Source organism: Limnohabitans sp. DM1, from assembly GCF_001269385.1.
Lineage (GTDB): Bacteria > Pseudomonadota > Gammaproteobacteria > Burkholderiales > Burkholderiaceae_C > Limnohabitans_A.
Genome location: NZ_CXOO01000054.1, coordinates 1 through 57,671, shown reverse-complemented (window position 1 = coordinate 57,671; position 57,671 = coordinate 1). Strand labels below are relative to the sequence as shown.

Here is a 57,671-nt window from a genome sequence, read left to right as displayed (position 1 = left end):
ACGCGCCAGATCCGACACAAAAGCCTGACCGGGTGCGGACTGGTCTTGGGACTTGAGGTTGTACGTGCCCTGCACAAACAGGTTCCATTGGCCCATGTCGGTGGGCGCACGCCAGCGCACATCAAAATCAATGCCGGACTTTTTGCGCTGGCCAATGTTGTAGTTGGGCAAACGCATGGCCAGTGTCCCATTGCTTTGCATCAAATAGAACTTTTCATATTGGATCGGATCGGCGTACACGGCAGCATCGGCCATGGTGGAAATCACATCGCGCATGTCGATGGACCACCAGTCGGCGGTGACCGAGAAGTTGCGTGTGGGCCGGTAGGCCAAGCCCAATGACTTTTGTGTCGACAACTCGGGCTTCAAATCCGGATTGCCCGTGCCGTAAATGGTCATCGCACTTTTGGCACAAGACACCGTGCGGTCCTGACTGGTGCTGAGCCTGGCCGCCACCGACAGCATGTCCGGGCTGCATTCATTGATGTACGTCGTTGTGCCAACGGCATACAGTTTGCTGACATCCTGCATTTGCGCCAGTGACGGTGCCCGAAATCCGGTGCCCCAGGACACCCTGGCCGACCAGCCGTTGTCGAAGTCGTAACGCGAGGCCAGTTTGCTGTTGTGCGTGGTGCCCAAATCGCTGTAACGGTCCCAGCGTGTGGATGCGGTCACGTCCCACTGCGGGGTCACAGGCAGCTGAAGCTCCAGATATGCGGCCTGAATGTCACGTTCGGCCTGAAAACTCGGCTGCTGCTCCGTGTTCGACACGTGCCGATAGTCCGTGCCTTCGCGCCGCCACTCCAGGCCTGTGCCCAACATCACATCCTTGCCCTCGATCTCCATGAGCGGGCGCGATGCCCTGACATGGCCGACGGTGGTGTGGGTGGTGCCCTCGTCCCAGGTGTTCCAGACGTTGCGCAAGCCATTGAGTGTGGCCGTCAAGGGGTTGTCAGCCGTCAGGGGTTTGAGCATGTTCGGATCGGTCAAGACCCGGCCACTGACCAAGCCCTGACCCACAAAGTCCGTGACCTCCAGTCTGCGGGTCACTTTCGCCTGAGCCCTGTACAACTCGGCTTTGTAGTCCCAGCCGGCCCATTCCCCTTTGAGACCTGTGGCCACACGCCAGTTGTTTTGTTCATAGGCCCGTTTGAGGCCGTGCAGCAAACTCGGCGACCACAGAAACTGGGTTTTGGCAGGATCAAGGCCCGCACGCAGTGCCTCTTGGACACCCACCGAATCGGGGGACGGGCCCAAGCTGTAAACCAGTTGCCGCCAGCCTTGCCCCGCCATTTCGCCGTCAGTCAGTTGTGCGTGCAAGACTTCGGCATAGGCGGTGGTGCCATCGCCCAGCCATTTTTCCCCATGGAGCAAGAGCTTGCGGCTGTCTTGTTGGGGGTAAATGGTCAATGCCGAGTAAGCGTTGTACTGGCACGATGGCTGGCCGAGCATGGGCACATAGCCGCTGGGGCACTGTCCGTCCTGGTGCAGCAAGCTGAACACCTTTCTGGGCGTTCCGTCGGCCGCATTGGCAGGCTGAAAGAACACACCCGGGGTGGCGTACGAGGTCAGGCGTCCGCCGTCGATGGCGTACTGCTGCCCATCGCGCTCCACCACATACCGGCCTTGGGCGTATTGGGGTCGCTCGCTGCCTTGCAACGGGTCCCGATGAAACAACTCGGCCGTCAGCCGCAGGCTGTAGCCATCTTTTCTCAAACTGCCCTTGCCCGCGTTCAAGGTGATTTGATGGCCTTGGCCACCGCCTTGCGAGGTGCCCAATGTTTCCGCCGCGATTTCAAAACCCTTTTGCTCGGTGCGCGTGATGATGTTGATCACCCCCGCGATGGCATCCGATCCGTAGAGCGACGATGCCCCGTCCGACAGGATCTCGATTTTTTCAATGGCCGACAAAGGCACGGTGTTGATGTCCACACTGGGCCGGTCCACACCGAACACACTTTGGCGACCATAAGAGGACAGCCGTTTGCCATTGAGCAAAAGCAGCGTTCCGGCGGGCAAGCCGCGCAAGGAGGCCGTGGTGTAACCGCCAATGGTTGTGGTCATGGCGGCGCTGTTGACCACCATGGACATGATGGGCAGCTTGTGCAGCACGTCAACCATGCTGCTGGCGCCGGAGCGCCGGATGTCGTCGCGCGTGATCACCTGCACCGGCAGGGCCTGGGTCTGCTCCTTGCGCACGATGGACGAGCCGGTGATTTCGACCTTTTCAAACTGGCGGTATTCGAGGGCCGTGTCCACCACCTGGACAGGAGGGTAGGTGGTTGGTGACTGCGCCATGTTTTGCGCCCAAGCGACGGGCAAAACGCAAGTGGACGCCAACAACAGGGAAACCCGTTGTATTTTGTAGGGTGAGAAAGATCTTTTCATGGCCGACTCCCAGCGCGCAATTGGGCTCTGAAGAGTCGGATTTTGACACCTATAAAACTTTAAGTCTCATAAATTGAGAAATTAGTCTCTTTTGTGTTGACTTGTTTGCATTTTTCAAGCCTGTCTGACGCTTGGCCAGGCCCTCGGGCATGAAAGCATGAGGCAGGAGAGCGGGCCGCGCTCAGCCCATCACCACGCGCCACAGCGCCAGCACCGCATCGCGCTCGCTGGCCAAGCTGGCCATCGGCACGTCGGTGGGCTCTTCGTTCAGGCGGGCGCGGTGTTGCACCCGGCGCAGCTCGCGGTAGGCGTTGGCGGCGGCCTGCCCCATGCCCAGAGGCAGCAACCCCACAGCCTCGGCGCGAATCAGCAGGGCAATGTTGCCCACGTTGTCGGCCAACTCCGGGTGGGCGGCGGTATGCAGCAACACCAGGTATTGCACGGCAAACTCCGCGTCCACCATGCCGCCAGGGCTGTGTTTCACGTCAAAGCGCTCGGCCTTGACCGGGTGGCCCTGGCGCACTTTGTCGCGCATGGCCACGATTTCGGCTTTCAGGCTGGCCGCATCGCGCGGGGCACTGATGACGGCGTGGCGCACCGTGTCAAATTGCGGGGCCAGGCTGGGCAAGCCCATGACAAAGCGGGCGCGGGTCATGGCCTGGTGCTCCCAGGTCCAGGCGGTGTTGCTGCCGCGCTGCTGCTGGTAGTCGGCATAAGCCTCAAAGCGCGTGACCAACAGGCCCGAGTTGCCGTTGGGCCGCAGCGCCGTGTCGATTTCGTACAGGTCGCCATCGGCCGTTTTCACCGTCATCCAGTTGATGAGTTTGCGCACATAGGCGGCGTAGATTTCCTGGGCCCGTTCGTCCTCGTCTTCGTACACGAACACGATGTCCAGGTCGCTGCCATAGCCCAGCTCCTTGCCACCCAACTTGCCGTAACCAATGATGGCAATGGCCGGCTCTTCGCGGTGGCGGGTTTTCAGGCGGCTCCAGCACCAGCGGGCCGTCACGCGCAGCACGGCATCGGCCAGGGCGCTCAGGTCGTCGGCCACTTGCTCCACCGTGAGCACGCCTTCCACGTCACGCGCCAAGGTGCGGAACTGCTCGGCATGGTGGGCGCGGCGCAGCAAATTGAGCAGGCTTTCCTCGTCGTCTTCGCCCGTGCGCTGCAGCGCCACCAGGCGGGCTTGCAACTCGGCCTCGAATTCGGCGGCATCAAAGCGGCTGTCAAACAGGTTGCCCCCGGCCAGCTCGTCGATCACACCCGGGTGTTGCAGCAGGTAGCGGGCAGGCCACTTGGCCGCGCCCAGCAGGCGCAGCAAGCGTTCGTGCACCGAAGGGCGCTCCAGCATCAGGGCCAAATAACTTTCGCGGCGCAGCAGCGGCTCGATCCAGTCGGCCATGCGCAGCACAGCTTCTTCGCTCACGCGCCCCACGTCCAGCCACTGGGCGGTGCGCTGCAGCAGGCGCATCAGGCGGCCCCGGGCGTCGTCGCGCAACGACTGCACGCGCGGGTTGTCGGCCCACTGCGCCAGGCGCTCGCGCACCGGGCCACTGAAGTCGCCCAGCACCGCGTCCAGCTCGGCGTGTTCGCGGCTGTTTTTGCCGTTCTTGCCATTGCAGGTTTTGCATTCGCGGTCGCCGCCCAGCAAGATGTCGAACTCTTGCGCCACCACCTCGCGGTGCGCGTCCAGCTCGCTCAAAAAAGCGCAGGCATTGGGGTGTCCCAGCGTCTGCGCGATCCAGGCCAGGTCGTCGTCGCGGGTGGGCAGCACATGGGTTTGCTGGTCGTCCAGGTACTGGATGCGGTGCTCCACCTGGCGCAAAAACACATAGGCCGCGCCCAGCGCGTCGGCCGTGGCCTGCGGCATGAGCCCGGCTTTGGCCACGCGCTGCAGGGCGTCCAAGGTAGGGCGGGTGCGCAGCTCTGGGAACTGGCCGCCGCGCACCACCTGCAGCAGCTGCACCGTGAACTCGATCTCGCGGATGCCGCCGCGCGACAGCTTCACGTCGTTGGCGCGTTCGGGGTGGCCCGCGCTGCGCTTGGCCGCGTGGTCGCGGATTTGCTGGTGCAGCGTGCGCAGCGACTCGAACACGTTGTAGTCCAAATATCGGCGGAACACAAAAGGCAGCACCACGCCGCGCAGCGCCTGGGCCGAGCCATTGAGCATGGCACTGCGGGGCGCCACCACACGGCTTTTCATCCAGGCAAAACGCTCCCACTCGCGGCCTTGCACCAGCAAATACTCTTCCAGGGCATCGAGCGAGACCACGCTGGGGCCAGAGTTGCCGTTGGGGCGCAGGGCCAAGTCCACCCGGAACACAAAGCCGTGTTCGGTGGTGTCGCCGATCAGGGCGTACATGCGCTTGACGGCGCGGGTGAAGTACTCCTGGCACGAGACCTTGTTGCGGCCTTCGCTGTTGCCCAGGGTCTGGCCGTCTTCGTCGTAGACATAAATCAGGTCGATGTCGCTCGACACGTTCAGCTCGCGGGCGCCCAGCTTGCCCATGCCGATGATCCACATCTCGGCCCGCTCGCCGTTGGCCTTGGTGGGCGTGCCATGCAGGCTGTCCAGATCGGCCATCACTTGCTGCCAGGCGATATCGAGCGTGACTTCGGCCAGCCAGGTCATGCTGTGGGTGACCACCTCCAGGGGCAGGCGACGGCTACAGTCGAGCAAGATGAGCCGCTCCAGGGTGAGCTGGCGCAGCACACGCAGGGCAGCGCCAGTGTCCAGGCCTTTGGCGCTCAGGGTCTTGAAGGTGGCGTACAGGCTGTCGCGGGTGGGTTGGCCCGGGGGCAACAGGGCCAGCCAGTCAGCATAACGGCGCTGGAGGCGCTGCACAAAGCGGGAATACGAGGCCCCTGAATCGGGGAATGCACCAAGGCGCGCTGGGTCACTGCCTGGGGTTGGGCTGCCGGTCATAATTCCTGCTGACTTTCTGATTCAAAACTTTTGTGCTGACTTTGCCCCGATTTCCCCGTCTGACCGCTGTGTGGGCCCGTTGCTGGCGGGTGGTGGCCTGGGGTTTGCTGAGCCTGGGACTGTTGCTGGGCATGGCCTGGGGGGTACTGCATTTGTGGATTGTGCCGCGAATCGGCGAGTACCGCCCCGCCCTGGAGCGCTTGGCCGGGCAAAGCATCGGGGTACCGGTGCGCATCGGTCAGTTGACGGCCGAATCGACCGGCTGGGCCCCTTCTTTTGAGCTGCGCGAGATCGAGCTGCTGGACGCGCAGGGGCGCACCGCCTTGCGCCTGCCCCGGGTGCTGGTGGCCATCAGCGTGCGCTCGGTGCTGAGCCTGAGCCTGGAGCAACTGGTGCTGGATGCACCCGAGCTGGATGTGCGGCGCACGGCCCAGGGCCACTGGCAGGTGGCCGGGCTGGAACTCCAGCACAGCCCGCAAGGCGACAGCCAAAGCGCCGATTGGCTGTTTGCGCAGCGCGAGGTGATCGTGCGCGGCGGCACGGTGCACTGGACCGATGAGCTGGCCGCAAGACCCCCATCCCTGCCACAGACCGCGCCCCAAACCCTGGCCTTGCGTGAGCTGGACCTGGTGCTGCGCAATTCGCGTCGACACCACGATCTGCGCCTGGACGCCACGCCGCCCGAGGCCTGGGGGGCGCGATTTGTGGCCATGGCGCGCATGCGGCGCGGCATTTTGTCCACGCATCCCGGACGCCTGGCTGACTGGTCGGGCCAGGTGTATGCCTATTTTTCGCACGTCGATTTGCCCCAATTGCAGCAGCAACTGGGGCCGCAACTGCAGCGCGCCCTGCCCCAGGGTCTGCAGATCCTCAGTGGGCAAGGGGCTGTGCGGCTGTGGAGCGATGTGGCACTGGGCCAGTGGACCGGGGGCACGGCCGATGTGAACCTGACGGATTTGCAGGCGAACTTGCAGGCGCACTCACCGACACATTTACAAGCGCCAGCACCGACCTCAACCCTGGAGGCGCGCAGCCCCTTGGTGTTTGAACGCCTGTCGGGGCGCGTGGCCGGGCGGCTGAGCGACAGCGGTTTTGAGGTGTCCACCCGCGACCTGGCCTTTGCCAGTTCGCACATCAGCGCGCACGACCTGGCCTGGCCGGGCGGAAACATGGCCCTGGATTACACCCACGCCCAAGGCAGCACCCCGGCGCGGGGCCGTTTGCAGGCCGACCACCTGGACTTGCAGGCCCTGCGCGAAGTGGCCCTGCACCTGCCCTTGCCCGAGGTGTTGGCCACAACACTGGCCCAGCACGAGATCAGTGGCGAATTGGCCGCCCTGCAACTGCGCTGGCAGGGCGACTGGCAAGCGCCCAGCACCTACAGCGCACAGGCCAGCCTGAACCGGCTGCACCTGCCGCCAGCGGCATGGGATGTGGCCCATGGTTCTGGGCATGTCCAAGGTGCCTTGAGCGGGCCAGCTCAACCACCTTCCGCATCCGCATCAACCACATCAACCGCAACAACCAGCCCCCCAACAGCCCCCGCCACAGCCACGCCCCCACTACCGGCCTGGCCCGGCGTGCGCGGCGCACAAGTCAAGCTGGACCTGAGTGAAGCAAGTGGTCGCGTGCAGCTGAACATGGGCGAAGGCTCGGCCCTGTTTCTGCCCGGCGTGCTCGAAGAGGCCGAGGTGCCTGTGCGCAGCCTGAAAGCCGATGCCACCTGGAAACGATTGAACGGCCGCTGGGACGTGCCGCAGTGGCAGCTCAAATTTGCCAATGCCGATCTGCAAGGCCAATGGCATGGCCAGTGGCACAGTGCCCCCAAGGTGAAAGTGCCAGGCCAAGAACAAGCCCCAAGTGCGGCCCCGGTGCAAGGCGCGGGTGTGCTGGATTTGCAAGGCCAGTTCACGCAGATCCATGCTGCCCGTGCCCACCGCTATTTGCCCACCACGCTGCCTGCGCAGGTGCGCCACTATGTGCGCGATGCGCTGCTCAAGGGCAGCTACAACAACGTGCAGGTCAAAATCAAGGGCGATGTGTCGCAGCTGCCCTTTGCCAATGCCAAAGAGGGCGAGTTCCGTTTTGCCGGGCGGCTGCGTGATGTCGATTTTGACTATGTGCCTGCGGCTTTCACCCCCGCTTCCGTCCCGCCCAAAAGCCTGCCCTGGCCGCGCCTGACAGGCCTCAATGGCCAGCTGGTGTTTGACCGCCTGGGACTGAAGCTGTCCGATGCGTCAGCACGCTTTGGTGAAGGCCGCACGGCGCCGGTGCTGAGCGGGGGGCAGGCCGAGATTGCTGACCTGTTGCACAAACCCACGGTGAATGTGTCCCTGGACAGCAAAGGCCCGGCGGCCCCGATGCTGGCGGTGGTGCAGCAGTCGCCTCTGGACCGCCTGCTGGGCGGCGTGCTGCACGAGGCGCAGGCCAGCGGCACGCTGCAAACCCGCCTGAAACTCAGCCTTCCGCTGCAAGCCCTGACCAGCAGCAAGGTGCAAGGCAGCGTGCAGCTGGCAGGCAACGATGTGCACCTGACGCCCGGCACGCCCATGCTGGGCAAGGTCCAGGGCACGCTGCAGTTTTCCGAAAGCGGATTTGCCCTGCAAGGCGTGCAAGCGCGGCTTTTGGGCGGGCCGGTGCGCATTGAAGGCGGCATGCGCCCGGTGGCGGACAACACCGGTGAGCCGGCCGTGCTGCTGCGCGTACACGGCCAGATCAGCGCCGAGGGCCTGCGCGAAGCCAAGGACGTGCCCTTGGCGGGCCTGCTGGCCCAACACGCCAGCGGCAGCACCAGTTACAGCGCCACGCTGGGCTGGCGCCACGGCCAGCCCGAGGTCTCGCTGCACAGCACGCTGGACGGCCTGGCGCTGAAGCTGCCTGCGCCGCTGGGCAAGAGCGCGGCCAGCAGCTTGCCGCTGTCGCTGCGCACCCAGGTTCTGGACCGGGGGGTGGGCCAGGGCACCCAGCTGCGCGACCAGATCCAGCTGGAGCTGGGGCGCATCGCTTCGGCCCATTACCTGCGCGACCTGTCGGGCCCGGCCCCGGTGGTTTTGCGCGGTAGCCTGAGCTTGGGCACCACCGGCGTTCAGAATCAGCCCCTGCCCGATGCGGGTGTCTTGGCCACAGTAGCGCTGCAGCAGTTGTCGGTGGACGCGTGGCAGGCGCTGTGGGCCGAGGCAGCAGGTACAAGGAGTGCGTCGGTGACTTCTGCTGGGTCGAGCGCCACCGCCCCCCCCACCGCGCGCCCCACCCTGTCCGCTGGCTTGCAAAGTTATGGGCCCACCCGCTTCACACTGCAAACGGGCACGCTCACGGCCGATGGGCGCAGCTTGCACCAGGTCGTGGCCGGGGGCACACGCGATGACCTGACCTGGCGCGTCAATGTAGACGCCCGCGAACTGAGCGGGCATTTGGCCTATCGCCAAGCCACCGAAGAGCAGCCCGGCCAGTTGTATGCACGGCTGGCGCGGCTGAACCTGCCGCCGTCCAGCGTGGTCGAAGTGGAGGCCCTGCTGGAGGCCCCACCCGTCAACCTGCCTGCACTGGACATCGTGGTCGAGCAGCTGGAATTGCGCGGCAAAAAGCTCGGCCGCGTGGAGATTGAAGCCGTCAACAGCGCCCCACCGCGCACGCGCAGCCCATTGCTGCGCGAATCGGTGCGCGAATGGCAACTCAACAAATTCGACCTGAGCGTGCCCGAGGCCACGCTGCGCAGTTCGGGCAAATGGCTCACAGCGGCCGACGGCAAAAGTGCACGCCACACCGAGATGAATTTCTACCTGGACGTGAACAACGCTGGCGCCCTGCTCACGCGCCTGGGCACACCTGGGGCTTTGCGCGGTGGCAGTGGCCAGATCGAAGGACGCATCGGCTGGCAGGGCTCGCCCCTGGCGCTGCATTACCCCAGTCTGAACGGACAATTCGCCCTCAAGATGGGGCGCGGCCAGTTCCTCAAGGCCGATGCAGGCGCGGCCAAGTTGCTGGGCGTGCTGAGCTTGCAGGCCTTGCCACGGCGCTTGTTGCTGGATTTTCGGGACGTGTTTTCCGAGGGCTTTGCCTTCGATTCGGTGCAAGGTGATGTGAGCATTTTGCAAGGCATTGCGCACACCCGAAACCTGCAAATCAAGGGCGTCAACGCGGTGGTACAGCTCGAAGGCCTGGCCGACATCGCCCACGAAACGCAAAAACTGCATGTGCTGATCCTGCCCGAGCTGGACGCGGGCACCGCGTCTTTGGTGGCAGGCATTACGGTCAACCCCTTGGTGGGCCTGACCTCGTTTTTGGCGCAGCTGTTTTTGCAAACTCCGCTGACCCGCGCCAACACGCAGGAATTCCTGATCGACGGCAGCTGGGCCGAGCCCCGCGTCACGCGCCTGGAAACGCCGGTGCCACCCCCCACCTCCACACCGCGCACGCCATGAAGCACAGGGTGTTCGATTTTTCGTGTCTTTCAGGAGCCAGCCCTGCTGGCCATAGTGCACTTGCGGTCCGCAGGCGTTTCGCTTGCAGGGCAAGCTCCTACAGAACACCCTCTTACAGATCACACACCTGTATGACAAACCTTGACGCTGGGCACGACCTTCGACCCTCACCGGATCGCAGCCATGCGTGACAGGATGGGCAATCGTCTGCGCAGGGCTTTGGCGTCCTGGACTGCGGCTGAAAGCGCATCGCCCTGGAGTTTGCGGCGGCGCTCTTTGTGGGCGGCGCTGGTGGCACTGGTGATTGCCGTGCTGGTGACCCTGGTGTGGCTGGCCGGACGCTACGAAGCCAGCCAGGTGCAAGCCGAGCTGGAGCGCGACGCGGCCGACGCGGTGAGCGATTTGCGCAGCAGCTTGTCGCGCCATGTGCAGGCCGTGCAGGCCCTGCAAGCGCAATCGGCAGAATTCAGGCAGGCCGCCGCGCTGGCTTTGTTGCGGCAAAACCGCGAGTGGCTGCGCGTGGAATGGCGCGACCCCCAGTGGCATGTGCACCAGCATGCCGACTCACCCCTGCGCGCCCCGGCCTTTGAACGCACGCCCCGACAAGAAGTGGCCAATGATGCCTTGCAAGCCTGCCAACGGGCACGCCGCTTCAATGGCCCGGCTTATTCAAGCACTTACTTTTTGCCGCAGTCCGACGGGCTGGGCATGGAAGTGATGGAGCTGTGCCTGCCGCAGCTGCAACTGGGCCAATTGGTGGGCTTCACGGTGGTGACCTACGGTCTGCAAGAGCTGCTGGCCGAACGCGTGGGGGCCACCTTTGGGCGGCGCAACGAGATGTCATTTGTCGAGCCCGATGGCACACGGCTGGCCATCACCGGTGCACACCGCCGGGGCTTGCGCATGTTCACCACCCAGCAACTGCTGGATTTGCCGGGCCACACCCTGGTGCTGCGCATGGACGGGCGGCGCGCCGAGCCCGACCTGTTTCCCAACGTGCTCACCGCGCTGGTGACGGGCATGTCAATTGCGCTGATCACGGTGATGGTGCTGCTGGTCAAGGACTCGCGCCGGCGTCTGAAGGCCGAACGCGACCTGGCCGAGGCCCTGGCTTTTCGCAAGGCCATGGAAGATTCGTTGGTCACCGGCCTGCGCGCGCGTGACCAGCAAGGGCGCATCACCTATGTGAACCCGGCGTTTTGCCAGATGGTGGGCTGGGAAGCCGAAGACTTGCTGGGCCGCAATGCCCCCATGCCCTATTGGCCCCCCGAGATGGTGGACGAATACCAGCAGCGCCAGGCCATCCGGCTGGCGGGCAATGCGCCGCCGCGTGAGGGTTTCGAGTCGGTATTCATGCGCCAGGACGGCACGCGCTTTCCGGTGCTGATCATCGAGGCGCCGCTCATCAGCGTGCAAGGCGAGCAGACCGGCTGGATGGGCGCGGTCATCGACATCAGCGAGCAGCGCCGGGTGGAAGAACTCTCGCGCGCCAGCCAGGAACGCCTGCAGGCCACCGCCCGCCTGGCGACCGTGGGCGAGATGGCCTCGCTGCTGAGCCACGAGCTGAACCAGCCGCTGGCCGCCATTGCCAGCTATGCCAACGGCTCGCTCAACCTGCTGCGCGACCCCGGGGCACAGCCGCAAACCCTGGAAGACGTGCACATGGCGCTGCGCCGCATTGCCGAGCAGGCGGGCCGGGCCGGGCGGGTGATCAACAGCGTGCACGACTTCGTGCGCCGCCGCGATCAGGCCCGCGAAGCCGTGGCCCCGCAAGCCTTGCTGGACGCCATTGCGCCCCTGGTCAACCTGCAAGCGCGCAAGCTGCAAGTGCGGGTGCTGACACGCGTGGAGCCCAAACTGCCCGCCCTGTGGTGCGACCGCACCATGGTCGAGCAGGTGCTGCTGAACCTGGCGCGCAACGGCATGCAGTCCATGGACAGGCCCGACTGCCTGGACCGGGTGCTGGTGCTGCAGGCCAAACGCGTGACCTTGAAGGCCCAGCAAAGCTGGGTCGAATTTGCCGTGACCGATGTGGGCACAGGCATCGAAGCGGACGTGGCCACGCAGCTGTTCACCCCGTTTTTCACGACCAAAGCCGAAGGCATGGGCCTGGGCCTGAGCCTGTGCCGCACGGTGGTGGAACAGCACGGCGGCCACCTCGAATTTGAAGCCCAACAGCCCAAAGGCACCGTCTTCAGATTCACCCTGCCTGCGGCCGCCCCGTAAACGACGATGAGGTGTTACACAATGGGCAGCAGACGCTTTTTTGCAGGCGCACGATTCACAGCCCTTTCCCTTTTCCCCTCAACGGCTGTAAGCCAGGCCAGAGGCCACGCCGCCGAACAGGTCACCTTCCACCAGCGGCACGCCCGGGAACTCGCTTTGCAAGACCCGTTGAAAGGTGCGCAGCGCCGAAGACCCGCCGGTCAAATAGATGGCGTCGATCTGCTGCACTTGCAAACCGGCACGCGCCACACAGTCGCGCGCACACGCCACGGTGCGCGCCAGCAAGGGGGCCAGATGGGCTTGCATGTGGGCCACACCCAGGGGCGCTTGCAAGTCACGCGCCAGGCAGCTCAGGTCTATGGCCGTGTCCGCATCCGACACCGAGCCGCGAATTTTGGCCTGCTCGACCTCATGCGCGATGTGGTGCCCGTGCCGCTCGGCCAGCACCTGCATCAGGCGCTCATGCAGGCGCGGGTCGGTGTAGTTGCTGCGCAGGGTTTTGGCATGGGCCATGGCCTTGGGCTGGTATTGCCAGTGGATCAGGTGCCAGGTCGAGAGGTCAAAAAACACCCGGCTGGGCACTTCGCGCAGCTCCGGGCCGATGTGCCGGTAACCGAGCAAGGGCATGACCTGCTCCAGGCTCAGCTTCTGGTCGTAATCGGTGCCGCCAATGTGCACGCCCGTGGTGGCCAAAATGTCGGCACTGCGGTCGGTCTGCTGCATGCGCTCAGGCCCCAGTCGCACCACGGTGAAGTCAGACGTGCCTCCCCCTAAGTCCACCACCAGCACGGTGCTGTCCTGGGTCAGGCGGCGTTCGTAATCCAGGGCTGCGGCAATCGGCTCCAGCTGAAACGACACGTCTTCAAAACCCACGGCTTGCGCCGCCTGGCGCAGCGAGGCCTCGGCCTGTGCGTCGCGCTGGGCGTCATCGTCCACAAAGTGCACGGGCCTGCCCATGACCACCTGGGTGGGCGCAAAGCCCAGCGCCCCGGTGGCGCGTTCGCGCAGCGCCGTCAAAAAAGTGCCGATGATGTCCTGGAAGCTGATCTGCTGGTGGTTGATGAGCGTGGTCTCTTGCAGCAAAGGGCTGCCCAGCAGGCTTTTGAGTGAACGCATCAAGCGGCCCTCGGTGCCCTCCAGATAGTGGCCAATGGCCTCGCGCCCGAAGTGCGTGCTGCCCTCTTCGGCGTTGTAAAACACAGCGGTGGGCATGGCCAGGGCCTGGCCTTCCAGAGGAATCAGACGGGCCTTGCCCTGCGGGTCGGCCCAGGCGATGGCCGAGTTGGAGGTGCCAAAATCAATGCCGAGCGTGCCGGAAAACGTGGGGGTCATGAGCAAAACAAACGAAGCACGGGCCGGTGCTGCAAAGCGGAAAGCAGCAACGCCCAACGGACGCCCTGCATTTTGAGGACCGGCGATTGTGCCACCTCAAGGGGCGCTGCCCGCCGTGGCGGCGGTGTAAATGGTGGAAAATCAGGCCTCGTTTTTCCATCACACCCCCATCCCCATGACCGAAGCCACCCAGCGCCCCGAATTGCCCGATCACCTGTCCATTGACGCGCGCAGCCCTTTTCACAACCGCGCCGTGTTCGAGCACGACATCGGCATCCGCTTCAACGGCAAAGACCGCACCGACGTCGAGGAATACTGCATCAGCGAAGGCTGGGTCAAGGTGCCCGCAGGCAAAACGCTGGACCGCAAAGGCCAGCCGCTGCTGATCAAGCTCAAAGGGCAGGTCGAAGCGTTTTACCGCTGAGTCTGCACATGAACGCTCCCGCCCGAAAACTCCCCCTCGAAGGCCTGCGCGTCGTCGAGTTCACCCACATGGTCATGGGCCCCACCTGCGGCATGGTGCTGGCCGACATGGGGGCCGAGGTCATCAAGGTTGAGCCCATCGAGGGCGACCGCACACGGCATTTGCTGGGCTCGGGCGCGGGTTTTTTCCCGATGTTCAACCGCAACAAAAAGAGCATAAAACTCAACCTGCAGTCACCCGAAGGCGCCGAGGTGGCGCGCCGCTTGTGTGCCACCGCCGACGTGGTGGCCGAGAACTTCAAGCCCGGCTCCATGGCCAAGTACGGCCTGGACTACGCCAGCCTGTCGGCCAGCAACCCCAAGCTGATTTACGCCAGCCTCAAGGGCTTTTTGCCGGGGCCGTATGACCACCGCACAGCGCTGGACGAGGTGGTGCAAATGATGGGCGGCCTGGCCTACATGACCGGGCGTCCGGGCGACCCTTTGCGCGCAGGCACCAGCGTGAACGACATCATGGGCGGCATGTTTGGTGCGATTGGCGTGCTGGGCGCACTCATCCAGCGCGGCATCACCGGGCGCGGGCAAGAGATCCAGTCGGCCTTGTTTGAAAACAACGTGTTTTTGGTGGGCCAGCACATGTTGCAGTACGCCATCACCGGCAAGGCGGCCGAGCCCATGCCCAACCGCATCTCGGCCTGGGCGGTGTACGACGTGTTCACGGTCAAGAACAGTGAGCAGATTTTTCTGGCAGCGGTGAGCGATGCGCAGTGGGCCACTTTCTGTGATGTGCTGGGTTTTGCCGACCTCAAGGCCGATGCGCGCTACTTTGACAACAACGCCCGCGTGTCTTTGCGTGCCGAGCTCATCCCCGAATTGCGCCGCCGACTGGAGGCCTTCACGGCGGCCGAGCTGACAGCCATTTTTGAACAAGCCGGTCTGCCCTTTGCGCCCATCGTCAAACCCGAAGAACTGTTTGACGACCCGCACCTGCAAGCCACCGGCGGCTTGGCCGATGTGCGATTGACCGATGGCGCCAAGGCGGGCCACAGCGCCCCTGCCGCCTTGCTGCCCTTCACCATGGGTGGCCAGCGTTTGGGGGTGCGTCATCAACCGCCCCATCAAGGCGAAAACACCGACGAACTGCTGCGCGGCTTGGGCATGAGCGCTGCAGAGATTGATCAGCTGCGTGCATTGAAAGCAGTAGCTTGAAACTTGTTTTCTTGCCAATCCCCTCGATGCCCATCACAATCGACGCATGTCCATCCAGGTTTTGATTTTCGGTATCCACCTCGCGCGCAGCACGCGGGGCAAGCCTTGCGCACCGCCGCAGGCTTCTTAAGCGTCTTCCCTTTTGTTTGACCGATTTCAATTCGGGCCGCGCTCAGTCAGCAGTGCGGTCCCGATCATTGCTGGAGATTTTCATGACCGATTTGTTTGACAACCCCATGGGTTTGTGTGGTTTCGAGTTCGTCGAGTTTGCTTCCCCCATCGCCAACACCCTGGAGCCCCTGTTTGAAAAAATGGGCTTCACGCTGGTGGCCAAGCACCGTTCCAAAGACGTGGTGCTTTACCGCCAGGGCGACATCAATTTCATCGTCAACCGCGAGCCCAAAAGCCTGGCCGGTTACTTTGCTGCCGAGCACGGCCCTTGCGCCTGTGCGCTGGCGTTTCGGGTGAAGGATTCGCACAAGGCGTATGAGCGTGCCCTGGCACTGGGAGCGCAACCGGTTGACATTCCTACAGGCCCGATGGAGCTGCGCCTGCCTGCCATCAAAGGCATTGGCGGCGCGCCCTTGTATTTGATTGACCGCTTTGAAGACGGCAAGAGCATCTACGACATCGACTTTGAATTCATCGAGGGCGTGGACCGCCACCCGCCCGGGCACGGCCTGAAGCTGATCGACCACATGACGCACAACGTCTACAAAGGGCGCATGGCGTACTGGAGCGGTTTTTACGAAAAACTGTTCAACTTCCAGGAGATTCGTTACTTCGACATCAAGGGCGAGTACACGGGCCTGACCAGCCAGGCCATGATGGCTCCGGACGGCATGATCCGCATCCCGCTGAACGAAGAGTCGGGCAAGACCGGGGGCCAGATCGAAGAGTTCTTGATGCAGTTCAATGGCGAGGGCATCCAGCACATCGCGCTGCTCACCGACGACCTCTTGAAAAGCGTGGACGCGCTGCAGATGGCCGGCATCCCGCTGATGACTGCGCCAAACGACATCTATTACGAGATGCTAGAAGAGCGCCTGCCGGGCCATGGCGAGCCCGTGGCCGAGTTGCAGACGCGCGGCATCTTGATGGACGGCTCCACGGCCCATGGCGAGAAGCGTTTGCTCTTGCAGATCTTCAGCCAAACCCTGCTGGGACCCGTCTTCTTCGAGTTTATCCAGCGCAAAGCCGACGAGGGCTTTGGCGAGGGCAACTTCAAAGCCTTGTTTGAAAGCCTGGAGCGCGACCAGATTCGGCGTGGGGCGATTCAGGTCGACACGCCAGCCCCCAGTGACGCGGCCCAGTGAAGGCTTCAATCTTCATACCCGTTGTAGATCGGCGGCAACAGCGCCGACATGGACCTGCGCCGAAGCGGACAAGCGTCGGACCTGACGGCGCCGACCTACGAGGGCTTTTGTAGCTCGGCGGCTTCAGGCTCGACATGAGGCCAACGCCCAAGCCTGGATGCAAGATGGATCTGAGTCTGGGGTGATCTGCGCGCACTGCCGTTTCATGGCCCGTCAGGGATGGTGGCGCCCGCGGGCCATTCGTACACAGGCGCAAAGCCACCGCCCAGAGTTCTGAAATTGGTGGTCTGGCCCTGATAGACCCGGGCCGCCGACCACAACACCTTGGCGTCATAAACATACTGGCGCACGTCGAATTTCATCACCCGTTCGCTGCCCGGCTCGACTGGGATGCGCATGTGCCCTGGCGCCACCCTGTGCTGCGCGATGTAACCCCCTGCGGCAATGTCTTGCCAAACCCGGTGTGTGAGCTTGTCGCCCCGATAGGCTGCACGCCCGCCATAACCTGCAAAGGGCTTGAAAAACAGCTGCTTGCGCTCGGTCCACAAGCGTTGTGCATTGGCGGCGTCCACCGTCTCGGATTTGGGAATCATCTCCAGCAAGGACTGCTGGTGCTGTGGTGCCAGCGCCAGCCGCTGCAAAAATGCCGCATTCGACAGCAGCCCCAGATTGCGTTTTTCGGCATACAAAGCATGCGCCCGGGGATGAGGCGTCAGCACAATGGCCTGTCGTTGGTAGGCCTGACGCAAGACTGAGCAATCGGGGCTTTCGAGATAAAAATCCGTGAGCCGGTTGTAAACCAGATCAATGGGCACATCGCCTGCACGCAGCACGCCCTGGTTGTAGCTCAGTTCTGTCGGGTCCACGATCACGGTGCGCAAGCCATGGTGCTCAAACAGGTATTTGAAGAGCAGGAACTCCGGGTACAGGTATTGCGCCTGCGGCTGCTCGTCCACAATGGCCACCGTACGCAGGGGCCGGGGCATCCTGGCCAGCGCCCATTCCTGCTGGAACATCTGGACAAATCGCATTTCGAGCGCATGCACGGCCTGAGCCGTGGGTATGAACGGTGCCATCCTGTCGCAGCAGGCCCGCTGAGACCGCGCCAGCACCGCGTTGAGCATGGCGCCACCGGCGTTGGTATTGATTTCGATCAAGCCCATGCCCGCTTCGGACACATGAAAGTCGTAGCCCAGAAACACCCCTTTGGCGCCGCCACCAGACCAGCTGGCAATGTGGGGTGCACGCGCCAGCACGGTTTGTTGATAGATCGGATGGGCAACGGCCGCTTCCACCGCTTCGATCAGCGCCTGCATGCGCTGCAAGTGGGCACTGGCCACGAACACCGGGGACGCTGAAAACAGGTAGTCGCAACGCTCACGCACCAGCGCAAAAACCTCCGGGCGGCCCATCTCCTGCTCCAGGGCACGGCAGACCGCATCCCGGTCCAGGCTGACGCAAAAGGAATCCTGAATCATGAAACTCCGATCAGTGACAACAGCTGTGCATTGTTGAACAACTCGGCGTCAACCAAAGTGTCTGAACGAACCGACAGGCCCAGACCCACTGACCAGTATCGGGACTTTCATTCTGAAAGCCGTGCGTCATGAACCTGTCCAGCTTGTGTCAACGCGACATCCTCTCTGTCAGCTCTGAAGCCTCGGTCCAAAAAGCCGCCGAACTCATGCGCGTCAACCATGTTGGGGCCTTGGCCCTGACCGACCCGGAAGACCCGGCGCGCGTCGTGGGCGTGGTGACCGACCGCGATCTGGTGGTCAATTTACTGGCGCAAGGGCGCTTGCCGGGCGAGCTGCCTATTGGGGCATACAGCCATGCACAGCTCATTGGCGTGCCCGGCAGCGCGACGGTGCATGAAGCCATTGCGGCCATGCAAAAGCACGGCGTGCGGCGTGTGTTTGTGACCGAACCCAATGGCCGCTTGTTGGGCCTGCTGTCCATGGACGATGTGCTGAGGGCGCTGGCCGATGATCTGAGCGGCCTGTCTCAGGCGCTGCGCATGGGCATCGACCTGGAAAGCACCCGCACCTCGCCGATGTTCAACCCCAACGAGCTGGCCGGGGGCATGTACCTGGCGCAGCACGAGCCGTGACCTCATGGGCTCGAACAAGCCCCACGTCGGGGTCTTCGACCACCGACCTACAAGTCCGACATTTGCCCACGGCTGAAAAAAACCAGCCCCACAAATGACAAGCCCGACCAGCGAACTGGTCGGGCTGATGGGCGTGTCACGAGAGGATCACCCCCAAAAATGCCCAAAAGAAGAGTTGTCGTTCTGATGGGCGGGGCGCATGAATGCGCCCCAAAAATGCTTCAGTCAGTTTCCCGACGTCAGCGGTGCCACTTTAAGCCCGCCGGACGATGGCGGTCAAGGCACTGTTACATGTTTTGCAGGACTTCATGGCTGCCCACGCCGTATTTGCACCGCCTGCGCCAGCGCCTGCAGCACCGGCGTGGTCTGCGCAAAGCTGATGCAGGCGTCGGTGATGGACACGCCATGCGCCAGGGGCTGGCCTTCTTGGAGGTCTTGCCGACCCTCGTTCAGATGGCTTTCGATCATCAGGCCCATGATGCGGTGGTCGCCCGCTGCGATTTGAGCGGCCACGTCGTGCGCCACCTCGATCTGCTTGGCGTGCTGCTTGCTGCTGTTGGCGTGCGACACGTCCACCATCACCTGCGGCGCAATGCCGCAAGCTTGCAGCGCCTGGCAGGCGGCATCCACATCGGCGGCCGAGTAGTTGGGGGTCTTGCCGCCGCGCAAGATGATGTGCACGTCCTGGTTGCCGCGTGTCTCAAAAATCGCCGCATGGCCCATCTTGGTCATGCCCATGAAGGCATGAGACGCCTTGGCCGCCACCACCGCATCGGCCGCCACTTTGACGCCGCCATCCGTCCCGTTTTTGAAGCCCACCGGGCACGACAGGCCGCTGGCCAGCTGGCGGTGGCTCTGGCTTTCGGTGGTGCGCGCCCCAATCGCGCCCCAGGTGACCAGGTCGCTGATGTATTGCGGGCTGAGCAAGTCCAGAAACTCGGTGGCCACGGGCAGGCCCAGGTCCAGGATGTCCAGCAACAACTTGCGCGCCATCTCCAGGCCTTCATTCATGGCAAAGCTGCCGTCCAGGTGCGGGTCGTTGATGTAGCCCTTCCAGCCCACGGTGGTGCGAGGCTTTTCAAAATACACGCGCATGACGATTTGCAGGTCTTGGGCGTGCCGGTCGGCCTCTGCCTTGAGCAATCGGGCGTAGGCAATGGCCTGGTCGTGGTCATGGATCGAGCACGGGCCGACCACCACCACCAGACGGTCATCTTGGCCCTGCAGCACGTTCGAGATGTCCTGACGCGAACGCTCCACCAGCGCCAGGTGCGCGGGCGATGCAGGCAGGCGCTCTTCGAGCAGCGCGGGCGTCATGAGGGGGCGCACCGAGGCGATGCGGGTGTCGTCGATGCGGATTTTGTCTTGGGTGGAAAGCATGGGGAATGTCAGAGGGGAAGGTCCAAATTGGAAGGGCCAAAGTGTAAAGCGCCATCACAAGGGCAAACACGCTCCCTGCTTGATGTCGCGCATCACGATGCTGGAGCGCACATGCGCGACGGCGGGCAACTTGAACAAGGTTTGCATCAGGAAATGTTCATAGGCGTCCATGTCTTGCACCATGATGGTCAGCACATAGTCTGCTGGCCCGGTGGTGGAGTAGCAATGCACGATGTGCGGCGTGGCTTGCACGGCGGCTTCGAATTCAGCCACGGCTTTTTCGGTGTGCTGATTCACATTGATCTCGGCCAGCACCATCAGACTCAGGCCCACTTTTTTACGGTTCACCCGCACGGTGTAGCCGGTGATGATGCCTTGCGCCTCCATCTCCTTGATGCGTTTCCAACAAGGCGTGGTGGACAAGCCCACACGTTCAGAGATTTGCTGTACGGTCATGCGTGAGTCTTCCTGGAGGACTTCCAGGATTTTTTGGCTATAAGTGTCTTTCATTCTTATATTTTATTGTTTCATGGAAATTAATTCTCCAAATTGGAGATAAAAAGGATCAATCAGGGTGTTTATTCCTGACATAGAGGCCTATTCTTACCCCTCTATTTGCAAAACCCTCATGCTGCACACAAGCCCTGACAACACCCCGAACAAAGCCCTTGTCGACGCCCTTGAAACACCCCTCCTGCGCGACAACCGACTCCATGACAACATCTGGGCGCCACAAGGCCAGGTGTTCTTATCCGGCACACAGGCCTTGGTGCGCATGATGCTGATGCAGCGCCAGCACGACGAGCGCCAGCACCTGAACACCCGGGGTCTGATCAGCGGCTACCGGGGCTCGCCGCTGGGCATGGTGGAGCAGGTCATCTGGCAGCAAGGGGTGAAATTCCAAAACGCGGGCATCGAATTTGTGCCTGCCATCAATGAAGCCTTGGGGACCATGCAATTGATGGACACGCAGCGGGTGGCGCCCAACACCACGCGCACGGTTGATGGCGTGTTTGCCCTGTGGTGCGGCAAGGGGCCTGGGGACGAACGGGCCAGCGAAGCGCTCAAACACGGCAACGCCTTCGGCGTCTCCCCCCACGGCGGCGTGTTGGTGGTGGCGGGCGAAAACCGCGCCAGCGTGTCACCCGCCAGGCCCGCGCACAGTGACCAGGTGTTCCAGTTCTCGCACATGCCGGTGGTCTCGCCCGCCGATGTGTCGGAGCTGATGAGTTTTGGCCTGTATGGCTTTGCGCTGTCGCGTTACTCGGGCGCCTGTGTAGGCATGACGACCTTGTCGGAAGTGGTGGACAGCAGCGCCACGGTAGATCTGGCCGCAATCCACATTCAAGTGAACGGTTGGAAAAGCCCGCAAGTCGTGCAGACCCAGACCGGGCATGTCGCCCCTGAGCAGCACAAGCGCTGGCCCGATCTGCCTGCACTGGGCAGCGCATCGCGCCAGCAAGACAAATTGGCTGCCGTGGCCGCGTTTGCGCAGGTCAACAGCATTGACTGCAGGGTGATTGACAGCCCGCAGGCCCACATCGGCATCGTCACGGCAGGCAAGACGCACCACGACCTGATGGAAGTGTTTCGCCGCCTGGGCCTGAGCGAAGAGGCGCTCTCGGCAGCGGGTGTGCGCGTGCTCAAACTGGGCCTGACCTACCCCATCGACAGCCCACGCATGCACGCCTTTGCACAAGATTTGCGCGAGGTCTTGGTGATTGAAGAAAACGCCCCCAGCGTGGAGCAGCAAATGCGCGAGCTGTTCAAGGACGAAACTGCACGGCCCAGCATCGTTGGCAAGCACGACGCCCTGGGCCTGCCCCTCCAGCAGCCTTCTGACCTGATCGTGCAAGTGGCGCACTGGTTGCAGCAATACACGGGCAGCGCATTGGGCATCCCACACCTCCAATATGAAGGGCTTCGGCGTGAGCCCTTGTCGGGGCTGAAGCCGCCAACCTGCGATTACCTGACTTCCTATTGATTCGGCACGCTGAAGTTTGAATTTTTTGCGCCATCACTGCTTATAGATTCGGCCCGATGAAGTCTGAGCCGTGTGTGGCCCGTTTGGAGGAATTTGTGGGAGCTTGCCAGCCAAGCAAAAAGCCAGTGGTCCACAAGCGTCTCATCGCCAGCAGGGCTAGCGCCCACAAGGTACAAGATTGAAGTCACCTTACAAACTTCACAGGGCCGGATCAATAGGTCGGTACTCAAAGAGTCCGACGATGCACGCTTGGCAAAAAGCGCTGGCTGCAGACGAAGGGGGTCCATCAGGCCAAACGTCGGGGTCTTCGACATCCGAATTACGAATACCGTGGCCCTTGTAGGTCGGTACTCGAAAAGTCCGACATGGGTGGCTTCGGCACAGGCCCATGTCGGCCCCCCTTTTCAGGAGACCCGCGCCACATCAACCAAAGCGCGCTGGCAAATAGGGTGCCGGGTCGATCCAGGGCTGCTGGCCGTGGACCATTTCGGCCAGCAGCCGCCCGGCCACAGGCCCCAGCGTGAAGCCTTGGTGGGCGTGGCCGAAGTTGAACCACAGCCCTTTGTGGCGTGGCGCTGGCCCCATGACGGGCAGCATGTCGGCGGTGCAAGGGCGTCCGCCCATCCAAGGCGGCTCGGGCAGGGGCTCGCCCAAGTCCAGCAGTTGGCGTGCCAGGGCTTCGGCTTTGGCCAGTTGCACAGGCGTGGGCGGGGCATCCAGCGGTGCAAACTCTGCGCCCGTGGTCAGGCGCAGGCCGCGCTGCATGGGGGCCAGCACATAGCCACGCTCGGCATCGAGCAGCGGCTGGCGCAGCTCAACAGGTGCCCGGTAATGCTGGTGGTAGCCGCGTTTGACGAACAGTGGAAAGCGATAACCCAGGGTGCGGATCACGCCATCGGACCAAGGCCCCAGCGCCAGCACGGCTTGTTCGGCCTGCACGCGGCCCTCGGGGGTCTGCACCGACCAGCCTGCGCCCTGCGCCTGCAAGCCCGTCGCCTCGCCCTTCAACAGACGACCGCCCCGGGCGACAAACAGATCGGCATAGCGCTGCACCAAAGCACCCGGGTCCTGCACGGCCCAGGGATCGAGCCAATGCACCGCCCCTGCCAAAGGCAGGCGCAAGGCGGGCTCGGCTTGCGCCAGCTGGGCGCTGCTCTCGGCTTGGTGGCGCACGCCAAAACGCGCTTGCAGCAACGCCGCCCGCTGCACGGCTTCATCGAGGGCCTGGGGCGTGTGAAACACCAACCTGAAACCGTCGCGCTGAACAAGCTCCTGGGCACCCGCCGCTTTCAGCAGCAGCTCGTGTTCATCCGTGGCGTGGGCAATGAGGCGGCTGTAGGCCTCGGTGGCGCGTGCATGCGCGGCAGGCGATGACTGGCGAAAGTAACGCAGCAGCGAGCCGCCCATTTGCCACAAACCCCGGGCATGCCAATTCACTTCGGCCCCGCGCCCCAAGGCGGCGTTCAACAAAAAACCCGGCTCACGCGGAAAAGCATAGGGCTCTACCGCCTCGCGCTGGATCAGGCCCGCGTTGCCAAACGAGGTCTCCTGACCCGGTGCACGCCGATCCAGCAGCAGCACCTCAAAGCCGCGCTGCTGCAAATGCAATGCCGTGCAGGTGCCCACCATGCCGGCGCCCACAACAAGGATGGAGGAAGTCATGCGTTTTTCCATTGCGTTTCGGATGTGCTCACAGGCCTCAGGCGCTGCGACGCAGCGCCATGAAAAAGTCCAGTATAGAAAGCTGCCCCCTTTGCGAATGCAGCGCTGCTTGCGCGCCTGATGAGGAGCCCTGTTTAAACTGTGCGCATGAGCACCGACACCACCGACACCCTGCAGCAATCCCTGTCCGACCTGTTTGCCCCCTGGGTGCAGGCCCTGAATCTGAAAGTGGAGCGCTTTGATGCCGACAGCGTGACGCTGCGGCTGCCACAAAGCGACCAGCTCTCGCGAGTGGGCGGCATGTTGTGCGGGCAGGCCATGATGGCTGCGGCCGACACGGCCATGGTGTTGGCCCTGATCGCGCACTTTGGCACGTTTCGCCCCTGCAGCACGGTGCAACTGTCGAGCACCTTCATGAAGCCGCTGTCGGGGCAAGATGCCCTCATCACCGCCCGGGTGCTGCGCGCAGGCAAGGCCATGGCCTTTGGCGAGATTGACCTGGCGGGGGCCGACGACGGCAAGAGCGTTTTTCGGGCCAGCACGACCTATGCCTTGATGTAAGACAAGCGCCCGGCGGGCTTGGCTACAATACGCCCATTCTTGTTTTGAGGTTCCTCATGTCTGCTCACAACGACGCCCCTGCTTCTGACGATCCCGTTGAAAACGTGGTCAAGCACATCCCCGTGGTCATTCCGGCCGCTGGCGCATTGCTGATTTTCCTGCTGGCTTTCATCGCCGTCTTCATGGCCTGAGGCTTTTGCACTCTGAGGTGCACGCCTTTGGGCAGCACTGTCAAGCCCCACGAAACCCGCAACAGCTCGCGCTTTGCGGGTTTTGTTTTGCGCGGGCTTGGAACGCAGGGGCTGCGATGGGCGTCATCTCATGCGGATCGTCCCTGTAGGCCGGCGGCAACAGAGCCGTCATGGGCCTATTGATTCGGCATGCTGAAGTTTGAATTTTTTGCGCCGTCACTGCTTATAGATTCGGCCCGATGAAGTCTGAGCCGTGTGTTGTCAGTTGGGAGGATTTTGTGGGAGCTTGCCAGCCAAGCGAAAAGCCAGTGGTCCACACGCGTCTGATCGCCAGCAGGGCTAGCGCCCACAAGGTGCAAGAGGGAAGTCACCCTGCAAACTTCACAGGGCCGGATCAATAAGCCGAAACCACCCACGTCGGACCTGGCGTTACCGAGCTACAACATCGCAGGGCAGCAGCAATCTTGGTGTTCAGCACCCAAGGATTCGGCCCCTGTCACATCCCCTGGCACACCCGCAGCACCTGCGGGCCGTAGGCTTCGAGCTTTTTCACGCCCAGTCCACTGATGCCTTGCAGGTCTGACAGGCTTTGCGGGGCGTGTTCGGCAATGGCGGCCAACGTGGCGTCGTGGAAGATCACATAGGCGGGCAGGTTGTGTTCTTTGGCCACCTCGGCCCGCCAGGCCTTGAGGTTGATGTAGCGCACCATCGCGTCCTGCCCCAGATTGGCGGCAGCGGGCGCTGGGGCGCTGCGCGTGCGGCTGCGTTTGTCGCCGCGTTGGCTGGTGCTTTCGCGCAGCTGCACGGGCACATCGCCTTTGAGCACGGCGCGTGACGCCTCGGTCAGGTGCAGGGTGCTGAAACCCTCTTCGGTGTGCACATGCAGCGCGCCAATCGCGATCAGCTGGCGCATCACAGCGCGCAGTTGCTGCTCGCTGTACTCGGCGCCCAGGCCAAAGGTGCTGATGCTTTCGTGGCCGCGCTGCGCCACCTTGTCGGTTTTTTTGCCGCGCACGATGTCCATGGTGTGGCCCGCGCCAAAGCTGTGACCGCTGCTTTGCTGCGTGCGGTAGACGGTGGACAGCAGCTTGCGGGCCGCATCGGTGCCGTCCCACACTTGGGGCGGGTGCAGGCAGTTGTCGCAGTTGCCGCAGGGCATGCTGGGCTCGCCAAAGTAGCCCAAAAGCCGCACGCGGCGGCAGTCGGTCGCTTCGGCCAGGGCCAGCAGCGCGTCGAGCTTGCCGCGCATGACTTGCTTGAAGTCTTCGCCCGCCGGGCTCTCGTCGATCATGCGGCGCTGGTTCACCACGTCTTGCAGGCCGTAGGCCATCCACGCGTCAGACGCCAGGCCGTCGCGCCCTGCGCGGCCGGTCTCCTGGTAATAGCCTTCGATGTTTTTGGGCATGTCCAGGTGCGCCACAAAGCGCACATCGGGCTTGTCGATGCCCATGCCAAAGGCCACGGTGGCCACCATGACCACGCCTTCTTCGCGCAAAAATTCGTTCTGGTGGCGCTGGCGCACGGCGGCGTCCAACCCTGCGTGATAGGGCAGCGCATGGATGCCCGCTTCACACAACATGACCGCGATCTCTTCGACCCGCTTGCGCGACTGGCAATAGACCACACCCGCTTCTTCGGGGTGTTCGCGCTCGATGAAGCGCAGCAGCTGGGTGCTGGCGTCTTTTTTCTCGACGATGGTGTAACGGATGTTGGGTCGGTCAAAGCTGCTGATGAACAGCTCGGCGCTTTCCAGTTGCAGGCGCTCGACGATATCGGCGCGGGTCAGCGCATCGGCCGTGGCCGTGAGCGCCACACGCGGCACGCTGGGGTAGCGCTCGTGCAGCACCGACAGGCCCCGGTATTCAGGCCGGAAGTCGTGGCCCCATTGGCTCACGCAATGCGCTTCGTCGATGGCAAACAGGCTCAGCAGTCCGCGCTCGAGCAGCGAATCCATTTGTGCCAGAAAACGGGCGTTGGTCACGCGCTCGGGCGCTGCATACAGCAGGGTGATTTCGCCGCGCAGCAAGCGCCGCTCGATGTCGCTGGCTTCTTCGCTGGTGAGGGTGGAGTTGAGGAAGGCGGCGCTCACGCCTGCTTCGTGCAGCGCACCGACCTGGTCGTGCATCAATGCAATCAGGGGCGAGACGACCACGGTGATGCCGTGGCCTGCCCGCTGGCGCGCAATGGCGGGCACCTGGTAGCACAGCGACTTGCCCCCGCCCGTGGGCATGAGCACCAGCGCATCGCCGCCAGCAGCCACATGGTCGATGATGGCTTGCTGCGGGCCGCGAAAGGCGTCGTAGCCAAAAACTTCGCGCAGGATGGGGAGGTGGGGGGACACTGGGGATTGACGGGCTTTTTGAAGGCTTGATTGTCCTCTATCGATGGCTTGGGTTTAGCGTTTGTCGCTTGAGTTTTTGCGGGTGTGGTGTGGGTGGGTGAGGGCAGGCACAGGGTTCCTCATACGGCGGGGGTACGCCAAAATCGTCACCCTGTGCCTGCCCTCACCCACCCACGCAAAACCATGGGCTGCGCGGCTAACACACCCAAGACTGTCGACCACCACCAGTGTTTGGAAGGGGCCGGCGGCGGGCGACGATTTTGGCGTACCCCCGCCGTATGAGGAGCCCGCCGCCGGCCCCTTCCAAATGCGCTCCGCCGCGCCCAGACTCTGACAGCTCCCCCTTCATGGACAGCGTTACCATCCCAGCCCATGCACACCTCCGCCCTTGTCCTGTTTTCCGGTGGTCAGGACTCCACCACCTGCCTGGCCCAGGCCTTGAGCCGTTACGGCCGTGTTGAAACCCTGGCTTTTGACTACGGACAGCGCCACAAAGTCGAGTTGGACGCCCGCCTGAACGTGTTGGCCGCCATCAAGGCGAAGTTCCCGCAATGGGCCCCCAAAATGGGCGAAGACCATTTGCTGGACGCTCGCATCCTCGGCCAGATCAGCGAAACCTCATTGACCCGCGACACCGCCATCGAGATGGAAAGCTCGGGCCTGCCCAACACCTTCGTGCCCGGGCGCAACCTGCTGTTCCTCACGCTGGCGGCGGCGCTGGCTTACCGCCGGGGCTTGCAGGTCATCGTCACGGGCGTGTGCGAGACCGATTTTTCGGGCTACCCCGACTGCCGCGACGACACCATGAAGGCCATGCAGGTGGCCCTGTCGCTGGGCATGGACCGCAAACTGCTGATCGAGACGCCGCTGATGTGGATCGACAAAGCCCAAACCTGGCAGCTGGCGCATGACCTGGGCCAAAAGGCTCAGCCCCAAGGCGGCGGGCAGGCGCTGGTGGAGGTGATCGTGGAGCACACCCACACCTGTTACCTGGGTGAACGCACGCAACGCCACGACTGGGGTTATGGCTGTGGTCAGTGTCCGGCTTGCCAGTTGCGGGCTGCTGGGTTCGGGCGGTGGACAGGCCGCTGAAACGGTCAAGGCCCTCCACCCAAAATGCCTGCCCTGTAGGTCGGTACTCGAAGAGTCCGACGATGCACGCTTGACTCAAAGCGCTGGCTGCAGGCAAAGGGGGTCCATCAGGTCAAACGGCGGGGTCTTCGACCGCCTACCTACGAATACCGTTGTTCCCCTGATGTTGGCGCTTGTCAAGCTTTGGGCATGGGCTTTGTGCGGTAACTAACAAAAACCACCTGTCAATAGATTTTATAAATTCATGTAATAAAATTAATTGGATCGTAAAAGCTTATTAATATTTTTATACTTGGCGCCTGACGTTTTTTTCGGAGTTCAGCATGACTGTCACCGCCGCCCCTCTCACACCTCAGCCCCTCTGGCTGGAAGTGCTGGCTGCGATGGCACAAGCGTTCTGATCCAACATTTTTTTCACATACAGGAAAGCCCTATGACTGCCCCATCCCAATGCCCTTTTCACGCAGCGACTGGCGCCCGCGCCACCCATGGCGCGCAATCGAATGCCGATTGGTGGCCCAACCAGTTGAACCTGAGCATCCTGCACCAGCACCAGCCGGTCTCCAACCCCATGGACCCGGATTTCAATTACGCCGAGGCCTTCAAAAACCTCGACTTTGCCGCGCTCAAACAAGACCTGGTCGCGCTCATGACCGATTCGCAGGACTGGTGGCCCGCTGACTGGGGCCACTACGGCGGTTTGTTCATCCGCATGGCCTGGCACAGCGCAGGCACTTACCGCACGGCCGATGGTCGCGGCGGCGCCAGCACGGGCAATCAACGCTTTGCGCCGCTCAACAGCTGGCCGGACAACGGCAACCTCGACAAGGCACGCCGCCTGCTGTGGCCCATCAAGCAAAAGTATGGCAACGCCATCTCGTGGGCTGACTTGTATGTGTTGGCGGGCAATGTGGCCATGGAAACCATGGGCTTCAAGACCTTTGGTTTCGGCGGTGGCCGCGAAGACATCTGGGCCCCCGAAGAAGACATCTCCTGGGGTGCCGAAAAGGAATGGCTGGCCACCAGCGACAAACCCGACAGCCGCTACAGCGGTGACCGCGAACTGGCCAACCCCTTGGCTGCAGTGCAAATGGGCTTGATCTATGTGAATCCGGAAGGCCCGGACGGCAAACCCGATCCGGTGGCCAGTGGCCGCGACGTGCGCGAAACCTTCGCCCGCATGGCCATGAACGACTACGAAACCGTGGCGCTGATCGCTGGCGGCCACACGTTTGGCAAGGCCCATGGCGCCGGTGACCCCCAGCTGGTCGGCCCCGAGCCGGAAGCCGCCCCCATGGAAGCCATGGGTTTTGGCTGGATCAACCAGCACGGCAGCGGCAAAGGCGCCGACACCACCACCAGCGGCATCGAAGGCGCCTGGAAACCCAACCCCACCACCTGGGACATGGGCTACTTCAAAGTGTTGTTCAAGTACGAGTGGGAACTGGTCAAGAGCCCCTCGGGCGCGCACCAGTGGCTGGCCAAGGACGTGGCCGAAGAAGACCTGGTGGCCGATGCCCACATTCCCGGTAAAAAACACCGCCCGATGATGACCACGGCCGACCTCTCGCTGCGCATGGACCCCGCTTACGAAAAAATCTCGCGCCACTTCCTGGCCAACCCCGACGAGTTTGCCGATGCCTACGCCCGTGCATGGTTCAAGCTGACGCACCGCGACATGGGACCCAAATCTTTGTACCTGGGCCCCGAAGTGCCCGCAGAAGACCTGATCTGGCAAGACCCGGTGCCGGCTGTTCAGCACCCCTTGATCGACGCCCAAGACGCCGCAACCCTCAAGGCGCAGGTGCTGGTCTCGGGCTTGACGGTCAGCGAGCTGGTGTCCACCGCCTGGGCCTCGGCCAGCACATTCCGCAGCTCTGACAAGCGCGGCGGTGCCAACGGCGCGCGCATTCGCCTGGCCCCACAGCGCAGCTGGGCAGTCAACCAGCCTGAGCAGCTGGGCAAGGTCTTGGCTGTGCTGGAAGGCATTCAGCAAGCCTTCAACGCCGAGCACAAGGGCGGCAAGCAAGTGTCGATGGCCGATTTGATCGTGCTGGCAGGCAACGCAGGCGTCGAAGCCGCAGCCCGGGCGGCCGGTCATGCCGTGGACGTGCCTTTCCACCCTGGCCGCACCGATGCCACGCCCGAACAAACCGATGTCGAGTCGTTTGCCGTGCTCGAACCCGAAGCCGATGGCTTTCGCAACTACCGCAAACAGGCCTACACCGTCACGCCCGAGGCCATGCTGCTGGACAAAGCCCAGCTGCTCACCCTCAGCGCCCCCGAAATGGCGGTGCTGGTGGCCGGTCTTCGCGTGCTGGGCGCCAACCACGGCGGCAGCGCACAGGGCGTGTTCACACAGCGCCCTGGCCAGCTGACCCCTGACTTTTTCGTCAACCTGGTCGACATGTCCACCGCTTGGACACCCGTGGGCGACAACCGCTATGAGGGCCGCGACCGCAAGACTGGCAACGTGAAGTGGACAGCCACCCGCGTGGACCTGGTCTTTGGCTCCAACTCACAGCTGCGCGCCTTGGCCGAGGTCTATGCGCAAAACGACAACCAGACCAAGTTCGTGCGTGATTTCGTCACCGCATGGCAAAAAGTCATGGAACTGGACCGCTTCGATCTGAAGTGAGTCTTTGCGGTGGGCGCGGCTTGTGCGCCTGCTTGAAACCTGAGTCCCTGCGGGCAGCCGCAGGGACTTTTTTACAATGTGGCGATGAAACACCTGAATTACACCCGCGCCCAGGCGCTGCCCGAGATCCTGAACACCCGCATCGCCATCCTCGACGGGGCCATGGGCACCATGATCCAGCGCTTCAAATTGACCGAGGCCGACTACCGGGGCGAGCGTTTCAAGGACTTCCCCAAAGACATCAAGGGCAACAACGAACTGCTGAGCCTGACCCGACCCGACGTGATCCGCGACATCCACGAAGGGTATCTCGCCGCTGGTGCCGACCTGATCGAGACCAACACCTTTGGCGCCACAACCATCGCCCAGGCCGACTACGACATGCAGCACCTCGCCCGCGAGATGAACCTGCAATCGGCCAAACTGGCCCGCGCTGCTTGCGACAAATTTTCCACCCCCGACAAACCCCGCTTTGTGGTGGGCGCTCTCGGCCCCACGCCCAAGACCGCCAGCATCAGCCCCGACGTGAACGACGCGGGCGCACGCAATGTGAACTTTGAAGAATTGCGCGCTGCCTATTACGAACAGGTCGAAGCCTTGGTCGAAGGCGGCTCGGACGTGCTGCTGGTCGAGACGATCTTTGACACGCTCAACGCCAAGGCCGCGCTGTTTGCCATCGAAGAATTCTTTGAAGCCAGCGGCCAGCGCCTGCCGCTCATCATCAGCGGCACGGTGACCGACGCTTCGGGCCGCATTTTGAGCGGCCAAACCGTGACCGCCTTCTGGCACAGCGTGCGCCATGCCCAGCCCCTGGCCATTGGCCTGAACTGCGCTTTGGGCGCCACGCTGATGCGCCCCTACATTCAAGAATTGAACAAGGTGGCGGGCGACACCTTCATCAGTTGCTACCCCAACGCCGGTTTGCCCAACCCCATGAGCGACACCGGCTTTGACGAAACGCCCGAAGTCACCAGCCGCCTGCTGCACGAGTTCGCCGCCGAAGGCCTGGTCAACATCGTGGGCGGCTGCTGCGGCACCACGCCCGAGCACATCGGCGCCATCGGCCGTGCCGTGGCACCGCTGGCGCCGCGCAACGTGCACGGCGGGTTTTTCTACAAAGAAGCGGCCTGAGACTGTGTACCGCGATCGACGACAAAACGCTGATCTGCGGGAGATGGCCTCTGGATACGGCAGCTAGAAGCCAGGGCCTGTGCCTCGCCCCATCGCGGGGCGCAAATCCGACATTTGTCGGCTATCGCGCAGGGTGATTCGCCCTACGCGCAAGCCCTTCACGCACATCCATCGGTGACGCTGATCACACCATGACGCACGGCCAAGAGCGTCAGTTCGGATTGGTTGTTGAGCCCCAGTTTTTGTTTGATGTTGTACAGGTGCGTGCCCACCGTGGAGGCTGACAAGTTCAGCAACTCGGAAATTTGGGCCACCGATTGGCCGCGGGCCAATTGTGCGAACACTTCAAACTCTCGCGCAGACAGTTTTTCGACAGGATTTTCCCGGCCCTTGATGGACTGCATGGCCAGGCGCTGAGCAATTTGAGCATCCATATAGGGCTGCCCTTTGGCGACTGAGCGGATCGCGTCCATCAAGGCCTCGGGCGCGCAGCGTTTGGACAAATAGCCCAATGCGCCGGCTTGCAAGGCGCGCATCGGGTGACTGATGTCTTCGTGCGCGGACAGGGCCAAGATGCCCAGCCCGCTACATTTGCTGCTCAGGCGTTTGATGGTTTCAATGCCGCCCATGCCGGGCATGGCGATGTCCATGATGACCACATCCGGTGTGCTGGCTTCGACCGTTTGGCAGGCCTCTTCACCCGAGCTGGCTTCGGCCACCACGTCGATGTCGGCAGTCGCTTGCAACAAAAGGCGAAACCCCATGCGCACCACGGCATGGTCATCAACCAACATGACTTTGATTTTTTTCATGAGCTATTTTTTGGAATGACAGGCAGTGTGGCCCGGATCACCACGCCCGTAGGGGTTCTTTGCAGCCATCGGAGTGTGCCCCCGAGGGCTTCAGCACGCTCACGCATGCCCGGCAAGCCAAAGTGGCCATGGGTCTCAAAATGCAGCACTTGTCCGAGGCCGTCGTCCACCACTTGGATGTCCAGTTGCCCTGCTTCTGCTGTCACGGTGATTTCAATGCATTGGGCCTGGGCGTGTCGCAACGCATTGTTCAGCGCTTCTTGGATGATCCGATAAATGGCCGTGGCCAATGACGCATGCAAGTCGGTCAAGGGCGCCCTGATGAGCGCCTCGATCCGCACCTTGGGGTGGCGCATCCGGCTGTCGGCCAGCAAGTCGAGCAGGGCGTCGTGCAATCCAAAACGGTCCAGCGCCAGCGGCCTCAAAGTGGCAATCAGGCGGTGCATCCCATCGTAAATCTGATCGGCGCACGCCATCACCAAGCGCGCAGAAGACTCAATCGACGGGTCTGTTTTTTCGGCACGCTGCGCAATGGCCAGGCTGACACTTTTAATGGCCGTGACTTGCTGTCCCAACTCGTCATGCAACTCGCGTGAAATCGCGCCGCGCTCGATCTCAATGCGGTCCTGGATCATTTGCGTCAGTTCACGGTTTTCGGCCAGTTCTTGTGCCGCTTTGCGCGCCTCTTTGCGCGCTTCGATGCTGTCTTGCACCGACTTCGCCATGCGGTTAAAGGCCAATCCCATTTGACGTCCTTCGTGCCCCGTCATCTGTGTCAGCCGGGTGTCGTAGCGGCCATCCGCCATGCTCAACAAGCCCTGACTCAACTGGTGCATCGGCTTCAAGGCGCGGCGCATGAGGGCATACACGAGAGCGTTGCCCAGCAAGAAACACAGCAGCACAGTCCACAGCATGGGGCGCAGTTCGTCCCAGCCATCGAGCACGGCACGCGAGGTGTCAGCTTGCAAAATCATGCGCCCGTTGGGCAGTTGAATGACGCGAGCAGGCAGTGGGGGCGAGACGATGCGGCTGTACCACTCGGGCGCTTCGAGTCCGGCTTTGTACACAGATGGAGGTGAACGGTAAATGAGCTGGTCGCTGTCATCGCGCAGCTCAATGGCGTTGGCGCGAATGCGCCCCACTTGGCGCAAAAATTCGGCAATGCCCGTCATACCATCGTTGCCATAGATCCATTGCAAGCGCGACAAAAACTGACCAGCCACCACATTGGCTGAAACCACCTCTTCACGCACGCTTCGGCGTGTGTTGTCGAGTTGCAGCCCGATCAAAATGGACGCAAACACCGCCATCATGGCGATGATGATCAAGTTGACTTGGAGTCTGAGGCTCATGGTGTGTCCCGTGCGGGCATTGGCAAGTCGGGGCGCCCAAAATGGCCATGCCGGGCAAAGCCATTGAGTGCATTCACCACGGCCTGCGCCATGACAGGTTCATACGGATTGTGGCCACTTTGGGCCAGCAGATTCAGAGTGCTGTGCGGCAAGCGGCGGTGCACCTCCAACGCCGCTTGCGGGCTGCACACCGTATCGCACTGGCCATGCACCAGCGCCACAGGCAGACTGTGCAGCGTGTAGATGCGTGACAGCAAACCGTCATCGCCCCAAAAGCACCCATGATGCAGATAGTGACTTTGCACTTGGTATTTGCGCACCAGCCGCTGCACCTCATGGAGCGGCAACTGAGCCGCTCGGGCGGGCACAAGCTGCTGCTGCTCCACCGATGCCTCCCAGGCTTCCCAGCGCAGGGCGATGTCTAGGGCCTTGGCCGCACTGCCGCTGTGCAAGTGGTGGTGAAGCCATGGCACGATGCGCGACTTTTGCGCCTCTGACGCGCCACGCGTCAATGCGGCCCAAGCTTGTGGCAGGCGTGGCTGCATGCCCTGAAAAAATGCATCGATGTCGCCAGGCCGACCCAGAAACACGCCCCGCAGCAGCAAGCCCAGGCAAGCCTCGGGGTGGGCTGCGGCATAAGCCAAACCCAGACCTGCCCCCCACGAACCGCCCATGACCAGCCAGCGCGACAGGCCCAAGTGTTGGCGCAAGACCTCCAGGTCAGCGATCAAATGGGCCGTGGTGTTGTGCGCCCAGCCGGGTGGGGCCACGCTGCGACCGCAAGCGCGTTGATCCATCAAGATGGCGCGAAAAATGCCGGGATCAAAAAACGACCGGTGACCTGGGCTGCAAGCGCTGCCTGGGCCACCGTGCAAAAAGACCACCGGCAAACCCTCAGGGTTGCCGCACTGCTCCACATACAAGCGATGGCCTTGGCCGACATCCAGCAGGCCTGCCTCAAATGGCTCACGCGCCGGATCCAGGCGACCATGGGCAGACAGGTGAACTGGGGGGACGCAGCGTTGCAACATGGTCAGGATGCTATCGGCATTTGTGCTGGGCACCCGGGCCTGCCCAGAATGCTTTGGCTGCACCCCGCCAAACTCATGAAATTCATGAGGTGCAAATCCATGAATTCAGGATGGCTAGAAGGCGCCCACCCCTCCAAACTGCATCTGATGCGGGCAGACAGGCTGTCCGCACATTCAAGGCACTTTGCCTGACAACACCAAGGAGATCGACATGACATGGGAAAAACCAACGGCAACCGACATGCGTTTTGGCTTTGAAATCACGATGTACATTGCCAACCGCTGAGTGCATGTGCCGATCAGCCCACGGGATGTTCCCGTTGGGCTGATGTCCTTTTGACCCGTTTATCTCGTCCTGTACCGTGAAAATTCATGTCTTGGGTTCGGCCGCTGGTGGCGGATTTCCGCAATGGAATTGCAATTGCCCACACTGCGCAGCCTGCCGAAACGACCACCCGGATTACCAGCCTCGTACCCAGTCTTCGATAGCCGTCAGTGCCAATCAGACCGATTGGGTGCTGTTCAATGCTTCCCCTGATATCTTGCAGCAACTCAAAGCCTTCAAGACCTTGCAACCTGCACGCGCCCTGCGCGACACAGCCATCCAAGCCATCTTTTTGATGGACGCCCAAATTGACCACACCACGGGCCTGTACATGCTGCGCGAGCACCGCCAGCCTTTGCCCATTTGGTGCCACCCCCTGGTGCGCGATGACCTGGTCACCGGCAATCCGCTGTTCAAAGTGCTGTCGCACTATTGCGGGGTCGACTGGCACGAGGTGCCCCTGACGCCCACGGGCTTTGACATGGCGACCGTGCCCGGCCTGCACTTTGCCGCCCTGCCCTTGATCAGCAATGCGCCGCCTTATTCGCCCCACCGCGACCAACCGCAGCCCGGCGACAACGTCGGCGTCACCCTCACCGACACGGCGACTGGCAAGACCTTGTTTTACGCCCCGGGCCTGGGGGCCATGGAGCCCCACGTTTGGCAGGCCATGCAAAGTGCCGACTGCGTGCTGGTCGATGGCACCCTCTGGAGCGATGACGAAATGATTGCGCTGGGGGCATCGGCCAAAACGTCCCGGTCCATGGGCCACATGCCGCAAAGCGGTCCAGGGGGCATGCTCGAATGGCTAGACCGCCTGCCCGCGCACACCCGAAAAATTCTGATTCACATCAACAACACCAACCCCATCCTGAATGCCCAAAGCCCGCAACGCCAAGAACTCACGCGCCGCGGGGTTGAGGTCTGCTTTGACGGCATGGACATTGACCTATGACCGACACCCGCGCCCCTTGGAGCCCCGAAGCGTTTGAAGAACGCCTGCGCGGCAAGAGCACCAGTTACCACATTCACCACCCCTTCCATGTGATGATGGGACGGGGTGAATTGACGCCGCCCCAACTGCGCGGCTGGGTGGCCAATCGTTTTTACTACCAAATTTCCATTCCCATCAAAGACGCGGCCATCCTGTCGAACTGCGACGACATCGCCATTCGGCGCGAATGGATTCAACGCATCCTGGACCACGATGGCTGTCACATCGGCGGCGTGGACGACGCCGGTGGCATCGAGGCCTGGATACGTTTGGGCCAAGCGGTCGGCCTGTCGCGCGACGACGTCACCTCCCTGCGCTATGTGGTACCCGCTGCCCGCTTTGCGGTGGACGCATATGTCAACTTTGCCCGGCAAAGGCCATGGCAAGAGGCGGTGGCCTCCAGCTTGACCGAGTTGTTTGCGCCGCACATTCACCAGCAACGCATTGACACTTGGCCCACCCACTACCCTTGGGTGGATGCGGCGGGTTTGCAGTATTTCAAGCAACGCCTGACGCAAGCGCGCCGCGATGTCGAACACGGTTTGCATTTCACCTTGCAGCACTTCAGCCAATCCCGTGCCCTACAAGAGCGCGCCCTGAACATTTTGCAATTCAAGCTCGACGTGTTGTGGGCACTGGCCGACGCCATTTTGCTCAGCCAATGCACCATTGAAATCACCGGGCCCAAAGCATGACAGCCGCAGCCCGTATGGACTTGAGTGCCTGCCCTAAGGTGGCGGCGTTGTACCGCTTGCAGTACGAAGAAGTTCAAAAAAGCTGGGTCTTGCTCTACCCCGAAGGCATGGTCAAGCTCAACGCCAGTGCGGGCGAAATCATGAGCCGCCTGGACGGCCAACGCCCCGTGAGCGAGATCATTGCGCGCTTGGAGCGCGACTTCAACACCGGTAATTTGAGCGAGGATGTCTTGGATTTTTTGGCCATCGCTCAAAACCAAGGCTGGGTTAAAGCATGACAGACACCCCGCACACACCCGGACCGCCCCTGTGGCTTTTGGCCGAGCTCACTTACAAGTGCCCCCTGCATTGCGTCTTTTGCTACAACCCGGTTGACTTTGCCCAGACCCGCAACGAGTTGAGCACCGACGAATGGCTGCGCGTGTTGCGCGAAGCCCGTGCGGCGGGCAGCGTGCAGTGCGGATTTTCGGGCGGTGAGCCCATGCTGCGGGACGACCTGGAAGTGCTGGTGGCTCAGGCGCATCGCCTGGGGTTCTACACCAATTTATTGACCTCAGGCGTGGGCCTGACCGAGGCCCGAGCTGCCGCCCTCAAAGCCGCCGGGCTGGACCACATCCAGTTGTCTTTTCAAGATTCCACCCCCGAACTGAACGACTTTTTGTCGCACACCAAAACCTTCGATCTGAAGCAGCGCACGGCGGCCCTCATCAAGCAACACGGCTGGCCCATGGTGCTCAATTGCGTGATCCACCGTTTGAACATTGACTACATCGAAAACATCATCGACATGGCGGTGCAATTGGGGGCCGAGTTTCTGGAGCTGGCCAACAGCCAGTATTACTCCTGGGCCGAACTCAACCGCGACCAATTGCTGCCCTCACGCGCCCAGCTGGAGCGGGCCGAAGCCGTCACCCAAACTTGCCGCGAGCGCTATGGCGACCGCATCAAAATCATTTTTGTGGTGCCGGATTACTACGAAACGCGCCCCAAAAAGTGCATGAACGGCTGGGGCAATGTGTTTTTGACCGTCACCCCTGACGGCACAGCCTTGCCCTGCCACACCGCCAAGATGCTGAAAAACATCCAGTTTCCCAATGTGCGAGCCATGAGCGTGAGCGACATTTGGTACCGCTCGGACGGTTTCAACCATTACCGGGGCGATGCATGGATGAAAGACCCCTGCCGCAGCTGCCCGGACAAAGAAAAAGACCACGGGGGTTGCCGGTGCCAGGCCTTCATGCTGACTGGTGATGCAGACCAAGCCGATCCGGTGTGTGACAAATCGCCCGCCCATGCCCTCATCACCGACGCAGTGGCCCGCGCCCAATGGCCAGACGCCGAGCGGGTGCCGAGTCAGCCCTTGATTTTCCGGAACCCCAAAAACTCTCTCAAATACGCCCCTTGAGGGGCTTGCCGAGTGGGCAGCCCTTCAGCAAGGCGTGTGTCACGCCCGTCGCGGCGGGGGCGCCGCTGTTCTTACAGGGCTATCACGCACGGAGTGCGTTCATCTATGGCTTAACGGCTGTCAGGCTCGGGGTGCGCTGCCCGACTGACGGTTTGATCACTGCTGTCATTTTGTAACCTCTTACAAAATAATACACATTAAAGTGTCAATAATTGATGATTTAGACTGTTTCAGTGAATCACTAAGGTAACATTTGTTCATCTTTGAAAAATTTGTTTTGAATACAAAAGATGAACTTCAATACTTCGGTTTCATGGCATGTGGTGGGTATGTTTCAGCGCGTGTGGGCACTGCTGGGGCGTGTGGGTGTCAAAGTGTTTGGCGGAGTTCAGTGGTTTGCGTTGGCGCGGTGGCGGGTGGCGCGGATTTGTTGGCGTGATTTGGGCAGGGCATTGTCCAAGTCCTCGCAGCCACCAGAGGCTTCGCCGGAGTATTTGGGTGGTTGGTGGTGGCAATCGCCCGCTTCGCAGCGCACCACGGTGCGGCGGCGGGCTGGGGTTTGAGGTTCATTGCGGATCGGTCAGAGCAAGTTGCGATGAGACGCGTTGTATCCCGTCATTCAATGATCACCGACGTGGTGTTCGGCGCTTCATCGCCAGCAGGGCTGGCTCCTGCAAAGAAAGTTGTTGGCCCCAATGACAACAGCGCCACGAAGGGCGCTGTTGGGTTGCGGGCAGGTGTCGGACTCTTCGAGTGCCGGCCTGCGAGAGGCCGGCCTTCGAGGGGCGCTGGCTTAGACCTGCGAGACCACCACCAGATCGTCGACCAGCAACTGGACGGCGGAGGTGTTGTGGTTGTAGGCCGTGTAGCTGTCACTGCCCACGACGACTTTGGTGGCCGAGGCCGTCCAGTTGGTCAAGTCGCTCAGGACCAGCTTGTCGCCTGCATCGCCATCGACCATCAACTGGTTTCTGGCCACCTGGGCGGTCAGGCCGCTGGTGGTGTTGGACGCGTTGAAGACGTTGGAGCTGTTGGCGTGTTCCAGCATGTCGGTCAGGTTGAGCTTGAAGGTGTTGTTGCCTGTACCCGTCAAGTCGATCTTCTCGATGCTGCGCAAGGCTTCGCCCGTGGCGGCGCTCAGGTCCATCACGATGGCGCTGCCATCGAGCTTGACCGTGTCGACACCGGTGCCGCCGTCGATGCGGGCAATGTTTTGAGCAGTGCCTGCGTCGTCGAGCTTGGCCACGTTGTCGGCGTTCAGCACGAAGGTGTCGTTGCCACGACCGCCGTACATCACGTCCTGACCGCCGCCACCGATCAAGGTGTCGTTGCCGTCACCACCCACCAGCTGGTTGTTGGCCGTGGTGCCGGTCAAGGTGTCAACACCAGCGGTGCCGATCTTGTCGTCCACGCCAAAGACCATGTTGGTGACCTCGGACATGCCGCCAAAGACGATGTAAGCGCGTCCCAGGTTGACGCCACCGATGTCCGACAGGATGGAGCCCATCATGATGTCGGAGAAACCGTCACCGTTGTAGTCCCCAAAGCCCAGCACTTCATGGTGATCGTTCATGCCACTGGTCGATGTCGTGATGCCGTAAGGGCCGTTGTAACCCAGCTGTTCGCTGGCACAAGCACCGTTGATGACAAAGCCCTGTTGCTTGGTGCTCAAGTCAGAGACTTGCACGATGGTGGTGTCTGTGCGGCCATAAATCACATACACAGAACCCACGCCTGCACCCGCCGTACCGTCAGCGGCATAGGCCGAGACCAGGATGTCGGACAAGCCGTCCCCGTTGACATCGCCTGCGTTGTAAACCGCCATGCCCAACTGGCTGCTGGCTTCCATGCCCGCGATGCCAAAGCCGCCCACACCCACAGTGCTGGCCGCCTGAGCCACCGTCACATCGGTCGGCATGATGCTGGTGGAAAGCACTGTGGAACCACTGGTCTTGCCAAACACCACAAACGCCTGGCCCGCAGAGGTCAGTCCGTTGGCGTTGCTGTTGTAGCTGCCAATGATCAAGTCGGCCAGGCCGTCACCGTTGACGTCGCCCGCACCCGAAGACGAGTAGCCCAAGTTGCTGATGCTGCTGCCCCCCAGAATGCTGAAGCCTTCGGTACTGGTGCCGCTTTGCAAAGCGCTGATCTTGACGATGTTGTTGTTGCTGCTCTTGCCGAAGATGACATAGGCGGCGCCGTTGTCGGTGCCTCCGTTAACGTCGTTCATTGGCGCAGTCACCAAAATATCGGCCAGACCGTCGCCGTTGACGTCACCAGCAATGTCGGCTTCCCAGCCCAGGGTCGTCTGGGTGCTTGCGTTGTTGTTGACGATGGCAAAACCGCCGGTGCCCACAAAGGTGGTGCTGGCCTGCAGGGACACCACGGGTGAAATATGGCTCAGGTTCACAGCATTGCCGCTGGACTTGCCATACACCACATAGGTCACACCACCGAAATCGGCCGTGGGCGAATTGGCGTAAGGCGCACTGACGATCAGATCATCCAAGCCGTCGCCGTTGACGTCACCGCCACCCGAGACCTGATGGCTGGAACGGTCAGACGTGCAGTGGCCATTGATCACAAAACCAGGGGCATTGGTCGGGTTGACACTGGCCACCACGTTAATGCTCGACAGTTCAATGTTGGTGCCTGAGGTCTTGCCGAAAATCACATAGCTGCGACCGGCATCCGTTTGTGTACCAATGTTCGTGGCTTGACCGTTGATGATCAGATCACCCAGACCGTCGCCGTTGACATCGCCTGCTTTGGCCACACCGCTGCCGACATAGTCACCGGCCACGATGGAGTTGATGCCAAAGCCGTTGGTGCTGGAGCCGCTGGCGATTTCACTCAGGTTGACGGTGGTCATGGTGCTGCGTCCGAACACCACATAACCCTGACCGGTGTCGGAAGTCGCGCCGAAATTGGCGTAGGCAGCACCGATCAAAACGTCTTCATAGCCATCACCGTTGATGTCTCCAATACCCGCGATGTCGCCGGTATTGCCCTCATAACCGGCGATCGAGATGCCGTATTGGGCTGTGGGCAAGGTGTTGGCTGTGCTGCCTCCGGCCAGGAAGAAGCCTTCAAGCTCGAACTGGTAATTCACGGCCACATCGGCTGACTTGGCCGACAAACTGCCGTCGCTCCACTCGAGCTGGGTGCTCACGTTCACGTTGCCTGTGGGTTGGTTGCGAATCACATCGGCACTCACGTTGACGGTCACACCGCCAGCGTCCAGATCCGCCTGCGTGATGGTCTTGACCACATCGGCCGTACCCCAGTAAACATGGACCTTGTCACCCACCTGCGGCGACAGATCTGCACGCACGGAAGGCAGTTTCACCAACACATCGGTTCCACCGTTGATGAACTCGTAGGTGAAGAGCGCGTTGTCGGCCGTGGTCGTCACTGCGCCTGTGGTCTGGTTGATGGTGAATTTGGCTTCGGGAATGCCGCTCAAGTCGCTGGTCGCGCCAACGCCAGTGGCGCTCCAGGCTGTCGCGTTGATGGTCGGTCCAGCGGGCTCAAAGTCCACCAGGATCGAGTAGTCCGCTGACTGGGCCAGCACAGCCGCATCGGCTGCGCCACTGGCCAGCAAGGTGGTGCTGGAAGCCATGTAGCCCATAGCATCCTTGGCACCCACGGTGGCCGAAATGGCGTTCAGCTCGGCGGTGCTCATGAAGATTTCCACATAGCCGGCAGCCACATCCGCCGCAGTCAGAACCACAGGCGTAAAGGACTTGCCACCCAGGGTGTAGGTCACGGCATTGCCTTCCACGGCGCCGGTGCCAGTCAGCTCCAGACGGGCCTTGACGCCGCCGTCCGAGGTCTTTTCAGTGGTCGAGATGCCGCGCGCCATCTCGCCTGCGGCCAGGTTCAAGGTCGGGGCAAAGTGCAGCTTGACATCGCTGTCCACCAGCACCTGCTCGGTGGTGTAGACGTTGCGCAAGACACGGAAGGTGTTGCCGTTGTTTTGCACGGTGCCGGCCAGGTACCAGTCGCCGTCCACACGGGCTGAGTCGGTGCTGCCGCCTTCGATCAAAACCTGGCGACCGGTGTTGACCGCGCCCCAGCCTGCTGTGCTGGTGGCCGCTGCGTTGGTCGCGGCGACCCAGCCCGTGAAGCCGGTGTTGGTGTTGAAGACGTTGGCATTGCCCAGCTGGCGGGTGTCGAACTCGTTCACGGTCAAGGTGTTGCCACCGTTGTTCATGTCGATGCGTTCGACGCCCTGGATCACGCCTTCCATAGCCTGGCGGAAGTCCACATTGATGCCCGTGCCATCGAAACGCAGGGTGTCGATGCCGGTGCCGCCGTCCACGCGGGCCAGGGTCTGGCCTGCGGACAAACCGCCTGACGGGATCAGCAGGTTGACGAAGTTTTCGCCATTGAGCATGAACACGTCATTGCCCTGACCGCCGTACAAGACGTCAGCGCCGCCATTGCCGACCAAGGTGTCGTTGCCCTGTCCGCCGACCATGTTGTTGTCGCCCGCGGTGCCGGTCAGCGTGTCGTTGGCGGCGGTACCGATGGCGTCGCCGTTTTCAAAGTCAAACGCGCCCATGGTCGCTTCGCTCAAGCCGCCGTAGATGATGTACACACGACCAGCGCCCGAGTCAGGCGCGCCGACCATGATGTCGCTGAAGCCGTCACCGTTGTAGTCGCCACGGCCCAGAACCACGTCTTTGTCAGTCAAAGAGTCGGCAGCGCCCGTGTTGCCCATACCCCAGCCTGCGCAGCTGCCGTTGATCACAAAGCCGCTGCCATCGTAGGCCCCGGCCGACAGGTTGACCACCGCGGTGTCTGTCTTGCCGTAGACCACATACAGGCTACCGGAGTTGCTGCCTGCAATGTCGCTGCCTGGTGCGCCCACCAAGAGGTCGGACAAACCGTCACCGTTGATGTCGCCTGCGCCATAGACCGAATAACCGGCGTTGTCCGAAGCGCTTGCGCCTTGAATGGCAAAGCCACCGGCGGCCTCGAAGTTGTCGCTGTCCACATCGGTTTTGAGCGGGGTGATGTTGCTCAGGTACACGGCAGCGCCATTGGCCTTGCCAAACACCACGCGGGCAACGCCGTTGTCGGTCAGACCGTTGGCATCGTTGAGGGTTGAGCCGATGATCAGATCGGCCAGACCGTCGCCGTTGACGTCGCCTGCGGCGGCCACACTGTAGCCGGTCTTGGTCTGGTCACCCAGGATGGCAAAGCCCTCGCTGCTGGTGCCTGAAAGCAGGCTGGAGACCTGCACCGCCTGGCTGCCGGTTTTGCCAAACAGCACATACGAGGCGCCAAAGTCGGTGCCCGAGGTGTTTTGCGAGTAGGCACTGACCAGCATGTCATCGAGGCCGTCACCGTTGACGTCGCCCACAAACTGGCTTGAATAACCCAAAAAGGCACTGCCCTCGGAAAGCCCCATGATGGCAAAACCACCGGTGCCCATGAAGTCAGGCGTGGCCAGGGACAACGCGCGTGGCGAAATGTCAGAGATGAACACGGCCCTGCCGTCGGTCTTGCCATAAACCACATAGCTGATACCGGTATTGCTGCCCATCAAGTCGCTGGCCGGCGCGCTGATCATCAAATCGTCCAGACCGTCGCCGTTGATGTCGGCCCCGCCCGAGACGCTCATGCCCGAAAAAGTTTGCTGTACGTTGCCAAAAATCGCAAAACCGTCGGTGTTGTTCAGCGCATCGGCCTGGGATTTGTTGGCAATGGTGGACAGGTTGAACGCGGCGTTGCCTGTGCGGCCAAACACCACATAGCTGCGACCGCTGTCCTTCAAGGCATCGGCCAAGCCGTCAGCACCCATGCTGGAGACGATGAAGTCACCCAAGCCGTCACCGTTGACGTCACCCGCTGCCGCCACTTGGCGGAAGTAACGGCTTTGCTGCCACCCGGAGGTGTTGCCGTTGTCGGTGGCACCCGTGCCCACGGTGCTGATCTGGAAGCCCGGCACGCTGGTGCCCACATTCGACAGGTCAATTGGCTGGGGGTTGCTGGAGCCATAAATCACATAACCCTGGCCCGCGTTGCTGGTGCCTGCGGGGAAGCCCACGACCACGTCGTCGTAGCCGTCACCGTTGACATCGCCCACACCCGTGATGACCGCGCCACCGGTGCCTGCACCGGCAAAGGACACACCGTACTGCGCCGTGGGCAGGGCGTTGGCGGTGGTCACGCCGTTTTGCGTGAACCAGCCGTCGAGCTGGAACTTGTAGGTCACTTCCACCTCGGGCGCAGCAATCGAGAAGCTGCCGTTTTGCTCGATCTGGGCGCTGACCACCACCGGGCCTGGCGGTTGCAGGCGGATGATCTCAAACGGTACCGTCACGTCGATGAACTTGGCCGTGAGGTTGGCCGCCGTGACCGTGGCCACGACTTCGCCATCCCCAAAGTACACATGCACCTTGTCGCCCAGCAAAGTGGGCATCTTGGCGCCGACCACACCGGTGGTGGGCAGCTGCACGCGCACCGTGGTGCCGCCTTTGATGACCTCGCTGGTGAAGAGGGAGTTGTCCACTGTCGTGGTGATGAGGCCGGTGGTCTCGTTCATCACAAACTTGGCCTCGGGGATGCCGCTCAGATCAGAGCTGCGGCCCAGGGCGGTGTCGGCCCAGGTCAGGGCGTTGATGGTCGGCTGGGTCGGACGGAAGTCGGCCAGGATCGGGTACTCGGACGAGTCGCCCAGCACCGGTCCGGTGTCTGACGCATACAGCGTGGTGTGCAGGTTGATGCGGCCCAGCGAATCGAGTTTGGCCGCGGCCGACTCGGCGGTGATGATGGCATCAGACACAAACACGGTGATGAAACCGGCTGCAATGTCGGCCTCGGTGAGCACCTGGCGTGTGCTGGTGGCACTGGTGCTGTTGAGGTCAATTTGCGCGGTGCCCCAGCGGAAGTCAACCGCATTGCCTGCCACGGCACCGGTGCCCAGCAAGCTGAGCTTGACGGTGGTGCCGCCATCGGTGAGTTTTTCGGCGTATTCAATGCCGCCTTCCATCTCGCCGTAGCTCAAGTCGATGGTGGGTGCCATGTTCAGCGACACCTCGTTGTCAACCAGCACCTGCTCCTTGTTGAAGACGTTTTGCAGCACCTTGTAAACGGTGGTCACGTTGCTGACAACGGGGTTGCCATCGGCGTCCATCGTGGTCACGGCTTCGGTCTTTTGCACGGTACCGGACAAGACCCAGTCGCCGTCCACACGGGCGTGGTCGGTCAGCACGGTGCCGTCGTCCAGCGTGGTGGTGCCGCCTTCAATCAGCATCTGGCGGCCGGTGTTGATCGCACCCCAGCCTGCGGGCGCACCGGTGGCGGTGCCGGTCCAGCCGGTGGTGGTATTGAAGACGTTGGAGCTGCCCATCTGGTTCACATCTTTTTCATTGATGATCACCCGGTTGCCGCCGCCTGCCAGGTCGATGCGCTCGACGCTGTCGATGACGGTGTCGTGCATGGTGCGCAGGTCCAGTGTGATGGCTTTGCTCGGATCGTCCGAGTTGTCCAGACGCAAGGTGTCGATGCCCGTGCCGCCGGTGATGCGCAGCACTTCTTGGGCGCCGCCGGTCTTGCCGATCAGGGCCACGTTGTCCCGGTCAAGCACGAAGACGTCGTTGCCCCGGCCGCCGTACAGCACGTCGGCGCCGCCGCCACCCACCAGGGTGTCGTCGCCATCGCCGCCCACCAGCTGGTTGTTGCTGCCGTCACCGGTCAGCAAGTCCGCGCCAGCGGTGCCAATGGCGTCGCTGTTGTTGGGATCAAACACCGCGTTGGTGGCTTCGCTCATGCCGCCAAAGACCACATAGGTGCGGCCTTTGTCGGTGCCAGAGGCGTTCTCGGTGTACGGAGAGCTGACCACGATGTCGTCAAAACCGTCACCGTTGATGTCGCCATAAGACACAGTGTTGCGCTTGCCCGAGATCGAGAGGTAGTCGTAGCTTTCCACATTGCCACCCGCCAAGCCCGTGGTGAAGCCCAGACGGTCAGCGGCGCAGGCGCCGTTGATGCGGAAACCGCCTTGCTTATTGGCCAGTTCGCTGAGGTTGACGGCGTTCGTCTCGGTGCGGCCATACACCACAAAGATGCTGCCCGAGTTGCTGCCGTTGCGGTCTGCCATGGGGGCCGCCACCAACACGTCACCCAAACCGTCGCCGTTGATGTCGCCTGCGGCTGAGAGGTCGTAGCCCGTCCAGTCGCTGGCTTTGTCGCCTTGAATGACAAAGCCACCACAGCCCACAAAGGTGCCCGAGTTGAGGTTGTTGGATTTGGGTGCAATGTTGCTCAAGTACACGCGGGCGCCATCGGCCTTGCCAAAGATCACCGTGGCGCGACCGTTGTCGGTCAGGCCGTTGGCGTCGTTGTAGGTGCCGGCCACCATGACGTCGTCAAAACCGTCGCCGTTGACGTCACCTGCAGCGGACACGGTGTAGCCGGTCAGGCGCTGGTCGCCATAGACAGCAAAGCCATTGGTACTGGTGCCGCTGGTGATGCTGGACAGGTTCAGCGCCTTGGTGTCGGACTTGCCGAACACCACATAGGCCATGCCGTTGTTGTTGCCGGTGGTGTCGTTGTTGCCGTTGCCGATGATGAAGTCATCCAGACCGTCGTTGTTGATGTCACCGGCGCTGGCAACGCTCCAGCCTTGCAAGGTCTGACCGCCGACCTTTTCGGCCATGATGGCAAAGCCACCGGTGCCCACGAAGTCAGAGCGCCTGGAGCCAAAGCTGGGCGCCACGGACGAGACATAAACCGCTGTGCCGCTGGTCTTGCCGAAGATGACGTATTCGGTACCCGCGTTGGTGTAGCCCGAGTAGGGGTCGGCATACGGCGCAGAGACGATCAGGTCGTCCAGGCCGTCACCGTTGACGTCGCCGCCACCGCTGACCGACAAGCCCAGGTAATCGTTGGCGTTGCGGCCATTGATGGCAAAACCCTGCACGGTGGTGGGGGCAACGCTTGGCGACATCGTGAAGGTGGACAGCTCGATGTTGCTGGTGGCGGTACGGCCAAAGATCACGAATGAACGGCCGGCGTTGCCCTTGGCGTTCGGGTCGGCATAGGGGTCAGAGACGATGAAGTCGGCCAGGCCGTCACCGTTGACGTCACCGGCGCGCGAGGCCACGCTCAGGGCGTAGTTGTCGTTGGTGAAGCCCTTGTGGCTGACGGCAAAGCCCTTGGCACCACCGGCGTCCAGTTCAGACAAGCTGATGCTGACGCCATCCGTGCGACCAAACACGACCCAGCCACGGCCCAAGCTGCTGCCCGCATTCGCGCTGCTCATGAAGATGTCTTCATAGCCGTCGCCGTTGACGTCTCCAATCACGGTGACTGCACCGACATTGGTGTCGGCGCCTTCAATGACAAAGCCGTAGGTAGCCGTTTCAGGTGCGTTGGCGGTGGTGACGCCGTTGAGGTTGAACCAGCCGTCCACTTCAAACTGGTAGTTGACGATCACATCGGTCGATGGTGCCGAGATGGCGCGACCACGCTGGATTTGCGCAAACACGGGCACGTCGCCTGTGTTGGCCTGGCGAATGACCTCGAAGGGCACGACGATGTCCACATACTTGTTGGCGATGTCGGCAGCGGTGAGTTCGTACTCTTCGACCGATGCAGTGCCCCAGGTGAGCAGCACCAGGTTGCCTTCTTTGGCTTCGAGTTCGGCGCCCTTGGACTCTTGCGGCAATTGCACGCGCACCACGGTGCCATTGCGGATGATTTCGCTGGTGTACAGCGTGTTGTCCACCGTGGTCCTGACCGCGCCGGTGGTTTCGTTGATGGCGTATTTGGCCTCAGGAATACCGTCGATGACGCTGTTGTTGCCAGGCTGGCCCACTTTGTCCCAGGCGATGTTGCTGATGGTGGGTGCCGTCGGCGTCATGTCGATGCCGATCATGTTGTCGGCCGATTTGGCCAGCAAGGCCGCAGAGGGCTGGTTGCTCGACATCAGCTCGGTGCGCAGGGCCAATTCGTCCAGCGAATTGAGGTTGGCCATTTGCGCGGTGACCACCGACTTGGGCACCGAGACGATGAGCTTGCCGCTTTCGACATTGCCTTTGGCGTCGATCACCAGGTCTTGGATGGTGTAGCCATTGCCGGTGAAGGTGCCCGAAGCCGTCAGCTCAAACGGTCCATAGGTCTGGGTGCCAAAGTAGAAGTTGACGGCGTTCTTGAGCACGGCGCCGGTCATGGCCAGGTTGATCTCGATGTCAATGGTCGAGGTGGGCAGGCCTGAACGCTCGGCGAAGCTGATGGCCTGGTCGCCTTGCAACACGCCGTAGTCCATGTTGATGGGCGGCGCCAGGAAGACACGGCCTGCGGCGTTGACCAGCACTTGCTGCTTGAGCACCATGTTCTGGATGACGCGGTAGGTGGTGCCGCTGTTTTCAACGGTGCCGGCAAAGAACCAGCGGCCGTCCAGGCGCACGTTGTCGTTTTCCGCTGCGTCGATCAGGATCTGGCGGTTGTTGTTGATGTTGTCCCAACCCGCAGCCAGCGGGATGGCGCCTTTGACGGTGCTGTCGTAGTTGGTCCAGCCCGAGGCGGTGTTGTAGACGTTGGCGTTGCCCAGCTGGACCACATCGGTCTCGTTGATGGTGAGGCTGTTGCCGCCACGGATGTCGATGCGCTCGACGCTGTCCAGAGCCACGCCCTCCACGGTGGTCAGGTCCAGATTCAGGCCAGTGCCGTCGAACTTGAGGGTGTCCAGGCCGGTGCCGCCGTTGATGCGGGTGATGCCCTGGCTGATGCCCGAAGCGCCCAGTTTGGCCAGGTTGTCGGCGCCCAGCACAAAGGTGTCGTTGCCACGGCCGCCGTACATGACGTCGGCACCGCCGCCACCAATCAGGGTGTCGTTGCCGTTGCCACCCACCAGTTGGTTGTTGCCGGTGGTGCCCGTCAGGGTGTCGTTGCCCGAGGTGCCGATGCTGTCGCCTTCGGCCGCCTGGAAGACGCCCATGGTGGCTTCGCACATGCCGCCGTAGATGACGTAGGTCTTGCCAAAGTCAACGCCGTTGACGTTGTCGGCAATGGTGGAGCCCATCAGCAGGTCGTCAAAGCCATCGCCGTTGATGTCGCCATACGACAGGGTGTTGGCGATTTGCTTGAACTGGTCGTAGTTGCCGTTGTAGCCCAGGTAGTCGCCCGCACATTCACCACGGATGATGAAGCCGTTTTTATGGATCTCGGACAGGTTGAACTGGGTGCTGTCGGTTTTGCCGTAAACCACATACACGGCGCCCGAGTCTTTGCTGGTCGGGTTCAGACGGTCGTCATAAGGTGCGGCCACCAGCAGGTCGGCCAGGCCGTCACCGTTGAGGTCGCCTGCGCCCCAAACGGCCCAGCCTGCGTTGTCGCCTGCAGAGGCACCGTGGATGGCGAAACCACCATTGCCTTGCATATTGGCCGTGAGGTTGTTCTTGAGCGGGCCCAACTGGCTGGTCTGCACGTTGCCAGCGGTGCTCTTGCCGAAGACCACATAGGACTTGCCGACGTTGTCGTTGCCGTCAACGTCACCCAAGACGGAGCCGACAATCAGGTCGTCGTAGCCGTCGCCGTTGACGTCGCCTGCAGCGGCCACGCTCAAGCCCACGAAGTTGTTGTCAATGGCGCAGGCGCCAAAGATGCCAAAGCCCTGGGTGCTGGTGCCCGAGGTGATCTTGTCAATGCGCAGGGCCGAAGTGTCGGTCTTGCCATACACCACGTAGGCAACGCCGTTGTCAAAGTCCCAATCGCTGTTGCTGTCGCGGCGCGGTGCACCAATGATGACGTCTTCCAAGCCGTCACCGTTGACATCGCCTGCGCTGGCCACCGACCAGCCCTGGTAGTTGTTGCCATATTTGGTGGCGCCCACGATGGCATAACCACCGGTACCCATGAAGGTGTCGATGCGGCCAGCACTGGCGTTGTTTTTCGGGGCGATGCTGCTCAACTCAAAGGCCGTGCCGCTGGTTTTACCGAAGACGACATAGGTTTTGCCGTTGTTGCCTGCGCCTCGGGTGTCTGCAAAGGGGGCGGTGACGATCAGGTCGTCCAGACCGTCGCCGTTGACGTCGCCGCCGCCGCCCACAGCCATACCGGCGTGGTCTGCGCCGTATTGGCCGTTGATGGAGAAGCCCACGGTGCTGCTTTGTGCGCCCGAAAGGTGCATCTCAGACACGTTAACAGCCTTGGTGTCGGTCTTGCCGAAGATCACATAGGCGCGACCTGCATCGTCCTTTTTATTGAAGTGGTCGTAGTTGGCGCCGATCACGAAGTCGGCCAGGCCGTCGCCGTTGACGTCGCCAGCAGCGGATGCCACGCCAAATGCGTAAGGCGAATCACCGCCCAGCACGGTATTGCCATTGGGACCCTTGATGTTGTTGACGACGAAGCCCCCCACACCGTTTTCGATGGCTTGCAAGTTGATGGCGCCCGGGTTGGACGAGCCCAACGCCACCCAGCCACGGCCATGGTCGTTGCCTGCAGTGTCGTCATAAGCCGCACCGATGAACATGTCTTCGTAGCCGTCGCCGTTGATGTCCCCAATGGCCATGATGGTGCCCATGCGGCCTGCAGTGCCATTGATCGCCATGCCATAGCTGGAGTTGACTGGGGCGTTGGCGGTGCCTGCGCCGGTTTGGAACCAGTTGTCGATTTCAAAGCGGTAGTCGATGGTGACCAGCGGGCTGACGGCCGAGCTGTAGTTGCCGCGTTGCAGCTGGGCCGACACGGTGATCATGCCGGGATGCTGGCTGCGGATGGTGTCAAAGCCGACCACATAGTCCACATAGCCGTTGCTGATGTCAGCGGCCGTCAGGGTGTAGGTCGGGGTCTTGACCGTGCCCCAGTTGAGCAGCAACTGGTCGCCAGCCTGGGCCACGAGTTCGTCGCTGGCAGCGCTGGTGCCGGTGAAGTTGTAAGGCAGTTGCACACGCACCGGGGTGCCTGCGCGGATGACTTCCCAGGTGGCCAGGGTGTTGTCCATGACAGTGGTCACGGTGCCGTCGGTCGGCTCGACCGCATACACGGCTTCGGGCACAGCCGCTGTGTCGCCTGTGGCGGCGCTGGCCAGCGTTGGCGTCCAGGCCTTGGTGCCCAGGGCAAAGACCGGGGCCGTCATGGGGCGGGCGACGTTGGTCACAGCCACATCGCTCAGGCTGGCGGCGTCGTTGCCTGCAGCGTCCTGGATGGCGGCGCTGTCGTCGGCGCTGGTGGCGTCGGTGTAGCTGAGCTTGACGGTCTGGCCAAGCAGGTTGGCACCGGTGTCACCTGTACGGGGACCGATGATCTGGTGGGTCAAGGTCAGGGTGACGGTCTTGTCGGCGTTGACGGTGACGGCTGTCACGGTGTTGACCACGCCATCGACCAGCACCTTGAAGCCTGCGGCCAGCGGGGCGTTGGCCACGTCCAGCGCCTGGTCGTAGGTGAGGATGAGGCTGTAGCCGTCTTCGCTGGTGGTGGCACTGACAAAGGCCGGCGCGATGGTGTCGACGTTGGCCGTGGCCGCTGCCGAGACGCTGCCCACGGCGGTGGTGCCGTCGGCCTGGAACTGCTGCACCGTCACATTCAGGTTGCTGACTTCCTTGTTGGCCAAGGACGCTGCGGGCACCAGGATGCTGGCGGTGCCTGCGCTCACGTCGGCCGCGGTGATGGTGTAGCTGATGACTTCAGTGCCCCAGTTGAGCTGGAGCACCTGGCCCACTTGCGGTGAGCTGCCTGCAATGTTGACCACCACGGGCGAGCCGTTGAGCGATTCGCTCTGGTTGATCACGTTGCCGGAGTTGGCGGCCGACTCGGGGATGGAGGAGATGGTCAGCGGTCCGGCAATGATGACTTCACCGGTGCTGATGTCGGTGCGCGAGACGCCCGAGGCGGTGGCCGTGACTTCAACGCTGTAGGTGGACCCTGCAGTCAGCGGGGTGGCAAAGGCGGTGTTGCCGTCCAGGCTCCAGGTGCCGTCGGTGCTGTTGTAGGTGAGGCCCGCTGGCGAGCTGGTGCCGCCCACGGTGAGGGCAAAGGTGCCTTTGTTGGCGCCGGTGCTGTCTTTGACCGTGACGCTCAGGCTGTCGCCCGTGTCCAGCACCAAGCTGGCGCTGGTGTTGTTCGGGTCGATCTTCTTGGACGCACCGGTGATGGTGGGCGTGAGGTCGCTGGTGACCAGGTTGTTCACGGTGGGCACGTCGGCCGGGGCGATGTTGACGTCCAGCTTGTTGTTGGTGTCGGGTGTGGCGGCCACACCGGCCAGGCTGCTGACGCTGGCGCTGACCGGGTAGCTGGCGCCGTGGTTGAGCAGTTTGGCATCGGCTTCAGGCACGGTGAAGGACCAGCTGCCGTCGGCGCCCACAGTGATGTCGCTGTAAGACTTGTTGTTGAGCGTGACCGTGACTTTCTGGCCCACCGCAAAGGTGCTGGTGCCCGAGATGACGGGCAGTGTGGCCACGGTGGTGGCGGGCACGTAGACGCCGTTCGCGTCGTAGGTGCCTGCACCACGTTCGGCGGCGTTGAACAGACCGGCCAGGGCTGTGGTGTTGTTGACAGCGTCACCGGCGATGCTGGTGATGCTGATGGTCGGCTTGTCGGTGCTGACGTTGATGTTTTTCACCGGGCTGACGTCGCTGACGTTGCCGGCAATGTCTTCGAGCTGCACGCTGACGGTGTGCGCGCCATTGGTCAAAGGTGTGACCGGTGTGACGGTCCCCGAGACCGGGTCGTAGGTGGAGGCCACGGCCACGCCGTCGATCAGCATGATGACTTTGGCCACGCCGTTGGCATCGGGCAAGCCGGTGCCTGCGGGCAGCACATTGACGCTGAAGCTCGGGGTGGTGTCGCTGGTGATGCCGTCGGTGCTGCTGCTGCCCAGATCGCTGTCAACGGTCATGGTGGGTGCAGCAGGGGCGTTGGGCTTGACGATGTCAATGACCACGTCGAGTGCCGGGCTGGCCGCGCTTTCGGCACCGGTGCTGGTGACGTAGCTGTAGGTGATGGCGTGTTTGCCATCGGGCACAGCGGCGGTGGGCGTGATGCTGCCGGTGGCCGCATCGTAGGTCGCGGCGGTTTTGACACCGTCGATGTACAGGAAGACGTTACTCACGGTGGACGGCATGGCCGTGGCCCCTGTGGGCAGCACGCTGAAAGTCGGCGTGTTGTCGTAGGTGTTGTCGTCGGTGCTGCTGACACCGGCGGAGTCGCTGGCAGTCGTCAGATCAGGCGGGGTCAGCGGTGCGGCCGGTGCCGAGCTGTCGACCACGACGGTGACGATGGCGCTCGGGGCGCTGATGTTGCCGGCCAGGTCCACAAAGGCGTAGCTCAGTTCGACCGAGCCATTGGGCAGCGGGCTGCTCGGTGTCAGGGTGCGGTTGACTGCGTCATAGGTGGCCGCGATCTTCACGCCGTTGGCGTACATGACCACGCCGGTGACGCCAGCCGGGAAGGTGGCGATGTCCAGCGTTGGGGTGGTGTCGCTGGTGATGCCATCACCCAGGGTGCCGGTGTCGCTGGCCGCATTGAGTGTGGGCAGCGCAGGCTGTGCCGGCGCGATGGTGTCGATGGTGACGGGCAACTCGGGGCTTTGGGCACCGATGAGGCCTTTCGCATCGACATAGGCGTAGGTGATTTTGGCCACGGCATTGGGCAGCGGCGTGGTGGGCGTGAGCGTGTTGGTGGCTGCGTCGTAGGTGGCAGCGACCTCCACACCGTCCACATACAGCACGGCACGGACCGAGCCTGCGGGCAGCGCAGCCAGGGTGAAGGTGGGCGTGGCGTCGTTGGTGTAGTCGTCGTTGGCGAAGTCGCCGCTGTCGCTGGCCGCCACGAGGTCGGGCGGGGTCATCGGCGCAGCCGGTGGCGTGGGCAACTTGATGCTCAGCTCCGCCGTTGTGGCGTCGGTGCTGGCGTTGCCAGAGGCGTCGGTGACCACAGCGGTGACCGAGTAGTTTTGGCCGTTGGTCAAGGCGGCCAGGGCGCCGCTGGCCGGGAGGGCCGCGCCGGAGCCGGTCAGTTGCAGTGTCCATTGACCGGTGTTGTCAGGCTTGACCTTGTAGGTCGCGCCGTTGACAGTGACTTCAAGCACTTCACCAGCTTGCAGCGCGCTGGTGCCTGCAGAACCCATGAGGGTGACGATGCTGCTGTCGGCTTCAACGACCTGGCTGACCACCGTGGGCACATCAGGCGCTGTGGTGTCGATGGTCACAGGCAGTGGCGTGGGCACGCTGGTCTGGCCTGTGGGGTTGGTCTCGGTGACGCTCAGGTTGGTCAGGCCTTCTGGCAGCGGTGTCGTGGGCGTGATGGCCCAGGTGCCTTCCGGTGTCACGGTGGCGCTGCCAATGACCACACCTTGCGGGTCTGTGATCTTGATCGTGTCGCCAGGTGTGCCCGTGCCCGTGAAGGTCGGGGTCGTGTCGGTGGTGATGCCGTCGCCCTTGTTGCCGCTGTCGGTGGCAGGGTCGATCGTGGCGGTCGGCGCAGCGGGTGCGGCTGGTGTGGCCGCGTTGATGGTCAGCTCGGACGTGGTGGCGTCGGTGCTGGCGTTGCCTGCAGCGTCGGTGACCACAGCGGTGACCGCGTAGCTCTGGCCATCGACCAGCGCGGCCAAGGTGCCGGATGTGGGTGTTGCAGCGCCCGTGCCGGTGATCGGCAAGCTCCATTGGCCGGAAGCATCAGGCGTGACGTTGTAAGTGGCGCCGTTGACGGTGACCGCCAGGGTTTCGCCTGCTGGCAGCGCGGCAGTGCCCACAGTGCCCGAGAGCACCACGGCAGAAGCGCTGGTGGTTTGGCTGGTGACGGTGGGCACAGCCGGGGCTGTGGTGTCAATCGTCACAGGCAGTGGCGTGGGCACGCTGGTCTGGCCTGTGGGGTTGGTCTCGGTGACGCTGAGGTTGGTCAGGCCTTCTGGCAGCGGTGTCGTGGGCGTGATGGCCCAGGTGCCTTCCGGTGTCACGGTGGCGCTGCCAATGACCACACCTTGCGGGTCTGTGATCTTGATCGTGTCGCCAGGTGTGCCCGTGCCCGTGAAGGTCGGGGTCGTGTCGGTGGTGATGCCGTCGCCCTTGTTGCCGCTGTCGGTGGCAGGGTCGATCACGGCGGTCGGCGCAGCGGGTGCGGCGGGCGTGGCCGCATTGATGGTCAGCTCGGACGTGGTGGCGTCGGTGCTGGCGTTGCCTGCAGCGTCGGTGACCACAGCGGTGACCGCGTAGCTCTGGCCATCGACCAGCGCGGCCAAGGTTCCGGATGTGGGCGTTGCAGCGCCCGTGCCGGTGATCGGCAGGCTCCATTGGCCGGAAGCATCAGGCGTGACGTTGTAAGTGGCGCCGTTGACGGTGACCGCCAGGGTTTCGCCTGCTGGCAGCGCGGCGGTGCCCACAGTGCCCGAGAGCACGACGGCAGAAGCATTGCTGGTCAAACTGGTGACGGTGGGCACAGCCGGGGCTGTGGTGTCAATCGTCACAGGCAGTGGCGTGGGCACGCTGGTCTGGCCTGTGGGGTTGGTCTCGGTGACGCTCAGGTTGGTCAGGCCTTCTGGCAGCGGTGTCGTGGGCGTGATGGCCCAGGTGCCTTCCGGTGTCACGGTGGCGCTGCCAATGACCACACCTTGCGGGTCTGTGATCTTGATCGTGTCGCCAGGTGTGCCCGTGCCCGTGAAGGTCGGGGTTGTGTCGGTGGTGATGCCGTCGCCCTTGTTGCCGCTGTCGGTGGCAGGGTCGATCGTGGCGGTCGGCGCAGCGGGTGCGGCTGGCGTGGCGGCGTCGATGGTCAGCTCGGACGTGGTGGCGTCGGTGCTGGCATTGCCTGCGGCGTCGGTGACCACAGCGGTGACCGCGTAGCTCTGGCCATCGACCAGCGCGGCCAAGGTGCCGGATGTGGGCGTTGCAGCGCCCGTGCCGGTGATCGGCAAGCTCCATTGGCCGGAAGCATCAGGCGTGACGTTGTAAGTGGCGCCGTTGACGGTGACCGCCAGGGTTTCGCCTGCTGGCAGCGCGGCGGTGCCCACAGTGCCCGAGAGCACGACGGCAGAAGCATTGCTGGTCAAGCTGGTGACGGTGGGCACAGCCGGGGCTGTGGTGTCAATCGTCACAGGCAGTGGCGTGGGCACGCTGGTCTGGCCTGTGGGGTTGGTCTCGGTGACGCTGAGGTTGGTCAGGCCTTCTGGCAGCGGTGTCGTGGGCGTGATGGCCCAAGTGCCTTCCGGTGTCACGGTGGCGCTGCCAATGACCACACCTTGCGGGTCTGTGATCTTGATCGTGTCGCCAGGTGTGCCCGTGCCCGTGAAGGTCGGGGTTGTGTCGGTGGTGATGCCGTCGCCCTTGTTGCCGCTGTCGGTGGCAGGGTCGATCGTGGCGGTCGGCGCAGCTGGCGCAGGCGGGGTGGCCGCATTGATGGTCAGCTCGGACGTGGTGGCGTCGGTGCTGGCGTTGCCTGCAGCGTCGGTGACCACAGCGCTGACCGCGTAGCTCTGGCCATCGACCAGCGCGGCCAAGGTGCCGGATGTGGGCGTTGCAGCGCCCGTGCCGGTGATCGGCAGGCTCCATTGGCCGGAAGCATCAGGCGTGACGTTGTAAGTGGCGCCGTTGACGGTGACCGCCAGGGTTTCGCCTGCTGGCAGCGCGGCAGTGCCCACAGTGCCCGAGAGCACGACGGCAGAAGCGCTGGTGGTTTGGCTGGTGACGGTGGGCACAGCCGGGGCTGTGGTGTCAATCGTCACAGGCAGTGGCGTGGGCACGCTGGTCTGGCCTGTGGGGTTGGTCTCGGTGACGCTGAGGTTGGTCAGGCCTTCTGGCAGCGGTGTCGTGGGCGTGATGGCCCAGGTGCCTTCCGGTGTCACGGTGGCGCTGCCAATGACCACACCTTGCGGGTCTGTGATCTTGATCGTGTCGCCAGGTGTGCCCGTGCCCGTGAAGGTCGGGGTTGTGTCGGTGGTGATGCCGTCGCCCTTGTTGCCGCTGTCGGTGGCAGGGTCGATCACGGCGGTCGGCGCAGCGGGTGCGGCGGGCGTGGCCGCATTGATGGTCAGCTCGGATGTGGTGGCGTCGGTGCTGGCGTTGCCTGCAGCGTCGGTGACCACAGCGGTGACCGCGTAGCTCTGGCCATCGACCAGCGCGGCCAAGGTGCCGGATGTGGGCGTTGCAGCGCCCGTGCCGGTGATCGGCAGGCTCCATTGGCCGGAAGCATCAGGCGTGACGTTGTAAGTGGCGCCGTTGACGGTGACCGCCAGGGTTTCGCCTGCTGGCAGCGCGGCAGTGCCCACAGTGCCCGAGAGCACCACGGCAGAAGCGCTGGTGGTTTGGCTGGTGACGGTGGGCACAGCCGGGGCTGTGGTGTCAATCGTCACAGGCAGTGGCGTGGGCACGCTGGTCTGGCCTGTGGGGTTGGTCTCGGTGACGCTGAGGTTGGTCAGGCCTTCTGGCAGCGGTGTCGTGGGCGTGATGGCCCAGGTGCCTTCCGGTGTCACGGTGGCGCTGCCAATGACCACACCTTGCGGGTCTGTGATCTTGATCGTGTCGCCAGGTGTGCCCGTGCCCGTGAAGGTCGGGGTCGTGTCGGTGGTGATGCCGTCGCCCTTGTTGCCGCTGTCGGTGGCAGGGTCGATCACGGCGGTCGGCGCAGCGGGTGCGGCGGGCGTGGCCGCATTGATGGTCAGCTCGGACGTGGTGGCGTCGGTGCTGGCGTTGCCTGCAGCGTCGGTGACCACAGCGGCCTGCACGTTGGCGGCGTTGAAGGGCTTGTTCAGCAGCGCGGCTTCGGCGGCTTCGGCACG

General features: G+C 62.7%; 30 protein-coding genes (1 of these 30 running past the window's edge). 18 read left to right on the top strand and 12 right to left on the bottom strand.

Annotation, left to right across the window (positions count from 1 at the left end; genetic code table 11):
* Positions 1-2,388: the 5' portion of a TonB-dependent receptor plug domain-containing protein gene (locus AMM33_RS18685; protein WP_090142766.1), read on the bottom strand. It extends 381 nt beyond the left edge of the window; the window shows 2,388 of its 2,769 coding nt (coding positions 1-2,388); the start codon lies at positions 2,386-2,388; its stop codon lies off the left edge, out of view.
* Positions 2,389-2,569: 181 nt separating this feature from the next.
* Positions 2,570-5,314, bottom strand: a complete 2,745-nt coding sequence (gene glnE / locus AMM33_RS18680) for a bifunctional [glutamate--ammonia ligase]-adenylyl-L-tyrosine phosphorylase/[glutamate--ammonia-ligase] adenylyltransferase (protein WP_090142765.1) — start codon at positions 5,312-5,314, stop codon at positions 2,570-2,572.
* Between the two features lie 32 nt (positions 5,315-5,346).
* Here glnE and AMM33_RS18675 point away from each other — a divergent pair, with 32 nt between their 5' ends.
* Together AMM33_RS18675 and AMM33_RS18670 are read left to right on the top strand one after the other, a co-directional pair.
* Positions 5,347-9,735, top strand: a complete 4,389-nt coding sequence (locus tag AMM33_RS18675; protein ID WP_228768241.1) for a YhdP family protein — start codon at positions 5,347-5,349, stop codon at positions 9,733-9,735.
* A gap of 183 nt (positions 9,736-9,918) precedes the next feature.
* Positions 9,919-11,961, top strand: a complete 2,043-nt coding sequence (locus tag AMM33_RS18670) for a sensor histidine kinase (RefSeq protein WP_090142772.1) — start codon at positions 9,919-9,921, stop codon at positions 11,959-11,961.
* Positions 11,962-12,039: 78 nt separating this feature from the next.
* Here the strand turns inward: AMM33_RS18670 and AMM33_RS18665 are convergent, their stop codons facing one another.
* On the bottom strand, positions 12,040-13,293 hold the full coding sequence (locus tag AMM33_RS18665; protein ID WP_090142764.1) for an Hsp70 family protein: 1,254 nt from the start codon (positions 13,291-13,293) through the stop codon (positions 12,040-12,042).
* Between the two features lie 175 nt (positions 13,294-13,468).
* Between AMM33_RS18665 and AMM33_RS18660 the strand changes: the two genes are divergently transcribed.
* The 3 genes from AMM33_RS18660 (at position 13,469) to hppD (ending at position 16,241) form a co-directional block, all read left to right on the top strand.
* Positions 13,469-13,717: a DUF3297 family protein gene (locus tag AMM33_RS18660; protein WP_053172949.1), complete on the top strand. Its 249-nt coding sequence runs from the start codon at positions 13,469-13,471 to the stop codon at positions 13,715-13,717.
* Between the two features lie 8 nt (positions 13,718-13,725).
* Positions 13,726-14,925 (top strand): CaiB/BaiF CoA transferase family protein, encoded by a 1,200-nt coding sequence (locus tag AMM33_RS18655; protein ID WP_090142763.1) that lies wholly within the window; start codon positions 13,726-13,728, stop codon positions 14,923-14,925.
* 212 nt (positions 14,926-15,137) lie between these two features.
* Positions 15,138-16,241, top strand: coding sequence for a 4-hydroxyphenylpyruvate dioxygenase (gene hppD / locus AMM33_RS18650; protein ID WP_090142771.1), 1,104 nt, complete (start codon positions 15,138-15,140; stop codon positions 16,239-16,241).
* Positions 16,242-16,444: 203 nt separating this feature from the next.
* Here hppD and AMM33_RS18645 read toward each other — a convergent pair whose 3' ends face one another.
* On the bottom strand, positions 16,445-17,719 hold the full coding sequence (locus AMM33_RS18645) for a hypothetical protein (RefSeq protein ID WP_090142762.1): 1,275 nt from the start codon (positions 17,717-17,719) through the stop codon (positions 16,445-16,447).
* A 128-nt stretch (positions 17,720-17,847) separates the two neighbouring features.
* Between AMM33_RS18645 and AMM33_RS18640 the strand changes: the two genes are divergently transcribed.
* Positions 17,848-18,351 carry a CBS domain-containing protein gene (locus AMM33_RS18640; protein ID WP_090142761.1) on the top strand — a complete coding sequence of 168 codons (504 nt, stop codon included), beginning with the start codon at positions 17,848-17,850 and terminating at the stop codon, positions 18,349-18,351.
* 306 nt (positions 18,352-18,657) lie between these two features.
* Here AMM33_RS18640 and AMM33_RS18635 read toward each other — a convergent pair whose 3' ends face one another.
* Both AMM33_RS18635 and AMM33_RS18630 read right to left on the bottom strand, forming a co-directional pair.
* Complete coding sequence (locus tag AMM33_RS18635; RefSeq protein ID WP_090142760.1) at positions 18,658-19,731, bottom strand: 3-deoxy-7-phosphoheptulonate synthase; 1,074 nt, start codon at positions 19,729-19,731, stop codon at positions 18,658-18,660.
* A 54-nt stretch (positions 19,732-19,785) separates the two neighbouring features.
* Positions 19,786-20,241, bottom strand: coding sequence for an Lrp/AsnC family transcriptional regulator (locus AMM33_RS18630; RefSeq protein ID WP_090142759.1), 456 nt, complete (start codon positions 20,239-20,241; stop codon positions 19,786-19,788).
* 118 nt (positions 20,242-20,359) lie between these two features.
* Here AMM33_RS18630 and AMM33_RS18625 point away from each other — a divergent pair, with 118 nt between their 5' ends.
* The gene (locus AMM33_RS18625; protein WP_090142758.1) at positions 20,360-21,715 is read left to right on the top strand and encodes a hypothetical protein; all 1,356 of its coding nucleotides are present in this window, start codon (positions 20,360-20,362) and stop codon (positions 21,713-21,715) included.
* A gap of 423 nt (positions 21,716-22,138) precedes the next feature.
* Here AMM33_RS18625 and AMM33_RS18620 read toward each other — a convergent pair whose 3' ends face one another.
* The gene (locus AMM33_RS18620; RefSeq protein ID WP_090142770.1) at positions 22,139-23,377 is read right to left on the bottom strand and encodes an NAD(P)/FAD-dependent oxidoreductase; all 1,239 of its coding nucleotides are present in this window, start codon (positions 23,375-23,377) and stop codon (positions 22,139-22,141) included.
* A gap of 147 nt (positions 23,378-23,524) precedes the next feature.
* Between AMM33_RS18620 and AMM33_RS18615 the strand changes: the two genes are divergently transcribed.
* Both AMM33_RS18615 and AMM33_RS22685 read left to right on the top strand, forming a co-directional pair.
* A complete protein-coding gene (locus AMM33_RS18615) occupies positions 23,525-23,938 on the top strand; it encodes a PaaI family thioesterase (RefSeq protein ID WP_090142757.1) in 414 nt (137 codons plus the stop codon).
* 56 nt (positions 23,939-23,994) lie between these two features.
* A complete protein-coding gene (locus AMM33_RS22685; protein ID WP_255350715.1) occupies positions 23,995-24,129 on the top strand; it encodes a hypothetical protein in 135 nt (44 codons plus the stop codon).
* A 496-nt stretch (positions 24,130-24,625) separates the two neighbouring features.
* On the opposite strand, the gene recQ is transcribed toward AMM33_RS22685, so the two are convergent.
* Entirely contained in the window at positions 24,626-26,470 is a 1,845-nt protein-coding gene (recQ, locus tag AMM33_RS18610; RefSeq protein WP_090142756.1) for a DNA helicase RecQ, read from the bottom strand.
* A gap of 372 nt (positions 26,471-26,842) precedes the next feature.
* Here recQ and queC point away from each other — a divergent pair, with 372 nt between their 5' ends.
* From queC to AMM33_RS18595, 3 genes are all read left to right on the top strand, one after another.
* On the top strand, positions 26,843-27,562 hold the full coding sequence (gene queC / locus AMM33_RS18605; RefSeq protein WP_090142755.1) for a 7-cyano-7-deazaguanine synthase QueC: 720 nt from the start codon (positions 26,843-26,845) through the stop codon (positions 27,560-27,562).
* Between the two features lie 433 nt (positions 27,563-27,995).
* Positions 27,996-30,200, top strand: coding sequence for a catalase/peroxidase HPI (gene katG / locus AMM33_RS18600; protein WP_090142754.1), 2,205 nt, complete (start codon positions 27,996-27,998; stop codon positions 30,198-30,200).
* A gap of 84 nt (positions 30,201-30,284) precedes the next feature.
* Positions 30,285-31,331: a homocysteine S-methyltransferase family protein gene (locus AMM33_RS18595; protein ID WP_090142753.1), complete on the top strand. Its 1,047-nt coding sequence runs from the start codon at positions 30,285-30,287 to the stop codon at positions 31,329-31,331.
* Between the two features lie 158 nt (positions 31,332-31,489).
* Here the strand turns inward: AMM33_RS18595 and AMM33_RS18590 are convergent, their stop codons facing one another.
* The 3 genes from AMM33_RS18590 to AMM33_RS18580 are packed head-to-tail and all read right to left on the bottom strand — an operon-like array spanning position 31,490 to position 34,526.
* A complete protein-coding gene (locus AMM33_RS18590; protein WP_090142752.1) occupies positions 31,490-32,143 on the bottom strand; it encodes a response regulator in 654 nt (217 codons plus the stop codon).
* The gene (locus AMM33_RS18585; RefSeq protein ID WP_090142751.1) at positions 32,140-33,495 is read right to left on the bottom strand and encodes an ATP-binding protein; all 1,356 of its coding nucleotides are present in this window, start codon (positions 33,493-33,495) and stop codon (positions 32,140-32,142) included. Before AMM33_RS18585 ends, AMM33_RS18590 begins: the two co-directional genes overlap by 4 nt.
* Complete coding sequence (locus AMM33_RS18580; RefSeq protein ID WP_090142769.1) at positions 33,492-34,526, bottom strand: alpha/beta fold hydrolase; 1,035 nt, start codon at positions 34,524-34,526, stop codon at positions 33,492-33,494. Before AMM33_RS18580 ends, AMM33_RS18585 begins: the two co-directional genes overlap by 4 nt.
* Before the next feature lie 211 nt (positions 34,527-34,737).
* Here AMM33_RS18580 and pqqA point away from each other — a divergent pair, with 211 nt between their 5' ends.
* From pqqA to AMM33_RS22120, 6 genes are all read left to right on the top strand, one after another.
* Positions 34,738-34,812 carry a pyrroloquinoline quinone precursor peptide PqqA gene (gene pqqA / locus AMM33_RS18575; protein WP_090142768.1) on the top strand — a complete coding sequence of 25 codons (75 nt, stop codon included), beginning with the start codon at positions 34,738-34,740 and terminating at the stop codon, positions 34,810-34,812.
* 76 nt (positions 34,813-34,888) lie between these two features.
* Complete coding sequence (gene pqqB / locus AMM33_RS18570; protein WP_090142750.1) at positions 34,889-35,806, top strand: pyrroloquinoline quinone biosynthesis protein PqqB; 918 nt, start codon at positions 34,889-34,891, stop codon at positions 35,804-35,806.
* Entirely contained in the window at positions 35,803-36,540 is a 738-nt protein-coding gene (gene pqqC, locus AMM33_RS18565) for a pyrroloquinoline-quinone synthase PqqC (protein WP_090142749.1), read from the top strand. The genes pqqB and pqqC overlap by 4 nt, the downstream gene beginning before the upstream one ends.
* On the top strand, positions 36,537-36,818 hold the full coding sequence (pqqD, locus tag AMM33_RS18560) for a pyrroloquinoline quinone biosynthesis peptide chaperone PqqD (protein WP_090142748.1): 282 nt from the start codon (positions 36,537-36,539) through the stop codon (positions 36,816-36,818). The genes pqqC and pqqD overlap by 4 nt, the downstream gene beginning before the upstream one ends.
* A complete protein-coding gene (pqqE, locus tag AMM33_RS18555) occupies positions 36,815-37,945 on the top strand; it encodes a pyrroloquinoline quinone biosynthesis protein PqqE (protein WP_090142747.1) in 1,131 nt (376 codons plus the stop codon). The genes pqqD and pqqE overlap by 4 nt, the downstream gene beginning before the upstream one ends.
* Before the next feature lie 290 nt (positions 37,946-38,235).
* Entirely contained in the window at positions 38,236-38,508 is a 273-nt protein-coding gene (locus tag AMM33_RS22120; RefSeq protein WP_194945557.1) for a hypothetical protein, read from the top strand.
* 230 nt (positions 38,509-38,738) lie between these two features.
* On the opposite strand, the gene AMM33_RS18545 is transcribed toward AMM33_RS22120, so the two are convergent.
* The gene (locus tag AMM33_RS18545; protein WP_228768239.1) at positions 38,739-57,617 is read right to left on the bottom strand and encodes an Ig-like domain-containing protein; all 18,879 of its coding nucleotides are present in this window, start codon (positions 57,615-57,617) and stop codon (positions 38,739-38,741) included.
* Positions 57,618-57,671 lie beyond the last annotated feature (54 nt).

Coding starts and splice junctions, on each gene's coding strand:
- pqqD (WP_090142748.1), top strand. CDS start 36,537: ATGACAGCCGCAGCCCGTATGGACTTGAGTGCCTGCCCTAAGGTGGCG.
- AMM33_RS18625 (WP_090142758.1), top strand. CDS start 20,360: ATGCTGCACACAAGCCCTGACAACACCCCGAACAAAGCCCTTGTCGAC.
- AMM33_RS18630 (WP_090142759.1), bottom strand. CDS start 20,241: ATGAAAGACACTTATAGCCAAAAAATCCTGGAAGTCCTCCAGGAAGAC.
- katG (WP_090142754.1), top strand. CDS start 27,996: ATGACTGCCCCATCCCAATGCCCTTTTCACGCAGCGACTGGCGCCCGC.
- AMM33_RS18595 (WP_090142753.1), top strand. CDS start 30,285: ATGAAACACCTGAATTACACCCGCGCCCAGGCGCTGCCCGAGATCCTG.
- AMM33_RS18645 (WP_090142762.1), bottom strand. CDS start 17,719: ATGATTCAGGATTCCTTTTGCGTCAGCCTGGACCGGGATGCGGTCTGC.
- queC (WP_090142755.1), top strand. CDS start 26,843: ATGCACACCTCCGCCCTTGTCCTGTTTTCCGGTGGTCAGGACTCCACC.
- AMM33_RS18590 (WP_090142752.1), bottom strand. CDS start 32,143: ATGAAAAAAATCAAAGTCATGTTGGTTGATGACCATGCCGTGGTGCGC.
- AMM33_RS22685 (WP_255350715.1), top strand. CDS start 23,995: ATGTCTGCTCACAACGACGCCCCTGCTTCTGACGATCCCGTTGAAAAC.
- AMM33_RS18585 (WP_090142751.1), bottom strand. CDS start 33,495: ATGAGCCTCAGACTCCAAGTCAACTTGATCATCATCGCCATGATGGCG.
- AMM33_RS18660 (WP_053172949.1), top strand. CDS start 13,469: ATGACCGAAGCCACCCAGCGCCCCGAATTGCCCGATCACCTGTCCATT.
- AMM33_RS18620 (WP_090142770.1), bottom strand. CDS start 23,377: ATGACTTCCTCCATCCTTGTTGTGGGCGCCGGCATGGTGGGCACCTGC.
- pqqE (WP_090142747.1), top strand. CDS start 36,815: ATGACAGACACCCCGCACACACCCGGACCGCCCCTGTGGCTTTTGGCC.
- AMM33_RS18670 (WP_090142772.1), top strand. CDS start 9,919: ATGCGTGACAGGATGGGCAATCGTCTGCGCAGGGCTTTGGCGTCCTGG.
- AMM33_RS18665 (WP_090142764.1), bottom strand. CDS start 13,293: ATGACCCCCACGTTTTCCGGCACGCTCGGCATTGATTTTGGCACCTCC.
- AMM33_RS18640 (WP_090142761.1), top strand. CDS start 17,848: ATGAACCTGTCCAGCTTGTGTCAACGCGACATCCTCTCTGTCAGCTCT.
- AMM33_RS18615 (WP_090142757.1), top strand. CDS start 23,525: ATGAGCACCGACACCACCGACACCCTGCAGCAATCCCTGTCCGACCTG.
- AMM33_RS18655 (WP_090142763.1), top strand. CDS start 13,726: ATGAACGCTCCCGCCCGAAAACTCCCCCTCGAAGGCCTGCGCGTCGTC.
- pqqC (WP_090142749.1), top strand. CDS start 35,803: ATGACCGACACCCGCGCCCCTTGGAGCCCCGAAGCGTTTGAAGAACGC.
- AMM33_RS18635 (WP_090142760.1), bottom strand. CDS start 19,731: ATGCTTTCCACCCAAGACAAAATCCGCATCGACGACACCCGCATCGCC.
- hppD (WP_090142771.1), top strand. CDS start 15,138: ATGACCGATTTGTTTGACAACCCCATGGGTTTGTGTGGTTTCGAGTTC.
- AMM33_RS22120 (WP_194945557.1), top strand. CDS start 38,236: ATGAACTTCAATACTTCGGTTTCATGGCATGTGGTGGGTATGTTTCAG.
- AMM33_RS18580 (WP_090142769.1), bottom strand. CDS start 34,526: ATGTTGCAACGCTGCGTCCCCCCAGTTCACCTGTCTGCCCATGGTCGC.
- glnE (WP_090142765.1), bottom strand. CDS start 5,314: ATGACCGGCAGCCCAACCCCAGGCAGTGACCCAGCGCGCCTTGGTGCA.